This is a genomic window from Rhizobium fabae (genome assembly GCF_003985135.1).
Classification (GTDB): domain Bacteria; phylum Pseudomonadota; class Alphaproteobacteria; order Rhizobiales; family Rhizobiaceae; genus Rhizobium; species Rhizobium pisi.
The window spans coordinates 55,276-109,627 of record NZ_ML133659.1 but is presented as its reverse complement, the minus strand read 5'-3'; the positions used below and the strand labels follow the sequence as shown (position 1 = coordinate 109,627).

Below are 54,352 nucleotides of genomic sequence, written 5' to 3'. Positions count from 1 at the left end.
CCCGAACTACTGCGAATTCGACGACGGCCGGCTGAAGGGCGGCTTTACAGATTTTGGCCCCGTGCGGCCGGGCGGCCCGCTTGTTGTCGTCTATGCCAGGGATCTGGAAGAAGTGCTGACCTCGGTCCAAAAGGCCGGTGGCACGATCTGCCGGCCGATCACCGATTTCCCCGGCGGCCGGCGCTTTCATTTCCTCGACCATGACGGTTACGAACTTGCGGTCTGGGCGAGCGCCTGAGAAAGTCAGCCCTGGCTACTGCTCGATGTCTTCCATGACGAGAAGCGCGCCGATCACCGTGCCGCCTGCATCATGCAGCGGCGACATGCGACAGCGCACCTGCCGCGATCCGGCATCTTCGGTCGGCCGCTCGTAAATGTATTCGATCTGCTCGCCGGCAAAACAGGCGTCGAGCTTGTGCTTGGCGCATTGCGCAAACTGCTCCTCGCCGATGAATTCTGAAACATGGCGGCCGATCAGTTCCATCGGCTTCCTGTTGAGATGGGCGCTGTTGGCCGGATTGGAATAGAGATAGCGATAATCCCTGGTCAGTACCGCCACGCGATCCGGCAGGCTTTCGAGAATCACCGCGTTGAGGAACTGGCCATTGTCGGTGTCCGGCACATAGGCCGCCGGCGGCTCGACGCGCACGTCCTGCGGGAAAGGCCGCCAGTCCGGCGCATGCGTGCCGAAATAGCGCTCGAGCAGATAGGAAAGCACCGTCGTGTGTTCGGTCACGCTGGCGCTGTCGTCGGCGTCCCGAGCAATGAGATGGCTTACAAACTGAAGTTGCATATAAACTTCGAGAAGATTGTCTGCCCGACAGGCAAGGATAGCCTCCACCAGCGGCTCGACATGGCGGTCGAGCGCCGTGACGCGCTGGTCGTCACCCAGGCGTATGGCTTCCTCTATTTGCGTGCAACGCAAGGAAAAGGCTCGAAAAAGCTCCAGCAAGACGCTCCCCACTCCCAATTCCCAAGAGACGAGTCCACGACCGGAAACGCTGAATCTTTCGAAAAAACGCGGCCCTGCAGTAGACATTATTCGCGTCTTGGTGGTGACGGGTAACATGAAGCGTACGCCGTTTCAATCCGAGAGCACCTGCCGCTTTTCACCGCTGATAAATAAGGGTTGGCTTTTGTAAGAGAGCATGTCGCGCAAGACTGCGTCGTCGTTTTTACAGTAACGACATGTGTAAAAACAAAGACCTAAAGCGCGAGGAGCGAATCTGAAAGATTACGGCGCGCTTTAGGCAAGCGTCTTCTTGATGTGCCAGCGGTCGTGATACCACAGCCACTGTTCGGGATACTCCCGCACCCAGCTTTCCACTTTGTCATTGAGCAGCTGGGCGGCGGCCGGCAGGTCGAGATTGCCCTTGGCGTCGCGCGGCATATCAAGCCGCGGCTCAATTTCCAGCCTGTAGCGGTTTCCGGGCAACCGGATGCAGCGGGCCGGATAGACTTCGCAATTGAACTGGCGCACCAGCTTCGGCAGCAGCGGGTTGGTCTTCACGTCGCGCCCGAAGAAAATGCCCTTGAGCCCCTTGCGGAACTTCTGGTCGACGAGCACGCCCACGCCCTGCCCCGCCTCCAGCTGGCGGGCGAGCGCGAAAGAGGAGCCTGCATGCGAGGGCACCAGCTTGCCCATGCGCGCGCTCCTGAAATCGAACACCTTCTTGGCGATATAGGGATTGTTCGGCGGGCGGAAGAGCACGGTCACCGTCAGCCCGAAGGCCGCGCCCGCCACCGGCAGCAGCTCGAAATTGGCGGTATGGCCGGTAAAGACAATGAAGGGGCGCGGATTGTCCCGCAGGTCGAGGAAGATCGGAATGCCCGACACCTCCACCCTGCCCGGCTCCGATTTTTCAGGATCATAGTCGAACAGCTGGTCGAGGAAGACGTATTCGGCCGCCAGCCTGCCCATGTTGCCCCAGCTTCCAAGCGCGATCGCCTCGATCTCGGCCTCGCTCTTTTCAGGAAAGGCATTGCGCAGATTGGTCAGCATCAGCCTGTGGCGGCGGGTCAGCGGGCCGATGCGCCGCATCATCCGGTCGGCGAAGCGGATCGCGCCGTCGGCCGGAAACAGCTTGAGGAAATTCAGGAAGCCGAACATCACCTGCGCCACCAGCCATTGCTGGAAGTGCATGAGCGCCAGAACGATCCGGGTGATGAAAAGCTTCACTTGGGACTCAATCCATCTTCAGGATGATCTTGCCGAAGATCTGGCGCGATTCCATACGCTCCAGCGCTCGGTCGATATCGCTGAAGCTGACTTCGGTGTCGATGACGGGATGGACGAGCCCACGGCCCATCTTCTGCATGGCGTCGGCCATGTTTTCCATGCGGCAGCCGAAGGAGCCGAACAGCTTCAATTGCTGCTGGAAGAGCATCATCAGGTTCATCTCGGTGGAAACGCCGGAGGTCGAACCGCAGGTGACGAGCCGCCCGCCGCGCTTCATGCAGAGCATCGAGCCTGCCCAGGTGTCTTTGCCGACATGTTCGAAGACGACGTCGACGCCCTTCTTCTTGGTGAGCTTGCGCACCACGCCTTCGAAGCGGTCGGTGCGGTAGTTGATGACATGATCGGCGCCCAGCGCCTTTGCCTTCTCGATCTTGTCATCGGAGCCGACAGTCGTGATAACAGTGCAGCCGATCTTCTTGGCAAGCTGGATCGCCGCCGTGCCGATGCCGGAGCCGCCTGCATGGACGAGGATCGTTTCGCCGGGTTCGAGCTTGGCGTTGTCGAACAGCATGTGCTCGACCGTGCCGAAGGTGACGGGCGCAAGCGCCGCCCCGATCGCATCGACGCCGGGAGGAGCCGGAACGAGCAGGCGCGCCGGCAGGTTCACCTTCTCTTGCGCGAAGCCGTCGAGATGGAAGCCGTGCACGCCGGAGACATGTTCGCAGAGATTGTCGCGGCCTTCGCGGCACGGGCGGCAGAGGCCGCAGGTGCGCGCGCCATAGATCGAGACGAGCTGGCCTGGCAGGACGTTGGCAACGCCGGGACCGATCGCTTCGACGACGCCGGAGGCTTCCGCGCCGATGACGAGCGGCATCTTGCGCTTGGCAAACGCCATGCCGCGCCAGCCCCAGACATCGATATGGTTGAGCGCCACGGCCTTGACGCGCAACGTCACCTCGCCGGCGGCAGGGGCATCGGGTTCCGGCAGGTCGGTGATCTCAAGCTTGCGGTCGTCGATCAGTTGCAAAGCGCGCATGGCAAAATCCCTCGCCTTCTAGGCGGTCTTCTTATCCTGAATTTGTCGGGAACCGCTTAAGCCGGTTCGAGCGCCATGACAAGGCTGGCATTCTGCCCGCCAAAGCCGAAAGAGTTGGAAAGCACGGCCGAAACCTGGGCTTCCCGCTTCTTGTTCGGCACAACATCGAGCACGATCGACGGATCGGGATTGTTGTAGTTGATCGTCGGCGGCAGCGTGCCCGTCAGCATGGTCTGCAGCGAGAAGACCGCCTCGACGGCGCCGGCCGCCGTCAGCGTATGGCCGATCATCGACTTGTTGGACGAGACGGGAATGCCGACCAGCTTCTCACCGAAGACGGCGGACATCGAGCCATATTCCATCTTGTCGTTTTCAGGCGTCGAGGTGCCATGGGCATTGATATAGCCGATATCGTCCTCGCTCATGCCGGCATCGGCAAGGGCCGCGCGGATCGTTGCGATCGCCGGGGCGCCATCCGGCGAAGACCGGGTGCGGTGGAAGCTATCGGCCTTGTCGCCCGCACCCTTCATGATGCCGAGCACCTTAGCGCCGCGGGCAATCGCCGCTTCCAGCGATTCCAGCACCAGTGTGGCCGCACCCTCGGCGATGACGAAGCCGTCGCGATCCTTGCTGAACGGCTTGGAGGCCTTGGTCGGCGGATCGTTCTGCGTCGAAAGGGCAGACAGCAGCGAGAAGCGGATCAGCGCTTCCGCACTCAGCGAACCGTCGGTCGCAACCGTCAGCGCCCGGTCGGTGCGGCCCTGGCGGATCGCCTCGATGCCGAGCTGGATCGCCGTAGCGCCGGAGGCGCAGGCCGTCGACAGCGTCACGGGAAGGCCGCGCGTTCCGAACCGGTCGGCAAGGCGCTCGGAAATCGCGCCGAACAGGGCCGCCTCGTGGAAGGCCGGATCCGGCCGCTGGCGCAGTGCCGTCAGGAAGCGCTCATAGGCATCCCCCGGATGATCGGAGGCCGGCGAGCGGTCGGCAAGCTCGAAGCGCGCGCTCCATTCCGGCTCGATCGGCGGGGCGGCGAGGAAGAGCGGACCGTTGAAATCGCCGGAAAGGCCGGCATTGGCAAGTGCTTCGATCGTCGTTTCCCGCGCGAAGGCATAGGAGCGCTCGACGGCGTTCGGCGTAGGAATGCCGATGAAATCGACAGTGCCGGCGATCTTGGTCGACAGGCCCTCGGTCGGGAAGCGGTTGATCTCGTGGATGCCCGACGTTCCGGAGGCAAGGGCTGCCCAGTTGTCGGAAAGGCCCTGGCCGAGCGAGGTGATGATGCCCATGCCGGTTACCGCCACGATCGGACGGCCGAGATGATCCTGGTAAGCGGAAGCTGTCATATCTCTCACTCCTCACGCATCTGCGGAAAGAACGGCGACGCCCTCGCCGCGCTGGTGCCCGACCGTCGTCACGACGGCAGCCTTGGTGCCGGCGCGCATCGGGCCTTCATGGGCCGCATCGAACGGCGGCACCTTGGCATTGCCGTCAATGGCAAGGGCTGCGAGCGCCAGGCCCAGCGTGAACTGCGTCTCGATCGTATGGCCGGTGACGCCGCCGAAGCCGCGGATCGCAACGTCGGGCAATTGATGTTCGAGCACCGCACGCTCGCGGGCGGCAAGATCGTGCATGCCGGTCGAGCCGGAAAAGATCGTCGTGCTCTCAGGCGCAAGCCGGGCGGCCGGCGCCAGAAGCCGCTCGAGGCGGACTTCGAAATTGCCGGCATTGCGGTTGCCGCGATCGCCCTCGACCGCATCGACGACGGCATAGATATGGGCACCGCGCGCTTCGGCGTGCTTGCGCGATTCGAGCACCAGGAAGGCGCCTGCTGAACCGGTGATCATGCCGCCGCCGTCGCTTGATTTACGCGACCAGAGCGGTGCCCAGTCGCCGCGCGCATGGGCGCCGATCGCCTCGGTGAGCAGGATCATGTCGGGACGTTCGGCGGCAAAGGCGCCACCAACAAGCGCATGCGAGGATTCGCCCGACTTGATACGGTAGAAGGCGGTTTCAACGGCAGAGATGCCGGCGGCTTCTTCGCCCATGAAGGTGCGCGAGGAGCCGGTGACCTTGTGGACGATCGAGATATTGCCGGCAAGCAGGTTGGAGAGCTGGGCGAGGAACAGCGTCGGCCTCAACTCCGTCGTCAGCTTCTCGTTCAAGAGCAGCTCGCGGTCGTTGCGCTTCAGCGCCTCGTCGACGATCAGCGTATCGACATTGATGTCGCGCTCGCCGCCGCCGGCCGCCACGATCATGTCCATTGTGCCGCAGGCTTCGATATCGTCCTTGAAGCCGGCATCGTCGAGCGCCAGCCCGGCGGCGAAAACGCCGATGCGCTGCCAGTTTTCCATCTGGCGCTGGTCGCCGCGCTTGGCGATCTGCTGCGACCAATCGATCTCAGGCAGCGGATGCACCGGATAGGGTTTGAATTTCTCGGTCTCGACGATCGCCTTCGGCGCGCTGGATGCCGAAAGCAGCGCGATATGCGCATCCTTGCCGACACCCTGACAGGTGACGATGCCGATGCCCGAAATGACGACGTCGTTTGCAGCCTTGCTCATCCAATCACTCCCTGCGCCGCGATCGCTTCGAGAAGCCCGATCTCGCCGGCACGTTTCTTCACGATATCGCCGAGCGGCACCTCGGAAAACGGCATGGTGCGCAGCTTCAGCTGCGCGTCGCACACCTTCTTGCCGCCGCTGGTGATTTTAGCCTTGGTGACCGCGAAACCCGAACCGTCATGTTCCAGCACCGCCTCGATGTCGAGTACGGCCTCGGGTTCGACGAAGGTGCGCATCTTGGCGCCGTCGACCGTCGTCAGGAAGGGCATGGCGGCAAAATCAGTGACGGCAAGCACCAGCATGCCGGAGGCCTGCGCCATGGTCTCGATCAGGAGCACGCCGGGAACGAGCGGCATGCCGGGAAAATGGCCTTCGAAGACGGGGCTTTTCGCCGGCACGACAGATCGCGCCCTAAGCGTGCCCTTCTTCAGGTCCACCGCTTCGACGCGGTCAATCATCTGGAAATATTCCAGCAGCATTCGGATCCTCCGGCCCAACGCGCAAAAGCCCTGGGAAGGCCTACTTAGGAACAAAATCGCCCGGCCGCCATATCAACGGCGGCAGGGCGTGAAAAAAAGACGATGGTGTCGCTTCAAGCCTTGGCGGCTTTGAGTTCGTCGATCTTGGCGCAGAGGTTCTTCAGCACGAAATATTCTTCGGTGGAAACCTTGCCTTCGTTGACTTCCTGCGTCCACTTTTCGAGCGGGATCTTGATGCCGAATTCCTTGTCGATCGCAAAGACGATGTCGAGGAAATCGAGGCTGTCGATACCGAGGTCGTCGATCGTATGGCTTTCCGGCGTGATCGTGGCGCGATCGATCTCGCTGGTTTCTGCAATAATGTCGGCAACTTTATCGAATGTAGCGGTCACGCGCTCTACCTCATGAAATGACGATTTAAACCCCCTCATAGGCAAATCCATTTCAAAAGCCAATGCTTTCGTCCCGGCGTTGCGGCAATTTGCCGATCGGGTGTTGCCTAAACAGCAATGGAATGCCGGACTTTGCAGGTGCGGACGCTGACATCGAAGCGGAAGGCGATGCCACGGCGGAAAACCCGCTCGACCTGCGTGACGAAGAAGCCGTCCGAATCAAGCTCTGAGATGCCGTCGCGGAAGAAGCGGAAACGCTGGAAACTTTGATCTGAATCAAACCCGACTCCGATGAAATTGATAATCCTCAAGCCGCGCCGCAAGAAATCGGGATAGCTCGCCCCGCGAACGCGGCATCGTCGTTCCGGCATGCTAACCCATGCTGAAGCATGCGCGGGTTTCGAAGGGATCAGGACATGGACGTCGCACGCAGTGAGATTCTCGAAGCCGGAATCCCCCTCGCCTGCCATTCCTGCCAGGCGCGGCACGGCGTTGTCTGCGGCGCGCTGTCGAGCCGCCAGCTGAAGGAACTCAACCGCCACTCGCTGCGCCGCAAGATGGAGGCAGGCTGCGAAATCATCGCTCAAGGGTCGGAAAGCTCGTTCTATTCGAATATCATGTCCGGGGTGGTGAAGCTCTGCAAGATGATGCCGGATGGGCGCCAGCAGATCGTCGGCCTGCAATTCGCCCCCGATTTCGTCGGCAGGCCCTTCGTGCGCGAAAGCACGCTGTCGGCCGAGGCTGCGACGGATGCAGAAATCTGCGTCTTCCCCCGCAACCTGTTCGACCGCATGATATCGGAAACGCCGGAACTGCAGCGCAGCCTGCACGACCAGGCGCTGAAGGAATTGGATGCCGCGCGTGAATGGATGCTGACGCTCGGCCGGCGCACGGCGGAAGAGAAAGTCGCAAGCCTTCTCTATCTCATCGCCACCCACGCCGAGCCGCAAACGGCAACGAGCGCCGCCTTCGACCTGCCGCTGTCACGCGCCGAGATCGCCGATTTCCTGGGGCTGACGATCGAAACCGTCAGCCGTCAGATGACCAGATTGCGCAAGCGGGGCATCATCCTGATCGAGAACTCCAGGCACATCATCGTTCCCGATATGGATGAACTGGAGAGAATTACCGCGTGATAACCACGCGGGTATTAGCGAGACCGACCTCCCGCGCCAGCGAGAAGAACTGCGCCGCGTGGTCGGGATGCAGGCGGACACAGCCATGCGAGGCGGGCGTGCCCAGACGCTTCAGGTCGTAGGTGGCGTGAACGGCATAACCGCCGTTGAAGAATACGGCGTAGGGCATCGGCGCATTGTCGTATTTCCGGGAGCGGTGATCGCGCGACAGCCATTTGGCGCTCCACGAACCGGTCGGCGTGACATAGCCGTTGCGCGCGGTGGAAACCTTCCAACGATACTTCACCCAACCGTTCTCGGTGACGGTCATCGTCTGCTTGCCGATGCTGATATTGGCAACCAGGGTCGCCGCCTCGGCGGCAACGGGAGAAAACTGCAGCAATAAACTTGCGGCCGCGGCCGCCAAAATCGTCTTCATGATAATCCCTCTTCGCACTCGCGCAGTTTTAACTGCGCCCTCACGACAGAGAGACTATGGCAATACTTATTATATAGCTTTAACCCGAATGGTAATCACAACTCTAACAAGCAAAAGCGGAAGTAAGCCGCAAGCAGCGGCGCCGGCTCACTGGAGCTTGCGCGCCGCCGAAGGCTGCTTGAGCTTTTGGTAGGCCTTGTTCATCTTCTCGCGGATCGAGGCCATCGTGCCGAGATTATGCCCGCAGGCAGCACAGGTGATGATGTCGGTCTCCCGGATCTCGGCCCGCTCGAACTTCATCTTGGTGCTCTTGCACTTCGGGCACGGTAATTCAACCTGAACTGTCATGGCTCTCTTTTCGCTCTGAGATATGAGGCGTTTCGCATAAACGTTTGAGTGGGGCGTGTCCACAGGAGTGTACGGTGGGGTACCCCTACAAAAGACACAGGAACAACCCGAACGTCATGCCGGCAAGCACCGTGCAGCTCGCATGAAACACCGATATGCCGTCCTCAACATCGCGCGATGTTGCAAGGTCGCGGCCGGGATTGTTGATCATCGGCTCGGTCACGACGACGCCGCCATAGATGCGGGGGCCGGCGAGCTGGACATTCAGCGCCCCTGCCATTGCCGCCTCCGGCCGGCCGGAATTCGGCGAACGGTGCAGGCCGCCGTCGCGGATCGCCACGCGGATCGCCTCGCGGCAGGCGCTCGTGCCCCGCCGAAGCCAGGCGCCGGCGGCAATCAGCAGGATGGAAAGCCGGGCGGCCGGCCAGTTGGCGAGATCGTCGAGTCGGGCCGAGGCCCAGCCGAAATCGATGTATTTTTCCGACTTGTGGCCGATCATCGAATCCGCGGTGTTCAGCATCTTATAGGCAAGCAGCCCCGGCAGGCCGAACACGGCATACCAGAGCGCCGGCGCCACGACGCCGTCGGAGAAATTCTCAGCAAGGCTTTCAATCGCCGCACGGCAGACGGCCGGTTCGTCCAGCGTCTCGGGATCGCGCCCGACGATGCGGGAGACGGCGGCCCGTCCGCCGGCAAGCCCCTCGTCCCGAAGCGCGGCGGCAACGGCCCCAACGTGATCGGCAAGGCTTTTCTGCGCGAGGAAAATCGCCACCAGCCCGGTTTCGAGCAGGATGCCGATCGGGCCGAAGAGCGCGAAGAAACGGTTGAACACGATGCCTGCGATGACGGCCACGAGAAGCAGCGCCAGGATGGCGGCAACACCGTTCATCCGGCGCTGCGACCCCTTCAGGCTCGCATTGTTGAACTTTCGGTCGGCAAAGGAGATCGCCTCGCCGAAAAGGACGACGGGATGCGGCAGCCGCGACCACAGCCATTGCGGATCGCCCATGAGCCGGTCGAGCAGCAGCGCCAGAAGCAGCACGAGAAGGTTTTCGTCGATCGTCATCGCTCAAATCTCTGAAGGGCTTCGCCAAGCCGCCTGTCGGCCGCCGGATCGGGTGTGAGCCCGAAACGCAGCCACTCCCGCGCATAGTCGAACTTGCGGACGAGAATATGATGGCGGCAGAGATGCGTGTAAATGTCGCCGGCCCTTCCATCGGCGACAACGGTGAAGAGCGCAGTTCCGCCTGCGATCCGCAAAGGGGCGCCGGTTAGCACGCTATGTAGGCCGGCGCTGCGTTCATTGATGCGGCGGCGGATCGCGGACACGTCCTGGCGCAGCAGCGAGTCGGCCAGCGATAGAGCCGGGCCGGAGACCGCCCAGGGACCGAGCCACTCCTCGAAACGCTCGAGAATATCGCCCTGGGCAATCGCGAAACCGAGCCGCAGGCCGGCAAGCCCGAAGAACTTGCCGAAGGAGCGGAAGATCACCAGGTTGGAAAGCTCTTCTGCGCGAGCCGCAAGGCTCAGCGCCGGATCAGCATCGCCGAAGGCCTCGTCGACGACGAGCAGGCCATTTTGCGATTTCATCGTGTCGTGCAAGGCAATCAGCATTTCGGCCGGCCAGGCGCGCCCATCCGGATTGTTGGGATTGACGACGACGGCAAGCCTGTGCTCCGCGCCGATTGCAGCGATATCGCCGACCGCATCGACGGCAAAACCGGCCGCGGCGAAGGTCCGCGCATATTCGCCATAGGTCGGAGACACCACGGCGATCCTGTCGTCCGTAACGGCAACTCTGTTGTCCGTCACGGCAGCTTCGCTGTGCTGCCGAACCAGCGTCGGCAGAAGCTGTATTACCGATTGCGTGCCGGGCACCGGCAACGGCAGGATCTCGCCGCAGCCGTAGTAATCGCGCGCCGCGCGCCGCGCCTCGTCAACGAGATGCCTGTCCGGCAGGCGGTGCCAGGCCCTCGCCGGGATCTCGGGCAGAGCGACGGGGCATGGATTAATGCCGGTGGAAAGGTCGAGCCAGTCTTCCGGCTGGCCGCCGAAGGCAGCCGCGGCGGCGGTGATGCCGCCGCCATGGGCGATCGGGGCGCTCATGCGGCCGCCCCGGTAAGGTCGATCAGATGCATGTAGGAGCCCGCAACCTGATCGCGTCTGAGACCGGCGGCACCCAGATCGGTTCCGAGCGCATCTTGCGTCGCAAACAGCCGCTTCCCCTCACCCTCGGAGACGACGGTGGAATAGTGGAATTCATGCGCCGTCATCGTCCGCGAGAAGAAGGCCCCGTCGAGCGGCGTCACCCGGCGATAGCCGAGATGGCGCTTGCGCTCCGCATAGCTGGTGACAACGGGCAGCAGCCCGAGCATCTCGTGGCGCTTGCCGCCCGCATCGATCAACCCCTCACCCAGCACCATGTAGCCGCCGCATTCGCCGTAGATCCTGATGCCGCGCGCCGCCGCATCGAGAAGGCCGGCACGGAAAGTCTTGGCCTCGGCAAGCCTGCCAGCATGCAGCTCCGGATAACCGCCGGGCAGATAGATCGCATCGGCATCGGCAGCCGGCGCTTCGTCGGCAAGCGGCGAGAAGAAGGAGATCGCTGCCCCGCGCCGCCGCCAGCCGAGCAGCATATGCTCGTAGGAAAAAGCAAAGGCGATGTCGCGCGCCACCGCGACGCGGGCGCCCAGCGGCATCAGCCGGTCGATATTGGCGGCCGACGGGCGGTTGAGCCCCTGCCTTGCGATGCGCAGCAGGAATTCGAAATTGCATTCCTCGGAGACGGCGTCCGCCGCATGGTCGATGAAGCTTTCGATGCCTGTATGTTCGCCGGCCTGCACGAGCCCGAGATGACGTTCCGGCAGGGAAAGCGTCTTGTCAGCCCCGATGACGGCGACGACGGGCATCCGGATCGCCTCCAGCGCCTGGCGCAGCATCGCCTCATGCCGGTCGCTGCCGACCTTGTTGAGGATGACGCCGGCGACGCGGACATCGGCGCGGAAGCCGGCAAAACCCGCAACCAGAGGCGCAACGGAGTGCGACATGCGCGAGGCATCGACGACGAGCACGACGGAAAGGCCAAGCTGGGCGGCAAGATCAGCCGCCGTTCCCTTGCCGTCGGCCGCTCCGTCGAAGAGCCCCATCATCGCCTCGACGACGAGAATGCGGTCGCCGGAGCGATGAAGGGCCGCATTGGCCGAGATCAGTTCAGGGCGCATCGCCCAGGGGTCGAAATTCAGGCAGGGCGTGCCGCCTGCGGCCGCATGGAAAGCGGGATCGATGTAGTCGGGGCCGGCTTTGCCGGGCGCAACAGCGATGCCGCGACGCCGAAGCGCCCGGAGCAGCCCGAGCGTCACCGTCGTCTTGCCGGCGCCGGAGGAAGGAGCTGCGATCAGGAGGCCGCTCATGCCAGCACCTTGCCGGACCGGCGAAACGGATCGGGTTGCAGGCGCCTGCCGGCCAGTGCGCCGAGCCAGTCGAGCGAGGCCCGGAGCCGCACCACTTCGCCGACGACGACCACTGCAGGCGGCTCGAGCCCGGAGGCCGCGATGGCGGCCGAAGCCTCGCCCAGCGTCGTTTCCAGCACCTGCTGCCGGCCGGTGGCGGCATTGCAGACGAAGGCGACCGGTTCGGATGGCGGCCGGCCGGCTGCGATGAGATTGGCGCTGATCTCGGCGATATGCTTCATCGCCATATACATGACGATGACGGGCGAGCCCCGGCCGATTGCGTCCCAGTCGATCCTGTCGGGCACGATGCCGGAGGAATCATGGCCGGTGAGAAAGGTCACGGCGTGGTTGATGTCGCGATGCGTCACGGGAATGCCGGCATAGGCAAGCCCGCCGATGCCGGCGGTGATGCCCGGCACAATGCGGAAAGGGATATTGTGCTCCACCAGCATCAGCGCTTCCTCGCCGCCACGGCCGAAAACGAAGGGATCGCCGCCCTTCAGCCGAAGCACCTTCTTGCCGGCGCGCGCCAACTCCACCAGCCTGAGCGAAATATCCCGCTGCTTGGCCGAGGGCTTGCCGCCGCGTTTGCCGGCATATTCGAGTTCCGCACCCGATCGGGCGAGCTTCAGACAGTCCTCGTTAACAAGCGCGTCATGGACGATCACATCGGCTTCCGCGAGCCCCTTGGCGGCAAGCAGCGTCAACAGCCCGGGATCGCCGGGACCGGCCCCGACGAGCCAGACGCTGCCCGGCTCCAACGCCGGAAGATGAGAGAATGCGCTATTCAACATTTTGTTGATCTAGGCCCCGCAAGCGGCAAGGTCAACGCCGCCAGCACCGCCTCACTTGAAGTTGCTGAGATGACCATGACTCACTTTGCGAACGAGCGGATTCGATTTGGCAGAAGCGCCACTTAACGACATGAATATATTATAATATTATCGACATGCGCGAGCGCTTACTGCCGCCCGTCGATTTGTCGACAAGCCTCGCCTTTTATTCGGCGTCATCCTCGGCCTTGTGCCGAGGATCTGCTACATATCGACCAGCTGCAGATGCTCGGGACAAGCCCGAGCATGACGAAAGAGCCGTTGGCCGACTGTGCCATCAGCCTGTTGCCGCGACGCAGCCGGCCTTCCGGGCACTCAGACGCGCAGAATCGTCCCGCGGATCAGATCGACCACCTTTTCCGACTCGATTCCCGTGGCGACGACCTGGCTCGGCAGGCCATCCCAGTCGCCAGGCGGGAAGCGGCGGCCATCCGCCTTGACGACCGTCTGGCCATCGGCAATGCCGCCGCAGACGACGCGTACCGCGCCGGTGATCGTGGTGAAAAGCTCGGGCGCCACGACATAGACCGAAGCGCAGCTGTCATGCACCATCATGCCATCCTCGACCGCATGGGCGTAGAAATCGATGTAGTGCTGAGACAGCGCGTCGAGCTGCTTGACCGCCTTGTCGCCCTGCACCGCTATTTCACCGAGATAGCTGCGGCTCATCGTGGTGATCGAGGTGACGTCGAGGCCGATGACGACGACCTTCCATGGCGCGGTCATCACGATATCGGCGGCTTCGGGATCGCCATGGATATTGGCTTCGGCGACCGGCGAGACATTGCCCGGCACATAGAAATTGCCGCCCATGATGACAACGTCCTTGACCAGCGTCGCAATCTCAGGGGCTTCCTTCAGCGCCAGCGCCAGATTAGTCATCCGTCCGACGGCCACAAGCCTGATCTCACCGGGGTTGGCGCGCACCGTGTCGATGATGAAACGATGCGCCGGGCGCGGATCGAGCGGCAGATCGACCGTCTCGGGCACGTCGATATTGCCGAGGCCGTTGTGGCCATGCACCATGGCCGGCCATTCCCGTTCCGCGCGCGCCGGATCGATGGTGACGCTGGCGCCCTTGGCGACCGGTGCCGCGATATCCCATTCTCGCTTGAGGAAAAGCGCATTGCGCGTCGTCGTCTCGACCGAAGCATTGCCGAAAACAGTCGTGATGCCGATCAGATCGATCTCGGGATGGCGGTGCAGAAAAAGAAGCGCCATGGCGTCGTCGACGCCGGGATCCGTGTCATAAATGACCTTGTGCATGTGTATCCTCTAGAGCAATTCCAGCAAAAGTGCGCAGCGGTTTTGCGTCCGGAACTGCGTTGAAACAAAGGGATAGAGCACTTCCGTGATTCGAAGAAAACGGAATTGCTCTAGATGTGAATCGCGAAGCTGCCGGATGGCGCTGCAAATTGCCGCCAACATAGCGCCGATCAGTCTTTCTGCAACCCGATGCAGGCAATCGCCACTGTCGCATGCGCAGATTTGATCTTGCCGAGCACCAGTTCCGCATCCGCGCCAAGCGCAGCAAGTGCCGCCGATTCCGCCACGCCATGGCAGCCGACGCGGGCAAAGACGATCTCGGACGGACTTTTGAGCCGTGGCGTTTCCTCTTCCAGCCGCGCGGCATCGAAGAAGACGGCAGGCACGGCGAAATGTCTCGCAACGGCAAGGATCGCCGCCTCCAGCCTGCGGCTGTCGATGGTGGCAACGGCCGCAAGCTCCGCCGCGCCGATCCCGACGGCATCAAGCGCCTCGATGGCCAGCGCCAGCACCTCAGCAACCGTCGTCCCGCGCTCGCAGCCGAGCCCGAGCACATGGCGCCTTGTGCTGTCGAAGGGAATGTCGCTCATGTAAGTCGAATGCGCCCCGCTGTGTCCTTGCAGCCATTGCAGCTTGGCGCGGCAAATGCAACAAGACCGGCTGAAAGCCCTTCCGGAATATCATCTTGCCTGACATCGCCCTCCATCTGCTTCTGCTGCTCTGCGCGGCTGCTTTCTTTGCCGGTTTCGTCGATGCCATTGCCGGCGGCGGCGGCCTGATCACCGTTCCCGCCATGCTGATCGCCGGCATTCCGCCGCTGCAGACGCTCGGCACCAACAAGGTGCAATCGATCTTCGGCGCCGCCTCGGCAACGATCGCCTACGCCCGCAAGGGCCATGTGCAGCTTCACGAACAGCTGCCGATGGCGCTAATGGCCGTCATGGGGGGGGCGATCGGCGCTGCCCTTGCGACGATCGTGCCCGGACAGGTGCTGCAGGCGATCATGCCGGTGCTGCTCCTGGCGATTGCGATCTTCTTTGCCGTCAAGCCTAATCTCAACGACCTCGACACCCACCGTCTCGTTACGCCCTTCGCCTTCGGCCTGACGCTGGTGCCCGCCATCGGCTTCTATGACGGCGTTTTCGGCCCCGGCACCGGTTCCTTCTTCATGCTCTCCTTCGTCACGCTCGCCGGCTTCGGCGTGCTGAAGGCCACCGCCCACACCAAGCTTCTCAATTTCGGCTCGAACCTCGGCGCGCTGATCGTCTTCGCAAGCTTCGGCGCGATCCTCTGGAAGATCGGCCTGTTGATGGGTGTCTGCCAGTTCCTAGGCGCACAGCTGGGTTCCCGGCTCGCCATGCGCATCGGCGCAAAGCTCATCAAGCCGCTGCTGGTGATCGTCTGCGTCGCCCTTGCGATAAAGCTGCTCGCCGACCCGGCAAATCCACTGCGCGTCTGGCTCGGCATCTGACCGAGCCCCTTGACCGCCTTCCATTACCTCTGACGTAATTGATAGGGTGCACCGCCTTCCCGCATGATCGACCTGCCTGAATAAACAGGCGATCAAAGGAGATGACCCGATGAACGACGCAAAGACCAACGCCGAGCGCTACCTCGCCATCTGGAACGAGACGGATGCCGCGCGCCGCCGCGCCCTCATCGCCGAGAGCTGGACGGAAGCCGCGACCTATATCGACCCGCTGATGCGCGGCGAAGGCCACGAGCAGATCAATTCTCTGGTCGAGGCCGTGCAGAGCCGCTTCCCCGGCTTCCGCTTCGAATTGATCGGCACGGCCGATGGCTACGGAAACAACCTGCGCTTCTCCTGGGGCCTCGGTCCTGAGAACGGCGAAGCACTGATCAAGGGCACGGATTTCGCCGAGCTCGAAGACGGCAGGCTGAAATCCGTCCGCGGCTTCATCGATCTCCTGCCGGAAGCCGCCTGATGACGCAGACCGCCCGCTCTCTCGGAGATCATCTGCGCGAATGGCGCCAGCGCCGCCACATGAGCCAGCTGGATCTGGCGCTGGAAGCCGAAATCTCCCAACGGCACCTGAGCTTCATCGAGAGCGGGCGCTCGACCCCCAGCCGCGAAATGCTGCTGCATCTCGCCGAACGCCTCGGAGTCCCCTTACGTGATCGCAATCCGCTGCTGCTCGCGGCGGGTTTCGCCCCCGTCTTTGCCGAACGCAGGTTGGATGATCCCGCACTTGAGCCGGCGCGACGCGCTATCGACATGGTGCTGAAAGGCCACGAGCCCTACCCGGCCATCGCCATCGACCGCCACTGGATGCTGGTTGCCGCCAACGCCGCCATCGCGCCGCTGCTCGAAGCCGTTACCGATCATTCCCTGCTGGAACCGCCAGTCAACGTGCTGCGTCTCAGCCTGCATCCGCAAGGCCTGGCGCCCCACATCGCCAATCTCCCGGAATGGCGCGCTCATCTTCTCGACCGGCTGCGTCAGCAGATATCGGTCTCGGGCGATCCGGTGCTGGAAAAGCTGCTGAAGGAACTGCTGTCCTATCCCGCGCCCGAAAATGCTGGCAAGACCCATACCGATCTGGCCGGTATCGCCGTACCCCTACAGCTTTCAACCAAGGCCGGCCTGCTCTCCCTCATCTCGACGACGACCGTCTTCGGTACTCCCGTCGATATCACCCTCTCGGAACTCGCAATCGAATCCTTCTTCCCGGCAGACGAAGAAACGGCCGCGATCCTGCGCGGCCATCTCGCCAATTAAGGATCAGAACTCCACGCCCGGCTGCCCCTTGATGCCGGAGCGGAACGGATGCTTGACAAGCTCCATCTCGGTGACGAGATCGGCGACCTCGATCAGCTCGTCCTTGGCGTTGCGCCCCGTCAACACGACATGCGTCATGTAAGGCTTTTCGGTCTTCAGGAACTCCACCACCTCGTTAATATCGAGATAGTCGTAGCGCAGCGCGATGTTGATCTCGTCGAGCAGCACCATGGAATTGCGCTCGTCGCGGATCAGTTCCTTGGCCTTTTCCCAGGCCGCACCTGCCGCCGCCACATCCCGCGCCCGGTCCTGCGTCTCCCAGGTAAAGCCCTCGCCCATCGTGTGGAACTGGCAGAGATCGGAGAAATGCTTCTCGATCAGATCCCGCTCGCCCGTCCACATCGCGCCTTTGATGAACTGCACGACAGCAGACGGCTTGCCATGGGCGATATGGCGGAAGATCATGCCGAAAGCGGCTGATGATTTGCCCTTGCCCTTGCCGGTATGGACGATGATCAGGCCCTTCTCATCCGTCTTGCTGGCCATGATCTTGTCACGCGCCGCCTTCTTCTTCGCCATCTTCTCGGCGTGACGGGCATCGTCCTTTTCGGCTGGTACGACTGGCTCTTCGGTCATGGCTGTCTGCCTGCTCTTTTCTTGGTTTCGTTGGATTCAGTGAGGTTGAATTGCGCCGAGTTGCTGCGCGGGGTCCAGAGCCTGCGCTCGATCGCCTCCATGAGCCGCTCCCTCATGTCGGAAAGGGCGGCCGGGTTCTTCTCGGCCATGAAATCGCGGACCTTGGGGTCGGCGACGAAGGCCTGATAGACCGCCTCGAAATGGTGATTGCCGACGGCGCCCGTCGTCGCCGCAAAGGCAAAGAGATAGTCGACCGTCGCGGCAATCTCGAAGGCGCCCTTGTAGCCGTGGCGCATGACGCCCTCGATCCATTTCGGATTGACGACGCGCCCGCGCACCACCCGCCCGATCTCTTCTTCGAGCGAACGGATAACAGGCTTTTCCGGCCGCGAATGGTCGTTGTGATAAATCGCCGGCCGCGCCCCGCCAACCATTTCCGCCGCCGCCGCCATGCCGCCCTCGAACTGGTAATAGTCATCGCTGTCGAGCAGGTCATGCTCGCGATTGTCCTGGTTCTGCACGACCGCCTGAATGGACCGCAGCTGTTCCTCGAAGACCCCGCGCTCGGCCCGACCCTCCTCGCCCGCGCCATAGGCATAACTGCCCCAGACGAGATAGGCCTCAGCCAGATCCGCGCGCTGCTCCCATCCCTTCTCGTCGATCAGCGCCTGCAGACCGGCGCCATAGGCCCCAGGCTTGGACCCGAAGATGCGATAGCCGGCCCGCTTCGCTGCGGCTTTTTCGTCGAGCCCGGCAGCAGCAAGCCGCGCCGCCTCGCCGCGCATGCGCTCGGCAATCGGGTTGTCGGCAGCATCCTCCTCCAGCGCACCGACGGCGCGGATCGCCTTATCGAAGAGCGCGATCTGCTCGGGAAAGGCATCGCGGAAAAAGCCGGAAATACGCAGTGTCACATCCACCCGCGGCCGGCGCAGCACGGCCTGCGGAATAATCTCGTAGCCGGTGACCCGCCGCGAGGCCATGTCCCACACCGGCTTGACCCCGATCAGCGCCAAAGCCTGGGCAATATCGTCGCCGCCGGTGCGCATGTTCGACGTGCCCCAGGCCGTCAGCCCGAAAGAGATGGGCCACTCGCCATGATCCTGCACATAACGGCGGATCAGCAGTTCGGCGGATTTCTTGCCGAGCTCATACGCCGCCGGTGTCGGCACCGCCCGGCTGTCCACCGAATAGAAATTCCGCCCCGTCGGCAAGACATCAGGCCTGCCCCGCGTTGGAGCGCCGGAGGGGCCGGGCGGGACGAAACGGCCATCGAGGCCGCGTAGCAGACCGGCGATCTCGGCCGGGCCGCAGGCGAGGATCGAGGGTTTGAGGCGAGCTTCGATTTCATCGAGCACACTTCTGGTTTGGGACCAGAGAGGTGGGCAGGTGATTTCGCCGGAGACAAGCTTGGTGGCGAGCAGTTCGATGCGCTCGACGGTGTCGCCGTTCGTGCGCCACGGGGCGTCGAGGATGTCCGCCAGGATCTCCGCGCGTGGGCCAGTCCAGATAGCGGCCATGTCGCAGTCGAGAGGGTCGAATGTGGAGCTACCCCCCTCTGTCCTGCCGGACATCTCCCCCACAAGGGGGGAGATTGGATCGCCGACAAGGCTTCCCCAAACAATTGATGTGGAGCTGAGGTCGGGCCCCTTGTCGATCTCCCCCCCTGTGGGGGAGATGTCCGGCAGGACAGAGGGGGGTGTCGCAGGCACGAAGCTTAACCCAGCATCCCCAGCAATCGCCCGCTGCAGGCTCGCATCTCCACCCTCACCCAGCCCGCGCGGCACCCGCGCCAGCGCCACGGTGAGATCCGTCAGCAACCGCCCCTCGGGCGAAACGCCAAACACATGCAGCCCATCACGGATCTGCATTTCCTTGAGATCGCAGAGATAGGCATCAAGCTTCTTCAGTGCCTCGCCTTCGCTCTCGCCCTTGGCAATGCCTGCATCCCGATCCAGCCCAATATCGGCGACAAGATCCAGGATCTGCCGCGACAGCAGCTGGATACGCCTGGAATCGCCGCCGGACGCCTCGTAATATTCGTCGACCAGCGCCTCCAGATCCTTCAGCGGCCCATAGCTTTCGGCCCGTGTCAGCGGCGGCGTCAGATGGTCGATGATAACAGCTGCAGTGCGGCGCTTGGCCTGCGTGCCCTCGCCGGGATCGTTGACGATGAAAGGATAGAGATGCGGCAGCGGCCCGAGGATCGCCTCGGGATAGCAGGCCTCAGATAGCGCCAACGCCTTGCCCGGCAGCCATTCCAGATTGCCGTGCTTGCCCATGTGGATCACGGCCTGCGCGCCGAATTCCTCGCGCAGGAAAGCATAGAAGGCAAGATAGCCGTGCGGCGGCACGAGATCGGGCGAGTGATAACTTTCCTTCGGATCGATGTTGTAGCCGCGCGCCGGCTGGATACCGATCAGCAACTCGCCGAACCGGGCGAAAGGCAGCGCGAAAGCGCCATCGTGGACATAGGGATCGGCCTCCGGCGCGCCCCAGCGCGCGTTGACCTCATCCTGAATCTGATTGGGAAGAGATTCCAGGAAATCCTTGTATCGACTCAGGGAAAGCCGCTCGCGCACGACCTTGCCGTCGAAGCCGGAATTGGTCGGCCCCAACATCAGGTGCCGTATCAGCGCATCGCCATCGGCTGGGATATCGGCAATGGGATAACCGGCCTTCTCCATCGCCCGCATCACCTCGATGGTGCCGGCTGGCGTATCCAGCCCGACGCCATTGCCGAGCCGTCCGTCGCGGTTCGGATAGTTCGCAATGACGAGCGCAACGCGCCTGCTCTCCGCCGGCATCTGCCGTAGCCGCGCCCAGTTGGCGGCAAGCGATGCCACATAGTTCATGCGCCCGGCATCCGGCTCGCTGGAAACGATATTGGCCTCGACCGCAGCGTCGTAACGCGCGGCTGATTTGAAGGAGACGGCGCGCGACAGCACCCGGCCATCCACCTCCGGCAGCGCGACATTCATGCCGAGATCGCGTGCCGACAGTCCCTGCGACGAGGCGGCCCAGGCCTCCCGCGACGAAGCGGAAAAGATGGCCTGCAGCACGATCGCGTCATTGGCCTCCAGCACCGTCGACTGGCGATCAGCGCCGGGTGCGGAGACGGCAAAGCCTGTCGTGTTGATCACGACCTCGGGTTTGAGTTCGGCGAAGATGCTTTCGAGGATGCCTTTGGAGACGGGATCCTTGAGGCTGTAGGCGAAGACTGGCAGCGGGCGCAGGCCTTGTTGCTGAAGTGCTTCGATCAAGGCTTCGATGGGTTTGGTTTCGCCGCTCTGGACGAGGGCGCGGTAGAAGGCGATGGCTACGGTCGGGGGTTCAAATCCCTCCTCCGCTACCATCATTCCCAGTGGCGAATTTCGATGGGATAGAAGACCAATTCGGTCCTGCACCGCCACACCCCCCTCTGCCCTGCCGGGCATCTCCCCCACAAGGGGGGAGATCGGATCGCTGAGAGCTTCTCCCCAAACAACCGATGTAGAACGGTGGTCTTGCCACTTGCTGATCTCCCCCCTTGTGGGGGAGATGTCCGGCAGGACAGAGGGGGGTGCCACGCCCTCAACAGCCGACGGAGAAACACCCGAAACAAGCCCCTTCCACTCCTCAACTCCAACCAGCCCCCGCCCCGGCCACCAGATCCCCGCCTTCATCAAAGGCGCAGCCTGCGCCGGCTTCTCCTCCCCAGACAGCATTGCCGCCGCATAGGCAAGAAAGCCCCGCGCATTGGCGTCACCACCTTCGATCAGATAGCCCCACAACGCATTGAGATCCTCAAGCGCTACATTGGAAAACGGCGTCAGACCCGCATCCGGCTTGGAATCCCCCGGCAGCACCGCAATCAGCGCCCCGCTACGCGCCGCCGCCGCATGCAGCGCCTCCAGCGCATATTGAAAATAGCTCGCCCCGCCGAGCGCCCGCACGATGATCAGCTTCGCATGCCGCGCCGTGCGTTCGACGTAGGTATCGACCGACATCGGATGCTTCAGGCTCATCAGGCTCGCAAGCCTGAGCGTATGCCCGCTCGTCCGGTCGGCATAAGCCGCGGCGATCGCCGCAAGCTCGGTGTCGGCGGCCGAGAGGAACAGGATATCGCCCGGCGACTGGCCGAGGTCGATGGCCTCGTCTCCGTCGCTGATCGTTCCCTGTTGGGCGAGAAGCAGATGCATCGATTATTCCCTAAGCGAGCGCTTCGATCGCCTTGCGCACCGCGTCCTGATCCATTTCGTGCAGACCGATGACGACGAGACGCGTGGCCCGCTTTTCCCCGGGCGCCCAGGCGCGGTCGAAATACTGGTCGATGCGGGCACCCACAGCCTGCAGCTGCAGGCGCATGGGCTTACCGGAGACATCGATGAAACCCTTGAGGCGCAGCACGTCATGCTCGGCGATGATGCCCTTCAGCTTCTCGACGAAACCTGATGTATCCGCAATCGCGCCGAGCTCGACGACGAAGCTGTCGAATTCGTCGTGATCGTGCGGCTCGCCCTCTTCATGCTCCAGCTCGTGATGGGACTTGCGGTTGACGATATCGTCTTCCGTGCCGATACCGAGGCCGAGCAGCACGCTTGCCGGCACCTCGCCGTTCCTGGCCTCGATCATCACGGGCTTGCGGGCAATGCGCGAGGCGACTTCGCTCTTCACGCGGCCAAGGCCGTCAGCGTCGATCAGATCGGTCTTGTTGAGCACGATCAGATCGGCACAGGTCAGCTGATCCTCGAACAGCTCCTCGATCGGGCTTTCATGATCAAGCGATTCATCCTCGGCGCGGCGTGCATCGACGGCATCGTGGTCGTCGGCAAAACGCCCGGCGGCAACAGCGGCGCTATCGACCACGGTGATGACGCCATCGACGGTGACTTCGCTACGGATATCAGGCCAGTTGAAAGCGGCGACCAGCGGCTGCGGCAAGGCAAGGCCGGAGGTTTCGATGACGATATGATCAGGGCGCTGCTCGCGCTCCAGAAGCTTTGTCATGGTCGGAATGAAATCGTCGGCCACCGTGCAGCAGATGCAGCCATTGGTGAGCTCGATAATATCGTCCTCGGTGCAATTCTCCGCGCCGCAGCCCTTCAGCACATCGCCATCGACGCCGAGATCGCCGAACTCGTTGATGATGAGCGCAATCTTCTTGCCGCCGGCATTGGTGAGCAGGTTGCGGATCATCGTCGTCTTGCCCGCGCCGAGAAAGCCGGTGATGACGGTTGCGGGAATTTTCTGCTGCATGGAATTAACCCTTCATTTTCAGCGGCAGGCCTGCCGCGATAAAATAGACTTCGGCGGCCGAAGCCGCGATCATCTGGTGCAGCCGTCCGGCATGGTCGCGAAACTCCCGCGCCATGCGGTTCTCAGGCACGATGCCGAGACCGACTTCATTGGAAACGATAACGAGCCGCGCCTTTGCGACGGGCAGCAAATCGGCAAGGGCTACGGACTGGGCGGCGATATCGCGCCCGTCCATCATCAGATTGGTGAGCCATAGCGTCAGGCAGTCGACGAGAACAGCCCTGCCCTCGCCGTCGATGGCGGCAAGGCGCTCGGTGAGATCGAGCGGCTCTTCATGCGTGGTCCAGGAGGGGCCGCGATCGGCCTTGTGCTGGTCGATGCGCGCCTGCATTTCGTCGTCCCAGGCGCGGCCGGTGGCGAGGTAGTGGCGATCGAGGCCGCTAGTGGTGACGAGGTTTTCGGCGAAGCGCGACTTGCCAGAGCGGGCGCCGCCGAGGATGAAGGTGGTGTTTAGAAGGCTCTTGGTCATGCTACGGTCGCCCTTGAGCTAAGGCGCGGCTCCACCAACTTCCCTCATTCCTGTGCTTGTCACAGGAATCCAGCGTGCCCAAGTCCTTGGGCACGAGAGATTCATTCAACAACGGCATGGATTCATTCACGGCGCAGACGCGCCGCGGCTGGATTCCTGTGACAAGCACAGGAATGAGGGAGGAGAGGAAAGTGCCTCTCAAATGCGCTGAGCCACGGGTCTCAGCCCATATTTCGCTCCCCCTTCGCGAATGAGAGGAAGCGAGGCGCCTCCACATGTCTCTTCTCCCCAGCGGGGAGAAGGTGCCGGCAGGCGGTTGAGGGGGTGAGCGGCGAAGCCGCGAATGCACGGAGCGTGAGTGAAGGGCAAAAATGACGGGTATGCCGTGTGGCCCCCTCATCCGACCCTTCGGGCCACCGTCTCCCCGCTGGGGAGAAGAGGAAGTAAGCCGCGCCGCACCGGGCCACGCTGAATTCAATCGTTCAGCCAAGACAACCTCCGTGCTGGCAACGGGCATAGCGCCCAGGTTTGGGCTTTTCGCCCGGCACGGGATGGCAGGTCTCCTGGCTCGCGGGTATCGGCCGCGATCTGGGGCGGACCGGAAACCGGTCGCCCCAGATCGTGCCAGCGGATCTGCCTCGCCTTCCCGGCTACATCGATGAAAAGGTGGACGATTCGTAGAGATAGAGGCGTCCGACCCCGGTTGATCACCATGCATGTCCAGTGGCTTTTCCGGCATGTCGCCCGTACCGCCCGCCTGCACCATTGCATGCCGGCAGAAAGGGTTCGATGCCGGATGGAAGACCCTGACCGCTCTACAGTCGCGGGGTCGGCTGTGATGAAGGCGCCCGGCTTGGGTCCGCCCCGTCACATTCCCTTTTCATCCGGAAGGGCAGAACGCCGATCCGGAACCATCCGTTATGTCAGGATGGTCAGGCGACCATCCGTTATATCAGGGATGGTTAGGCAAGCTCAGGGGTGAAGTCAACCAGCCTTCACCGCCAGGGAATGGCCGGCCGGCCGGCACGCTCGCGCCAACACGACTTACTCTACCTAAAATATCGTAATTTATCAGAGGCTTACGTCACAAATATTTATCCCGCGGGCCGGCTTTTCGCCGCAATTGCGTCGCATGCGGACTGCACCTCCGCCCTTGACCGGGCCTCTCCCTGCCTAGTTGTCTAGCCATGCTTATGAAATTGGATCGGCGCCGTTTCCGCGCGCTGCGTGTTTTCCTCGACCCCGGTCGGCTGCGCGTACTGACGCGACGCAGCGAGGTCGGCCTTTCCATGGCGGGCGCCGTCGTCGGCATCGCCTCGGGGCTTGCCGTCACCGGTATGAGTTTCGTCTCGAGCGAATTGCACCAGATGATCTTCGGCATTTCAGACAGCGAAAGGCTGAGCGCGTCAGTGATCGACGACAAGCTGCTGCTGCTCATCGCCCCCGTGATGGGCGGCGTCCTGCTCGGGCTTCTGCTCTTCGTGATGGCGAAACGGCGCAAGAAGCCGATGGTCGACCCGATCGAAGCCAACGCGCTGCATGGCGGCCGCCTGTCCCTGACCGACAGCATCATCGTCGCCGTGCAGAACTTGATTTCCAACGGCTTCGGCGCCTCCGTCGGCCTGGAAGCCGGCTATACCCAGCTTGCCGCTGGCATCGCTTCGAAATTCGGCTTGAAGCTGCAGCTGCGCCGCTCAGACCTGCGCATCCTCGTCGGCTGCGGGGCTGCGGGCGCCATCGCCGCCGCCTTCAATGCGCCGCTGACGGGCGCCTTCTACGCCTTCGAGCTGATCATTGGCACCTACACGATCGTGTCGCTGACCCCGGTCGTCGTCTCCGCTCTCGTTTCCACCCTCATCGCAAGGCTGCTCGCCGAGGGCGACTTCACGATCGATATCGGCAGATTCGGCTCAGTCGTGCCGGCGGATTATATACCGACGCTGCTGCTCGGCGCGGTCTCGGCCGGCGTCGGCATCCTCCTCATGCAGGGCGTCGCCTTCATCGAGGAACTGGCGCGCAAGAGTTCGATCGCCCCGCCCTTCCGCCCGGCGCTCGGCGGCATCATCGTCGGGCTGCTGGCGATGATCTCGCCGCAGGTGCTCTCGGCCGGCCATGGCGCCCTGCATCTCAATCTGTCGCGAGACGTGGCGATCCCGGTGCTGATCGGTCTCTTCCTGTTGAAATCGCTTGCCTCGGCAATCTCGATCGGCTCCGGCTTCAGGGGCGGCCTGTTCTTCGCCTCGCTGTTCATGGGCGCCCTGCTCGGCAAGCTCTTCGCTTATGGCGGGCCCTATTTCGCCAATGCGACGCTGACGCCGGTCATCTATGCCGTGGTCGGCATGAGCTCGCTTGCCGTCGCCGTGATCGGCGGGCCACTGACGATGACCTTCCTGGCGCTCGAAATCACCGGCGATTTCCCGATCACAGCACTTGTGCTCGCTGCCGTCATCACTTCCTCGCTCGTCGTGCGCTCGACCTTCGGCTATTCCTTCGCCACATGGCGCTTCCACCTGCGCGGCGAAAGCATCCGCAGTGCCCACGATGTCGGCTGGATCCGCAACCTGACGGTGGACAAGCTGATGCGCGCCGACGTGAAGACGGCCAAAGCGGGTATCTCGCTGGAGGAGTTCAAAAAGGCCTTCCCGATCGGCTCGACCCAGCGCGTCATCCTCGTCGAGGAGAGCGACAAATATGCCGGTCTCGTGCTGGTGCCCGAGATCTACGCCAATCCGACCGACGCCCAGGACGAGGGCAAGGCGCTTGCCGATTTCATCCGCTACCGCAACGATTTCCTGCAGCCGCAGATGAACGCCAGGCAGGCGGCTGCGATTTTCGACAAGTCCGAAAGCGAAGCGCTCGCCGTCGTCAACAACCTGATCGAGCGCAAGGTGATCGGCCAGCTCAGCGAAAGCTATACGCTGCGCCGCTACAGCGAAGAACTCGACCGCCGCCGCCGCGAGGTCTCAGGCGAGATTTGAACCGCTACGGCCTCCGGCGGCGCGCGACTTTTCAGACACGCAAAGGACGTCGTTCGAACTATTCAGCAGCGTCGGCGAGCCTGAAGACCTCGGCCCTCTTCGAAACGCCGCGCAGTTCGAACGATCCGAGATATTGGCATGGCACCGCACAGGTCGTCGCGAAACTCTCCGACATCAGGAGTGGCTGTTCGAGCGTGCCGCAAAGCTTTTCAAGCCGCGAGGCCTCGTTGACGGCCCTGCCGATCACCGTGAAATCGAGCCTGCCGCGAGCGCCGACATTCCCATAGAAAACCTCGCCCAGATGCAGCACGACATCGACGCCGATGTCGGGGCCGCCGTTTTGCGTCCGCTCGCGGTTCAGCACCTCGTTTGCTTTCAGCAGATTCTTCGCGGAAGCCAGCGCCGCCATGCAAGCCTTCTGCGGCTCCTCGGCGTCGGTCGGAAAGATCGCAAGCACGCTGTCGCCCATGAATTTGAGGATCTCGCCGGAATTTTCCTCGACATGCCGGTCGATCAGCTCGAAATGTTCGTTCAGAAACTCGACGATCTCGCCGGGCTGATAGACCTCGGTCAGGGCCGTGAAATTTCGGAGATCGGCAAGCAGGATCGCAGCGTTGATAGAACCGCCCGTTCCCCTCTGGGTCTCCCCGGCTAGGATGCGCGCGCTGGTTCTGGCGCCGGTGTAGACCGCGAGGATTTCGGTGGCGGTTTTCGATACCGCCACGCGGTAAGCCGCCAGTCCCAGCGCAGGGACAAGCGCTTTGACGATTGCCAGCTGATCATCGGAAAATCCACCCGGCGCATCGCTGGTCAGGGAGAAACCGAGCCCACGCAACGCGACCTCCTTCGGAAATTCGCAAAGGCTGACAAGGTGGTCCGTGCCGCCGGCAAGCGCAAATTCCGCAAGCTGCGGATAGTCGAGCCCCTCACCCTTGGCCAATATCCAGCGCCCTATTCTCTCGCCGCGGCTCAACAGGTAAAAGATCGGTGTTTTCTCGAAGTTGCGCTCTTCCACGCTGCCATGCGCCGCATTTTCGAGAACGGTCGCACCACCGCGCACGAAATTGGCCGAGATGCCGCGATACATGGGATGAAGGGATGGCATGGTGATGCTGGCCCGCCAGATCGGAATGCCGTCGGCAATCAGCCTGTCGCAGAGGCCGGCGACGAGGTCACCAATATGCTCGCTGGTGAGCCCCTGCTCTATAAGCCACTGAGTATGATTGTTAATTTTAGAACCTCCACATGACCGACGCAATTTATGGTCGGAAATCGGGCAAATGGACGGCGATAACCAACCGGGGCATTGCCAAATCAACCAATAGTCGAGTCAGGCAGATGTTTCTAGCCATCGATCATGGCAACGACAACCGCAGCGCAGGCACGACGCCTGCGGCATCTTCTCTCACATCCTGACCGTCATTCCACCGTCGACGGTCAGCACGTGGCCGTTGACGAAAGAGGCGGCGGGGCTTGCGAGAAACAGCGCCGCGCCGGCAATCTCGTCAGGCCGTCCCCATCGCTGGACCGGAATGCGCTGGCGCACGAAAGGCATCAACTCCTCGTTTTGAGCCATCGCCGCGTTCGTCTCGGTGGCGAACCAGCCCGGCGCAATCGCGTTGCTGGTAATGCCATGCGGGCCGAATTCGACCGCCATGCCGCGCATCAGACCGGTCAGGCCCTGCTTGGCTGCCGGATAGACGCAGTCGCCGGGCATTGCGACATGGCCGCTGATGGAAGTCACCGCGATCAGGCGGCCGTGATGGCGCCGTTTCATCAGCGCGGCCGCATCCCGCGAAAGCGTCATCGCCGCGGCCAGATCGGTACGCAACAGTTCGATGATGGCATCATCGTCGAATTCGGCCAGCGGCCGCCTGTCGCGAACTCCGACATTGTTGATCAGGATATCGAGACGGCCATGGTTCCTGTCGATGTCGGCCATCACAGCACGCTGGGCCTCGCGGTCGGCAATGTCGAAAGCGGCGGCCTCGGCCGTCCCGCCCGCGGCCCGGATGGTCCTGACCGCTTCGTCCAGCATCGCCGCCGTGCGTCCGGTAACGACGACATGCGCGCCGGCCTCGGCCAGGGCGCGTGCCATCTCGAAACCCAGACCACGGCCGCCGCCGGTGACCAGCGCCACCTGACCTGCCAGTGAAAATCGATCCAGCACGCTCATGGTTTTCATCGTCCTCCACCGGGTCCGTCGCCGCTGCAATTAATGGACTCAGTCAACTAATTTGGCAAGAGCGGAACAAGACGCTATCCTGTGGAACGATGGGGGCCCGGCTTGGCTCCCTTCTTCTCCCCTCGGGGAGAAGGTGCCCGTAGGGCGGATGAGGGGGCGGCACGGCACACCATTCATTGCCCTTCGCTCGCGCTCAGCGCATTCGCGGCTCTGCCGCTCACCCCCTCATCTGCCTGCCGGCATCTTCTCCCCGCTGGGGAGAAGGGATATGTGGCGGCGCTTTGCCCTCTCTCCTTGACCGGAGCAAGAAATATCCGGCGAAGCCGATGTTGCTCCCTCATCAAGCCAGCCGCAAAGACAGCACGACACACCCAACCTAGCCGAGCAGCCCCGCAAGCCAGCGCGGATCAAGATGCCTCTCCAGATCGCTCGCAATCTCATCGAGCGCCCGGTCGACACTCTCGCGGTAATTCCGCTGCTCGCCCGACAGGCCGAAGCTTTGAAGCAGCCGGGCGCGATAGGCGTCGCTGCCGAAGAGGCCGTGCAGATAGGTGCCCATGATCCGGCCGTCGGCCGACACCGCCCCGTCGGGCGCGCCGTCGATAATTGCCGAAGGCCTGTCGCAATCCGGGCCGCGGGTGATGCCGAGATGGATCTGGTAGCCGGCAAGCGGTACGTCATATTCGGTCGAGCGGGCCTGGCTGTTGCGCACGGTCTTCTCCGGCGCCATCTCGGTCTCGACGTCGAGAAGCGAAAGCCCCGGCGTCTCCAGCGTCCCGCCCTCGATGCCGAGCGGATCGCGCACCGTTCGGCCAAGCATCTGATAGCCGCCGCAGATGCCGATCACCCGGCCGCCGCGCCTGATGTGCGTCTGGAGATCCCGGTCCCAGCCTTGGGCCCTGAAGTCGGCGAGATCCGATATCGTCGATTTCGAGCCGGGAAGGACGACGAGGCCCGCGTCGGCAGGCAATCGTTCGCCTGACCGCACGAAGACCAACTCGACATCCGGCTCGGCCCTCAGCGGATCGAGATCGTCGAAATTGGCGATGCGCGGCAGCACCGGCACGGCGACCTTCAGCGCGCCGGCCCCGCCCTTCGCCAGCCGTTCGAGCACGACCGAATCCTCGGCCGGCAGGCGCGCAGCCGCGGATAGCCACGGCACGACGCCGAAGCACGGCCAGCCGGTGAAGCCTTCGATGGCGCGGATGCCGTCGTCAAACAGCGAGACGTCGCCGCGGAATTTGTTGATGAGATAGCCGGAAATCATCGCCCGGTCGCCCTCGTCGAGGATCGCATGCGTGCCGACGAGCGAAGCGATGACGCCGCCTCGGTCGATATCGCCGACCAGCACGACCGGCACGCCAGCCCGCATCGCAAAACCCATATTGGCGATATCGCCAGCTCTCAGATTGATCTCAGCCGGCGATCCGGCGCCCTCGACGATCACGAGATCGGCGCCCGCGGCCACTTTTTCGAAGCTCTCGAGCACGGCGCCAAGCAGTTGCGGCTTCAGCCGCTGATAGTCCCGCCCCTTGGCCTGGCCGAACACCCTGCCCTGGACGACGATCTGGCTGCCGTTTTCCGATTGCGGCTTCAGCAACACCGGGTTCATGTGCACCGAGGACGGCGTGCGGGCGGCCAGCGACTGCAGCCATTGCGCCCGGCCGATCTCGCCGCCGTCATCGGCGACCGCCGCATTGTTCGACATGTTCTGCGGCTTGAACGGACGAACGGTGAGCCCGCGGTTGGCCGCCAGCCGGCAGAGGCCGGCGACCAGCACCGTCTTGCCGACATCCGAGCCGGTTCCCTGCAGCATGATCGCTCTTGCCATTGGCAGCCCGTATTTGTCCTTCGTTCAGGCGAGGCCTACAATGGGCTGTGATCCCGGGTCAAGGCTTGCCTCAGCCGCCAGCTGAAAACGCGAAAACCGCGCATGGCCTTGGCTCTGCGCGGTTTGCCGAAAACTCAGGCGTCTTCACCCTCTACACGGCGAAGCTCGCTTTCTCCGGTACGCACTACCTGAACCGGAGAAGCAACGGTCGTTCCCGCTGCGACCCCACTGATAACGGCACATTCTTACCGGAGAGTTATTGAAGCCTTACGCAAATATTAATTTTGACTTTTTTTGCCGTTCCCGGCAAATTTTCTGCCGAACGCCCACCGGCGATCGCGAGGAACGTGCATTCTCACCCGCCGCCACATTGGCGGGCGTGGCGTCATAAATTATTCGAATTCAATAATTTAGATACTCAACCATGAGCAGAAGGCAATTGATTTCTGCAAACGAACGCGTAGGCTCCTGAGAAAATGCGCCATGCTTGAACATGGCTTGCGACGGACTGCCGGCACCGCAGGGAATACCGGATTTCAAGACCCGGCTGCACGTCCGATCCAAGAAGAAAAATTCGGGGAATGACGATGAAGACGATTCTGATTTCGGCCGTCTTTGCCGCGGCTCTTTGGACTGTCGCTGCGCCGGCCGAAGCCGCCGACTGCGGCGAGGTTTCGATCGCCGAGATGAAATGGGCCTCGGCCGGCATTGCGGCGAACTTCGACAAGATCATCCTGGAAAAGGGCTATGGCTGCTCCGTCACCATCGTCGACGGCGACACGCTTCCGACCTTCGCCTCGATGAACGAGAAAGGCATCCCCGACATCGCCTCGGAATACTGGATCAATTCCGTCAGGGCCCTGCTCGATGAGGCCGTCAAAACCGGCCGGCTGGAAGAGGGTGCCGAGATCCTGGCCGACGGCGCCATCGAGGGCTGGTGGATCCCGAAATTCACCGCCGACGCCAATCCCGACATTCGCTCCGTCGAGGATGCGCTGAGACATCCAGAGCTCTTCCCCGCCGAAGACGACCCGTCGAAGGGCGCCGTCTACAATTGCCCACCCGACTGGAGCTGCCGGATTTCCACCGCCAACCTGTTCAACGCGCTCGGGGGCGAAAGAAACGGCTTCGAACTGGTCGACACCGGCAGCGCGAAAGGGCTCGACGCGTCGATCGCCCGCGCCTTCGACAACAAGGTCGGCTGGCTCGGCTATTACTGGGCGCCGACCGCCATCCTCGGCAAATACGACATGACCCGGCTGAGCTTCGGCGTTAGCCACGACAAGGCCGAATGGGATCGCTGCACCGCGGTTGTCGGCTGCATCAGGCCGGCCGTCAACTCCTACCCGGTCTCGCGCGCCTTCACGCTGATGACAAGGTCTTTCGCCAGCCGCGCCGGCCCCGTCACCGCCTATCTCAGGACCCGCAAATGGGACAACGAGACCATCAACCAGGTGCTCGCCTGGCAGGACGAAAACCGCGAAAGCAATGCGGATGCCGCGGTCTATTTCCTGCGCAACTATGAGAGCCTGTGGACGAAATGGGTGCCGGCCGATGTAGCCGAGAAGGTGAAGGCGAGCTTATAACGACAGGACACGATCAACGACCGGACGATTCGAGATGACTGGCAATATTCCCTTTCCCGACCGCGACACCGTCGCGGAAAAGCTTGCCGCGCTGTCCGACGCCGACAAATCGTTTCTGACGCTGCTCATGGAGAACGCCGCCCAGGACGACAATCTGCTCGACGGCCTGCGCCGCCATCTCGACCTTGCTGCGGAATCGCGTTTCCTGAACTCGCTGAAACTTGAAAATCTCGGACTGTGGCTCGGGACCGACGCGCCGGACCGGCTGCAGATCCGGCTGATGGAAACCGCCCGCTCCGGCCAGCATCCCGCATACCAAGCCTTCCGGACCGGCCTCAGCCGATCCGGCGGCCTCGAAAGGGCATATCCCCCGGTCGTCCGCTAGGACGATCCGGCCCGGCCACTCGTTAGAGTGGTCCGGCCCCAGCCAAGAATGATCCGGCAACGATCCAGCGCGGTCCCGCCGAACCTGCCACCGGATCACTTCCTAGCAGCGTGGCCCACCGAGCGGCCGGCATCCTGGGTAGCGTTGACGGCGTTCGCCGTATCCTTTCCCACGCCGCGGATCGTGTTGCCGCAGGAGGAAAGAGCAAGAAGAACCATGAAGGCTGCGGCAATTTTGGCCGTTGTCGTCATTTCGAATATCCTTGTTTGAAATCAACCCCGAACGGCAGTTCATGCCGTCCGCGTCCATAACGCGCAAGGGAATAAAAGGTTCACGCCTGAAAGGTGTCCTCAGGCGGCGACAGCCTTCGCTCTCTCGGCAAAGGCGCCACGAATGCTGTCGGCCACCGTCTCGATCGGCCCCGACATCTGCGAGGCGGTCAAAAGGCGGATATCGAAGGCGCCGAGCTCCGGCAGCCCTTCCTGCGGGCCGAGGATCGCCATGTCCTCGTTGACATAGGAGAGCGGCAGCGGCGCGATGGCAAGATCGGAGAGCACGGCGGCGCGCTGCGCCATCGTGTGGCCGCTGAGATAGGCGACGCGATAAGGCCGCTTGTTGCGTTCGAGTTGGGAGAGCGCCTCCTGGCGCCAGATGCAGCCATCCTCCCAGATCGAGATCGGCAAGGGGTCGCGGCGATGCGCCGAACCGCACTTAGCACCGGCCCAGACCAGCCGCTCGCGGAACACCACCTCGCCGCCCGTCGGGAACGGCCGCGTCGCACAGTTGATCAGAGCCAGGTCGAGCCGCTGCTCCTCCATGCGCTTCTTCAGCCCCATGCTCATGTCGATCGTCACATCGACCATGATGCCGGGATAGCTCTCGGCAAAACTCTTCAGGATCCTCGGCAGCAGCCGCTCGCCGATATCCTCCGGCGCGCCGAGCCGGACGACACCGGTCATCTCAGGCATGATGAAGCGCGACACCGCCTCGTTGGACAGCGCCAGAATGTTGCGGGCATAGGAGAGCAGCATCTCGCCATGGCGCGTCAGCGTCACGGAGCGGGCATCACGCAAAAACAGCGTCGCGCCGAGTTGCTCCTCGAGCTTCTTGATTTGCATGGAAACCGCCGACGGCGTGCGGAAGACCGCTTCGGCGGCGGTGGAAAAATTGCCTGTCTCGGCGATGGCGACGAAGGTGCGCAGCACATCGTTGTCAAGCAAAGGAATGGGACGGCGAAATGGTAAGCTCATCGTCGCATCTTTCAATTTTTCTGATTTATAACCGCATATCATTTTGTTTGATTGAATGTCAATCGGCCGCCATATTTTCAGTGTCGGACGCTGAAGCAGCAAAGGAGGCCAGACATGTTACAAGCAAACATCTGGAATATCATACAAGCACTTTCCGCATTCAAGTCACGCCGGCGCAGATATGCCAATTACGAAGAAGCTCTGCGCCAGATAAAGCGCTTTCCGCCGCATCTGTTGGCCGATGTCAGCGCGGCATAGCGTTGATGTCCAGAGGCTCTGGCTCTCAGGCGAAAGATCGTCGGCCGCGCATGGGCGCGGCAGATTGGAAATACCTTCATCGACGCGAGAATACTTCTCCTCTCACATCCCGCCCAGCAGCTTGAACGCGATGATCCACATGGTGAAGGCCACCAGCGTCTCCAGCATGCGCCAGGACGAAGGCCTCGAGAAGATCGGCCGCAGCCGCGTTGCGCCATACCCAAGGGCAAAGAAGAACAGGAAGGATCCGGTCATTGCCCCTGCCGCAAAGGAGGCCTGCTGTCCGGGATAGCGCGTCGAAATCGTGCCGAGCAATACGACCGTATCGAGATAGACATGCGGATTGAGCCAGGTGAGCGCGAGGCACGTCGCAAGCGTCTGCCGAAAGCTCGTCGTCTTGGCTTCCAAAGCCGCCAGGGTGGCGGACGACCGCAAGGCGGAATAGAGGCTCTTGGCTCCGTACCAGGCAAGAAACGCCGCTCCTCCATAACGCATAACAGGATCGAGCCAGGGCAGCAGCCTGGCGATCTGCTGGAGGCTGGTCACGCCGAGCAGGATCAGTGCGGCATCGGAGAGCGCACAGGCCAGGCAGACCATGAAGACGTGCTCGTTGCGCAGGCCTTGGCGAAGGATGAAAGCATTCTGCGCGCCGATCGCGACAATCAGGCTGAGGCCCATCATCAGGCCCGTGACATAGATCGAAAAACTCATCTCTTCGGCAAACGCTCCTCAATTCCCTGAGAGGTGCGGTATCGCGACGGCATGAATTAGTCTAATTAATCCAGCTTATCTCAATTAAGCGAACCTAATCCATGCTTGATTATTCCGCCCTTCGCGCCGTCGCAGCCATCGTCCAGACGGGCAGCTTCGAAAGAGCCGCGGCTATCCTGGCCGTAACCCCTTCCGCCGTTTCGCAGCGCGTGAAGCAGCTCGAAGAGCGTCTTGGCGTCGTCCTCATCGTCAGAGGCACGCCTTGCACGGCAACGGAAAAGGGAGAATGGCTCTGCCGTCATATGGAGAATGTCGGCATGCTCGAAGCCGAACTCTTCGGGCAGCTGCCGGCCCTCATCGATCCCGACGAGCCGCGCCAGAGGGTGACGCTCCAGATCGCAACCAACGCCGACAGCCTCGGGACATGGTTCGTGGAGGCCATGTCGAATTTCGCCAAGAGCTCCTCCTATCTCCTGAACGTCGCGGTCGACGACCAGGATCATACCGCCGAATGGCTACAGCGCGGGCGGGTGATCGCGGCCGTCACCAGCCTGGAAAAGCCGATCCGGGGATGCCGGCGCTTCGCGCTCGGGGTCCTGCGCTACCACGCCACGGCAGCCCCCGAATTCGTCGCACGCCACTTTCCGCAGGGCGTGACGCCAGAGGCGATCCGCAACGCTCCGGCCTTGACCTTCAATCAGAAGGACAGGCTGCAGAGCGACTGGATACGCAGGACGTTCGGACGCGATCTCGATTATCCCACCCACTGGCTGCCGTCGCCGCAAACTTTCGTCGAGGCGAGCCTTTCGGGCATGTGCTGGGGAATGAACCCGATCCAACTGACCCGCGAGCATCTCGCATCCGGACGGCTGGTCGAATTGGTGCCCGACACGCCGCTCGACGTGCCCCTCTACTGGCAGATAAACCGCCTCGCCGCCGACCGCCTGGCGGACCTGACGCGCGAAGTCGTCACGGTGGCCAAGCGTCGCCTCTGATGCATCATGCAAAAACGCAGATGACCGGACGGCTTCTACCTCTTTTCGGCAAGCCGTGCCGGCTATTGCGTCCTACGCGATAGCGATGATCTCCAGCTCCTGGCCGCCTGTCTCCACCACGTCGCCGACAGCCTTGCCCATCAGCAATCGCGCCACCGGGGAAACGTAGGAAATCGATCCGGCCTTGGGATCGGCTTCGTCCTCCCCGACGATCCGATAGGTCTGCACGCGGCCGTCGTCGCGGCGGAAGGTCACCGTGTTGCCGAAGGCGACGGCATCGGCCGACGCAGGCTCCGGCATGAGCTGGGCGGTGCGCAGCCTTGCCGCGAGGTAGCGCAGGTCGCGCAAGGGGGTGGCCGTCTGCCGGCGCCGTTCGTTCACGTCTTCGATGATATTCGCTACGTCATAGGCCTCGCCCGCCTCGCGGAACTGCAGCTCCAGGGCCTTCAGCCCTGCCTCCGTGACGAGGTTCGGATGCGGCGAAACCGGCCGGTCGGGCAGCAGGGTTTCCGAAGCGGTTTCGAAACTCTCTTCCTTGGTGAAGGCAACAGCCAATCTTCAACTCCATGTCAGACGCTACACGCTTATTCCAGGCGGGCGATTGCCCAAGTTTGGAATCCTACATACACCGGGTGCGGACGAACCGCCAATCTTGCCACATCGGGAGCAGTTTTGACGGGGGTACGGCCCGCGGCTTCCGGCTCCGGGAACGTCCTCGCCCACATGGCGTTTATATCCTCCAGATGCACCGTAGCGCAGGAGGATGGAATGCCCGGCCAGCAGCGAAAGAGCGGCAGCGCGGTCGGGGGCGAAACATGTCTTCGTTCCTGACGGATGTCATGCCGCTGGAGCCGAGCTGGTGGGCTATCGCCGCGCGGATCGCACTGACCGTCGTCGCCGGCGGCCTGATCGGCCTCGACCGCGAACGCGGCGGCCACTCCGCGGGTTTCAGGACCACCATCCTGGTGGCGCTGGCCGCCTGTCTGGCGATGATCCAGGCAAACCTCCTTCTGTCGGTCTACGGAAAGACGCCCGGCTTCTTCTCGCAGATGGACGTGCTGCGCTTCCCGCTCGGCGTGCTGACCGGCGTCGGCTTCATCGGCGGCGGCGCGATCCTGAGGCGCGGCGACATGATGACAGGCGTCACGACGGCGGCGACCCTGTGGTTCATGACGATCGTCGGCCTCTGCTTCGGCGGCGGACAGATCGTGATCGGGACGGTGGCAACCGTGGTTGCCTTCATCGTCCTGTCGCCGATGAAGCGCCTGGATACATGGCTGCGCTGCGAACGGAAGGCGACGCTCGTCGTCTACGGCTCGCGCTCCGACATTCCCGACCTGTCGAACGTGCTGGCACCTCTTCAATGCAGCGCAGTATTCGTCGCGTGGGGACCGACCGAAGATGACCGCATCGGGGCCACGTACGAATTGCGCTGGCTGGCAAAAGATCCGGACGCATCCGCCCGCGCGATCCTCGCCGCTGTTTCCGATGCGCAAGAGATCGCCCATTTCGCGATGCATTCAACGACCGGCTGAGCGCGGCGGCGTGATCGCACCCGCACTATTTCGAGACGTGCTCGGGCTTGCCCTTTCTCTTGGTCGATGCGAATTCCTCGAGCTGCTTTTCGCTCATGGATTCGACCATCTGCTTCGAAGCGCCCTTGAGCTCACTCTTGGGCGTCTCGCCGCGCTTGGCCGAGAGCGCAGCTCCTGCGGCCTTCTGCTGAGCTTTGGACTTGGCTGGCATATCGTTTCTCCTTCTGACCGGAACGAGGATGCTTTCACCTCTCCCGCTTCCTGATCACCCTGCCCTGGACACCGTACGGCGAGGCGGCTGCGGCCAACGCCGCAGCCGACCGCTCGTCAGTTGATGGTGGCCCACTGGCTGCGGACATCCCTGGCGTTCTTCGACAGGTGAACGTGAGCGTCGACGTGATCGACCCAGTCGAGCGGGATCAGGTGATGCTTGCCGTCCTCCGAGTCGGTCTTCGTCAGCTGGATGCGGGTGGGTCCGTCGAGATGATCGACCGTCCCGACACGTGCGCCGTCGGCAGCCCGCACTTCCATATGTTCGCGGATCTGATCTGCGGAAATCATGGTTTCCTCCTTTGCGTCACTCGCAGTTACCAAGCCGCAACGATGAGGAGCGAAGTTGGTTCCAAGACGTCTCGTCATGCGTAGCTGGAAGCGGCGACGCCATACCCGCCGTCGAGATTTGCGGCTCATGGCAAGCTCGATGCGGCAGGCTGCCTTCCCCCCCGTTCACGGGAGATGGCGGACAGCAGCGGCCGCGACATAGACGATGCGGGTGGCCGCATGGTTCGCCAACCATTTAAGGTATTGCCATGACTGCAGCGGGCAACAGAAGGAATTTCCCTCAGCAGATTCTGCAACTGAAGGTATTGCCGAGAGAGATATACTACGTAGATTGCCGTTGACGAGGAGGCATCCCCATGTCGACTTTCCGGAATGCAGTTGTTTCTTTGCCAGGCAGAGAGCGCATAGCAAAAACGCCTTTTGGTGCAAAGATCGTGATCCACGCCACGGCCGCCGAGACCGGAGGCGCATTCGGCATGTTGGAAACCTTCACCCCGCCGGGTCAGGGACCGGCCCCACACACTCACACGCGCGAAACCGAAGTCTTTCGCGTAATCCATGGGCTCTATCGTTTTCAATGTGGCGACGAGGAGTTCGATGCGCCGCCAGGAACCGTGGTCGTTTTGCCGCCGCAAGTGCGACACAGCTGGCGAAACATAAGTGACCAATCCGGCCAAATGTTCGGCACGGTTAGCCCAGGGGGATGCGAGCAATTGTTATCGACATTGAAGCTTCTTGTGCCGACACGCCCGAGAAAATTGCAGTGATTGAAGCGCGGCTTGGGATCATCAATGATCTGACGCTGGCTCTTGGTTTGCATAAAGTATGAAGAACCCGACCGCCTCTTTGGCAGTGTTACCGACGGTGAGGAGCAAGCCAACGTCAGTAGGACGGTAGAAGCGGGCGAGCGTGACGCTCGAAGATTTCCGCCGACGCATGAACGCGGATTCTCTCGCCTTAATTTTGCGGAGAGACCTTTCTAAAATCAGACGCTGGCGGAGGATTGATGGTGGAAAATCAATGGCTATCTCGTGCGAAACGTTTGCAGGCTATCGCCTCGACCGGGCTCCACTTTTGCAAGGACGAGTTTGATCGCGAGCGATACCAAGAAGTCGCTGACATCGCGCAAGCCATGCTAGCGAACCTCGCCAATGTGCCGATTATCCGCATCAAAGGCCTCGTATCTGATTTTGCGAAGGGCTACGCAACGCCAAAGGTCGATGTCCGTGGTGCCTTGATCGAAGACGGCAAGATTTTGCTGGTGCAGGAGAAGAGCGATGGACTTTGGACGTTGCCGGGAGGTTTTGCGGATATAGGACGATCAGCCTCTGAAAACGTGATCAAGGAAACTCGCGAAGAAGCGGGTCTGACGGTATCCGCCACCCATCTTTACAGTATCCGACACAAGGCAAAGCAACCATACGATCCGGATGCGAGGGACTTTTACAAACTGTTTTTCCTTTGCGAACGCCGAGGTGAGACGGCTCCGCAGGCGGGCCTGGAAACGAGTGAAGTTGGTTTCTTTCCGCCTGATAAGCTCCCGGCCCTGTCGCGCGGACGCGTAGTTGAAAGCGACATCCACGCTGCATTTGACTTCAGCTACGGCCGTCAACAATTCGCTACTTTTGACTAGCGCTTCACGACTGTTCTGCGTCGATCCATAAAGTCGCAAACCTTCGAGATTGCGGCGCGGTATTTTGGATCTAAAATCGCGAATGGTTTTGGTTCTACACTGCAAAGCTGTCACCGGCGGCCGGCCGGCGCATCGCGATCATTCAATCCTATTGATGTTATCCATAAACTCTATTCGTTTGAATGATGAGTTCTCTGAGCCCATATTAGGATCATGGACATGGACGAACTGCTTCAACGGCAACCGTGTCCGGACCCAAGAAAGGAACCGGAAAATGACCACGCTCACCTATCGGGGTAGTGGCAAGACCCTTACCTCCAGCGAAAGCCGCTTCGATCTGGCACATTATGCCCGCAAGCTCGTGCTCGCCTGGAACCGCTGGCGGACCGCCCGCGAAATCGAAGCCATGCCCTTCGATATTCGCAAGGACATCGGCTGGCCGAGCACGGACGACAGCAAACACCGGACCATGTAATGAATGCGACATTCCTCCCAAGATAAGGGCGGCGCCTGCCTCGTGCAACGCCGCCTTTTTCGTCTCCGGAATGTCCAATTCCCCACCGTTTTCGACCATGAATTTCAGTCGCCCGTAAGCCTGTTCTCCACCCTGCCCCCGGCTTGACGATGGTTCGACCAGTCAAATCGCGGTCAATGTCGCATATTTGCTCTTCCCGGCCGCATTTATCCATGCCAGTGTCGCTTTCAGGACATCCGCGCGACGCATTCCGCGCGACGAATATGTCATCGTTCCTCGAGCATGGATTTCGCTATGAACAGGATGCAGATCAAGAAGCGTTCACTGGTCTTCTTTATGGTACCGCAATTCACCATGCTGCCCTTTTCGGCCGCCGTGGATACCTTGCGCATCGCCAACCGTATGCTCGGCTACCAGGCCTATACTTGGCGGCTCGCCTCCGTCGACGGGGACAAGGTCTATTCTTCCTGCGGCATCGGCATCGAGGCGAATTCCTCGCTCGCCGAGGAGCGCCGCCATCTCGGCGGTGAAAACCGGCCGGGCATGGTGCTCGTCTGTTCCGGCATCGATATCGAAGAGTTCAACAACAAGTCGGTCAATGCTTGGCTGCGCGAATGCTACAATCGCGGTGTGGCCGTCGGCAGCCTCTGTACGGGCGCGCATGTGCTGGCGCAAGCCGGTCTCCTCAACGGCAAGCGCTGCGCCATCCACTGGGAGAACCTGCCGGGCTTTTCCGAAGCCTTCCCGCAGGCCGAGGTCTATGCCGACCTCTACGAGATCGACGGCAATCTCTACACCTGCGCCGGCGGAACCGCCTCGCTCGACATGATGCTGAACCTCATCGGCGAGGATTTCGGCGAAAGCCTCGTCAACCGCATCTGTGAGCAGCACCTGACCGACCGCGTGCGCAACCCGCACGACCGCCAGCGGCTGCCGCTGCGCGCCCGCCTCGGCGTGCAGAACGCCAAGGTGCTGTCGATCATCGAGCTGATGGAAGGCAATCTCGCCGAGCCGCTGTCGCTGATCGAAATCGCCGACGGCGCCGGCCTCTCCCGCCGCCAGATCGAGCGGCTGTTCCGCCAGGAAATGGGCCGCTCGCCGGCGCGCTATTATCTCGAAATCCGCCTCGACCGCGCCCGCCACCTGCTGGTGCAGTCCTCCATGCCGGTCGTCGAAGTCGCCGTCGCCTGCGGCTTCGTCTCGGCCTCGCATTTCTCCAAGTGTTATCGCGAACTCTACCACCGCTCGCCACAGCAGGAGCGCGCCGAGCGCAAGATGACCATGGCGACCGCAAGGCAGCCGGTTGCGGCTTGAGGCCAAAGAAGCAGTCGCCGCCATATGAGCGGCGACGGCGGGCGCGAGAATCAGAACGCTTTTGGAAGTCCCGCTTGTTTCAGCGTCTCGTTGGCGGTGTGTCGCGACTTGACGCCATGATCAACGGTGAAATGGCGATTTGAAATCGGACTGAACCAGATTTCATGATCGCCTTTTCCCGGCCGCACGTACGCGCAGCCGGCTTTCAGTAACAACTCTTTGAGTTCCCTGATGTAGCCGCCTATGCGGTCAATAAGTCGGGTTAGGGATGCGAACGAGTTGTTCAGCCATGATGTGGATCGGAATTTCCGGCAGGTTTGATGTAAACCCGTTCAATTCCAAAAGATCGGTGATCGCCGCGACGACCTTGAGCTCAAGGGCTTCAAGGGTGTCGGCCTCAACAGCCAGTCCTTCGATGTCGCTGCTGCTGGCAACCCAGACAGCGGCCTCTTCATCCCGCTCCGCGCGCACAATGATCGATACGTGCTTCATGCGATGAGTTCTCCATAGCGGACACGACGATATCTCATAGTGCACATATATAGCGAGATGGAAGTGATTTTCAGTAGAATGAATTTTTCGGAGACGTTTCGAATTCCGAAGAACCTTTGAGTCAACCCACACGACGCTCTACTGCGCCGCCTCTTCCGTCATCCTGGCGTCGGAATAGACCTGGTTGCGGCCGCGGTGTTTGGCCATGTAGAGGAACTGGTCGGCGGCGTTGAGATAGTTCTCGAAGGTCTCGTAACCGCCGATCTCGGCGATGCCGATCGAGATGGTGACGCCGAGTTCCTCGTCGTCGGCCGTGACCTTCAGCCGCGAAATATCCGAGCGGATCTCGTCGCAGAGCTTGGTGGCGGCAGCCGAATCCATCTGCGGGAAGAGGATCGCGAATTCCTCGCCGCCGAGGCGCGACAGAAGATTGTCGCTGCCGTCGAAGATCGTGAACAGCCTGTTTGCGACAGCCTTCAGCACCTTGTCGCCGATTTCGTGGCCATAGGTGTCGTTCAGCAGCTTGAAATGGTCGATATCGAGAATAGCAACCGAACTCGGCGCTTTCAACCGCAGGCACTCGTTCACCAGCTTCGGGCCGTTGTCGTAGAAATAGCGGCGGTTAAAGAGGCCTGTGAGATAGTCGCAGGCCGCCGCCGCTCTCAGTTGGCGCATCTGCGCCAGCGTCTCGGCATTGTTGGCGATGCGGCACTGCAGCTCCTCGGCGACGAACGGCCGGTAGACGAAATCGCTGGCGCCGGCCTTGAGGAAACTCGCCGAAAGCATGCGGTCGTTGGAGGAGGAAACGCCGATAACGCGCAGCCTGTCCGAACCGAAGCGATGGCGAATGCGCCGCGTCAGCTCGTAGCCGCTCATATCGGGCATATGGTGGTCGGTGACGACGAGTTCTATATCGCTGTAGGCTTCGAGCGCCGCCAGGGCCTCGAGCCCGGAATTCGCCTCGACGACGAGATATTGCTGTGCCTTCAGGAGGTCGACGAGCACCTGGCGGGCCGAAACGACATCGTCGACGACGAGCACCCGCGTCTTGCGGTTGGAGATCGCGCGGCGGACGGTCGCGACCAGATTGTCGAGCGCGAATTCATTGTCCTTCAGCACGTAGTCGATGACATTGCGCTCCATGATCCGGTTGCGCGTATTGAGATCGAATGTCGCGGTGAAGACGATCGCCGGGATATCGTGCTCGATTGTGCAGTCGAGCGCCTCGCCGTAGGGAGAATCCGGCAGGTTGAGATCGACGACGGCCATGGTGTAGCCGTGACCGTCCTCGGCGAGTTCCCGGCGCAGCGCCTTCAGCGAGGAGCAGGGTTTGACGGCAAGACCGAGTTCCGTCTGGAACCGGTGACAGAGCACCGCGGAAAACATGCGGGAATCTTCAACCAGAAGTATCTTGAGCCCGCCGGAGCGCAGCCCGATACCGTCACGCAGAAAATCCGCTTGAAAAGCCACAGCCGCTACTCCCCCATGCGTCCGCAGGGCTCGACTCGGCCCCTTCCCCGGCGGGGCGGACGATAGCCGAGAGGCTCACGCGCGTGAAGGGGACAAATGGTGGCGACACTTGTAATTGCAGAAATTCGACGCCAGGCCCCGACCGTCACGTCAGGGCCTTCCTTGATCCGGATACTGGAGCAGCCGTCAGGCAACCGCCCGCTCCTTGCGCATCGATTGGATCTGCAGGAGCGTATCGAGGTTTTGGTTGACGCGGCAGTAGAATTCCTCGTCGATGAAGGGGCGCAGCATGAAGTCATTGCCGCCCGCTTTCAGGAACCGCGCCGAAAGCAGCCGGTTCGAAGAGGAGGAAACGCCGATGATGCGCAACTCATGCGAGCCGATATTGGAGCGGATGCGCCGCGTCAGCTCGAAGCCGTCGATATCGGGCATGTTGTAGTCGGTGATCATCAGGCCGATGTCGCGGTTGGCCTTGAGGATCTCCAGCGCCTTGGCGCCGTTCTCGGCGGTGCTGACGCGGAAATTATAGCGCTTCAGCCGGCTCGACAGCAGCGCGCGCGCCGTCGCGCTATCGTCGACGATCAGCACGTGGTGGCGGTGATTGGTCAGGAAGCGGCAGATCGATTCCGCCAGAAGATCGACGGCGAAGATATTGTCCTTGAGGATATAGTCGACGATATCCTTGGCCATCAGCTTGTCGCGCATGCCTTCATGGAAGGTGCCGGTGAAGACGATCGTCGGGATAGAGAGATCGACCAGATATTCGAGCGCTTCGCCGTTTTCGGCGCCGGGCAGGTTGATGTTCGAGATCGCCAGCGTGATCGGATCGGAAGACTTGTCGTAGGAAAGCTGCAGATCCTCGAAGCTGCGACAGATTTCAACCTCAATGTCGAACAGCTCCTTGAGGCGTTTGCTGATCATCGAGGTGAATACGTTGGAATCTTCCGCGACAATAATACGCGCGCCGGCAAACATCTCCCCGGAATATTGCATCCCTGAAATACCTAGAAACGCCATAAGCAAACCTTTGATGTAAATCTGTCCCCGGATCAAATCGGTACATCAATTGATTTGAATAATTATTAATCAGCATCTCGGATACGGAAGCGAACAAGCGGCCCGATAGGCCCGCCTCCGATTTCTTGCAGATATGATTAAGAAATCAGATGCGAAGCGTCGCTTTATAAGTCGTGCCGAAGATCTTGATCTTCAGCGTTGTGCCTTCCCTGCGTAATCCCGCCGCAGTATGGCGAGCGCCGGCGAGAGGCGTTCGGCTGGCAGTGCTCACCCGAAGCGACTATAAACGAACCATCGCTCCCGACCAGCCGAGAGGTCCGCCCATGACCCAATCCGATCCGGTGATCGAATGGCTCCTCGATTCCGATCCCGCAATCCGCTGGCAGGTGATGCGCGACCTCCTCGACGCGCCACAGCCGCAATGGACGGCCGAGCGGGCCAGGGTGGAGACCGAGGGCTGGGGTGCAAGGCTCCTCTCCTTTCAGGACGCGGACGGACAATGGGCGGGCGGCGCCTTTCTGCCTGCCGATTTCGATCCCCGCGAATGGCGCGAGCGCGGCCAGCCCTGGACGGCCACGACCTATTCGTTGTCGCAACTCAGGGAATTCGGCCTCGATCCGTCATCGGAACGGGCCAGGCGCACCGTCGCATTGATCGGCGACAACGCCCGTTGGGAAGAAGGCGGCCAGCCCTTCTGGCAAGGGGAAGTCGAGGAATGCATCAACGGCCGGACCGTCGCCGACGGCGCCTATTTCGGCATCGACGTCTCGCCCATCGTCGATCGGCTGGCCGGCGAACGCCTCGACGACGGCGGCTGGAACTGCGAGCGGATCAACGGCTCCGTCCGCTCCTCCTTCGCCAGCACCATCAACGTGCTGGAGGGGCTGCTGGAATTCGAAAGATCGACCGGCGGCACGCTCCAGTCACGCGAGGCGCGCAGGACGGGCGAAGAATTCCTGCTGGACCGAAACCTCTTCCGCCGCCTCGGTACAGGCGAGCCGGCCGACGAACAATTCCTGCGCTTCCTCCACCCGAACCGCTGGCGCTACGACATCCTGCGCGCGCTCGACTATTTCCGTTCGAGCGCCATCTTCACCGGCGTCGATCCCGACCCGCGCCTCGGCGAAGCAATCGACCACCTCCGCTCCCGGCGTTCGGCAGACGGCACCTGGCCGCTCGACTGGAGCACGGAAGGCCGAGTGTGGTTCGACGTCGACGACGGGCCGGGCAGGCCGTCGCGGTGGATCACGCTTCGGGCGATGCGGGTGCTGCGGGGGTGGGACGCCAGGTCAATTTCGCCTCCAGCGGTTTGAATAGATTTGCGCCTGACCATTCGTGCAGCAAGAAGTGTGCATTTTTAGCAAGATTGAAAAATACCTGGATTCGTCCCGAAGCATATCTTGCCGGGAGCTCAAGGATTATTACTTTAGCCCGATCGCGCAAAGCATGAACCTGGTGTCAAAATTCTTTGAAGGGGTATTTCATGTCCAGCAAACCGAGCATTGTTTTCGCCCATGGCCTCTGGGCCGATGGCTCCTGCTTCAGCAAGGTCATCAATCTACTCGTCGCCGATGGCTACGAAGTCATCGCGACGCAGAATCATCTGAACACCGTGGCGGATGACGCTGCCGCGGTGCGCACCTCCTTTGGTCGCGCCAGCGGCCCCATCGTTCTCGTCGGTCACTCCTACGGCGGCACCGTGATTACGACAGCAGGAACCGACGACCGTGTCGCGGCGCTCGTCTACATCTGCGCGCTCGCGCCAGAGGACGGCGACACCACCCAGGCTGATCAGACCAAATTTCCGCAAACCCCGGTATTCGACCATATCGAGGTGGCTGACGGCAGGTTATTCCTGCGGCCGGCGGGCATTGCGGATTTTGCTGGCGATCTCCCAGAGGCCGAACAGAAACTTGTCTGGGCCACCCAGATGGGGCCGCTGGCAGATTTGTTCAGTCAGCCCGTGCCCGGTGCAGCATGGAAATCGAAGCCGACATACTACATTGTCGGCAAAGAGGATCGAACCGTTCAACCGGAACTCCAACGCTTCCTCGCAAAGCGCATGGAAGCCAAAGTGACCGAGCTCGCATCGAGCCATGTGCCCATGCTATCGCAACCTCAACGCGTTTACGAGGTGATCCGGGAAGCCGCCAATGCCGTGCAGCAGGGCGGCAGATAGCCGCCTGCCTTTCCGCCATCGGCTTGGATCATTCTGGTGCGCCACCGACCCGGCGCGCCGGCCCGCTTTCACAAGCCGTGAGGCCCGGCACAGCAGTCACTCTTTGCCGCTGCCGGCCCGCAGCAAGCCGCTGCCCTGCTGCTTTCCTCCGCCAGCCAGCGATCGCGCGGCTTGCAGCTTGCAGGCCTCGGCGATAGCTCGATATACACCGCACCGGCGTGGAGAGCCGGTGCTGCGGCACAATAAAGCTGTATCGGCTGCACCCCGTCGCTGACCTCGAAGGTCAGTTTGGCCGAACCGTCAAGCTGCACATGCTCCGTCACCTTGCGGATGATGGAATAGAACTTGCCGGCCGGCATATGCGTGCGGTCGCCCTCCTCGATGTCCCAAAGCTGGATGAATATCTCCGTCCATGCCTCGGGATTGGCGCCGCAATCGAGGCCTGAGAACTGGCCCGCCTTGACCTCGGTGATATGATAACCCGGCCTCACCGGCTGGTCGTCATAATAGAAAATCAAGGGAGAATCCTTGGCGCCGGCAAGCACGCTGAGCAGCAGGCCGAGATCGATATCGTTCCCCTGAATTTTGCTGTTGTCGATGACGTTCATTTGAGCTAATTCTCGTTTCAACACTTCAAGGATTATTGAAATATGGATCAACGTCAAGCCCTCGTCGCATTCGGCGCGCTCTCGCAGGAAACCCGCCTGCATATCGTCCGCATGCTCGTGGTTTCAGGTCCTGACGGCATGGCGGCAGGCGCGATAGCGGAGAAGGCGGAGGTCTCTCCTTCCAATATCTCCTTCCACCTGAAGGAGCTGGAACGAGCCGGCCTGATTGCCCAGCAGCGTGAATCCCGCTCGATCATTTACACCGCCAATTACGAGGCCCTCGGTGGCCTGATCCGTTTCCTGATGGAAGATTGCTGCGGCGGCAACGCCGAGATCTGCGCGCGCGCTGCCGCCGTCGCGGCATGCTGTACACCTGCAACCAAGGGGGAACTGCAATGACCACAGACCGCGTTTACAATGTGCTTTTTCTCTGCACCGCCAATTCTTCGCGTTCGATCCTGGCGGAATCCATCCTGGAGACCGAAGGCAAGGGCCGGTTCAAGGCCTATTCCGCCGGCAGCCAGCCGAAAGGAGAGGTCAATCCCTATGCACTAAAGGAGCTTGCCGCGCAGGGTTATCCCACGACCGGCTTCCGCTCAAAAAGCTGGGACGAGTTCGCCAAGCCGGGCGCACCGGAGATGGACTTCATCTTCACCGTCTGCGACAGCGCTCACGGCGAAGCCTGCCCGGTCTGGATCGGCCATCCGATGACCGCCCATTGGGGCGTCGAGGATCCCGCTGCCGTTGAGGGCAGCGAAGTCGATAAGGGCCGCGCTTTCGCGCAGGCCGCCCGCTTCCTCAAGAACCGGATCAGCGCCTTCCTCAGCCTGCCGCTGTCATCGATCGACAAGCTGGCGCTGGAACAGCACCTCCACCAGATCGGCGCCATGGAAGGCACGACTGCAAGACCGGCGACGGCCGGCTGATGGGTTTCGATTTGAACCAGCAGACCTTGGAAGGGCACGACGACAGCTTTCGCGCCGCGCTCGCAGGCGCCGGCCTTCCGGTCGATGACCTCACAGACGCCGGTCGAAGTTTCTACCGGTTTTCGCGTGGCGGCCAGACGGTCGGCTTTGGCGGGCTGGAACTCTATGGCGAGGCCGTACTCCTGCGTTCCATTGTCGTACAGTCCGATCAGCGAGGCTTTGGCTTCGGCCATGCGATCACCCTTAGCTTGCTCGATCAGGCCCATAAGAAAGGTGCGGCTGCTGCCTATGTGCTGACTGAAACGGCCGCCCCCTTCTTTCAATCGCTCGGTTTTCTTCCGATTGCCCGCGATGAGGCGTCCGCCGCCATCCTGACGACGCGCCAGGCCGCAAGCCTGTGTCCGGCATCCGCCGCCTTGATGGTCCGGAGCCTGCCGGCATGAGCGCGCCAGTGTTTCCGTTGTCTCGACGCCTCACCGCCGAAGCCCTGGGTACGCTGTTGCTGGTGGCGACCGTCGTCGGATCGGGAATCATGGCGGATAACCTGACGAACGATACGGCGCTTGCGCTGCTCGCCAACACGCTGGCAACAGGGGCGGCACTTGTCGTCCTCATCACCGTCTTGGGCCCGATTTCCGGCGCGCATTTCAATCCGGTGGTGTCGCTGGTTTTTGCGCTCCGGCGAGAGCTGCCTGCCTCTTCCGTTCCCGCCTATATCGCCGCGCAGATCGTCGGCGGCATTGCCGGAACGATGCTCGCCCATGCCATGTTCGCCCTTCCCCTGCTGCAGGCCTCGGAAACCGTGCGCACCGGCAGCGCGCAATGGCTCTCCGAAATGACGGCAACCTTCGGCCTCGTCTTCGTCATCTTCGCCGGTGTGCGCTTTCGCGCCGACGCTGTGGCATGGCTGGTCGGCCTATATATCACCGCCGCCTACTGGTTCACCGCTTCCACGTCGTTTGCCAATCCCGCGGTCGCGATCGCCCGGTCGCTGACGCACACATTTTCCGGCATCCGCCCGATCGATCTACCGGGTTTTATCGTTGCCGAAATCCTCGGCGCATTGCTGGCGCTGATGCTCGCGGGATGGCTGCTGATGGAATCCCGCAATCCTGAAACCCTCACCAAGACGGAATCCGCCTCATGACTATCGATGTTACGATCTATCACAACCCGGAATGCGGCACCTCGCGCAACACGCTGGCGATGATCCAGAATGCCGGCATTGAGCCCAACGTCATTGAATATCTGAAAAACCCGCCGTCGCGCGAAGAGCTCATCAAGATGATTGCGGATGCAGGTATGAGTGTTCGCGAGGCGATCCGCGAAAAGGGCACACCCTATGCGGAGCTCGGCCTCGACAACCCTGATCTTACCGACGAGCAACTGCTCGATGCGATGCTGAAAGATCCGATCCTGATCAATCGCCCCTTCGTCATCACGCCGATCGGCACGCGCCTTGCTCGGCCCTCCGAAGTCGTGCTCGATATCCTGCGGGAAACCCACAAGGGCGCCTTCACCAAGGAAGACGGTGAGAAGGTGCTCGATGCCGAGGGCAAACGCATTGTCTGATCTGCCTGCAGCGTCCCCGATGCATCTGCATCAACCGGATATGGAAGCGCTCAGGCCGACGCTCTCGACCCACAAGCCGCGCATCCTGATCCTTTATGGCTCCCTCAGAGCGGTGTCCTACAGCCGCCTCCTCGCACAGGAGGCCGGACGGCTGCTCGAATATTTCGGCTGCGACGTGCGGATCTTCAATCCGGAAGGCCTGCCGCTGCCCGACGCGGAACCGGCGAGCCACCCCAAGGTTCAGGAGCTCCGTGAACTGTCGGCATGGTCGGAAGGCCAAGTATGGGTCAGCCCTGAACGCCATGGCGCCATGACCGGCATCATGAAGGCGCAGATCGACTGGATTCCTTTGTCAGTCGGCTCAGTGCGGCCGACACAAGGCAAGACGCTGGCGGTGATGCAGGTCTCCGGCGGTTCCCAATCCTTCAACGCGGTGAGCCAGCTCCGCATCCTTGGCCGCTGGATGCGGATGATCACTATCCCCAACCAGTCCTCGGTCGCCAAAGCCTTCCAGGAATTCGACGCGGAAGGCCGTATGAAACCCTCATCCTATTACGACCGCGTCGTCGACGTCTGCGAGGAACTGGTGAAGTTCACCCTGCTGACCCGGGATGCCTCGAACTATCTGACCGACCGCTACAGCGAGCGGAAAGAAGAAGCTGAAAAGGTAGAACAGCGCGTGAGCCTCAGATCCCTATGACCAGCCCCGAACGGCCGCCGGTAGCAGCCATCGTCGCACTCGGTCTGACGCAGATCATCGGCTATGGCAGCCTCTACTACAGCTTCAGCATCCTCGCCCCAGACATGGCCCGCGATCTCCACTGGCCGTCGGAATGGATCTTCGGCGCGCTCTCCGTCGCTCTTCTGATCGGCGGGCTGGCCGCACCTGTCATGGGAACATGGATCGATCGCATCGGCGCAGGCAGGATCATGACATCGGGCTCGGCGATCGCCGCTGCGGCCCTCGTCGCCTGCGCCTTCGCGCCGGGAAAGATCGCTTTCGTCGCGGCCTTGATCGGCATCGAGAGCGCCTCGAACCTGGTGCAATATGGCGCCGCCTTCGCCCTGCTCGTGCAGATCAGGCCGCGCGTCGCCCAGCGCAGCATCACCTACCTGACCCTGATCGCCGGCTTTGCCTCAACCATCTTCTGGCCGATCACCACGGCACTGCACGCGCATCTCTCATGGCAGAACGTCTATCTGATCTTCGCCGCGCTTCATCTCGCCATCTGCCTTCCCACGCATGCCTGGCTCTCCCGCAGCGTCAGCCAGACCCGGAGACAGGCCGGAGAGGAGGCCGCAAAATCCGTCGAGCCGTGTCTTCAGCCATCGGCGCGCCGGCCGGCCTTCGTTCTGATGGTGACGGGCTTTGCTCTGGAAAGTTTTGTGAACTCAGCGCTTCTGGTCCACATGGTGCCTGTGATGTCTGCACTCGGCCTCGGCGCCATGGCCGTGATGGTCGGAACGCTCTTCGGCCCGTCGCAAGTGCTGAGCCGCTTCGTCAACATGGTCTTTGGCGGAGGCTTGTCGCAATTGATGCTGGCGATTATCTGCGCCGTCCTGTTGCCGGCATCCCTTGTCGTCCTCATCGCCACCGCCCCGTCTGTCCCGGGCGCCCTGCTCTTCGCCGTCATCTTCGGTCTCGGTTCGGGCCTCAACAGCATTGTCTACGGAACGCTGCCGCTCGCGCTCTTCGGAAGCGAAGGCTACGGTCGACGGCAAGGACAAATCATGTCGGTCCGTCTCATCGTCTCCTCGATGGCGCCGTTTGCGCTCGCCTTCCTGATGGGCAATCTCGGCGTGTCATGGTCGCTGTCGATCGCTGCGTTGCTCAGCACCGGCGCTGTCGCCGCTTTCTCAGCCATCATGCCAATGACGCGTACGGCTGGCGGGCCGGGAACGGTTCCCAATCCCGCAGAAACCTGAGCGCGACAGCCGGGGCTACTTGACGATGGCCGAGCCCTTGACGATGTCGATGGTTTCGCCGCCGTCCAGCCCGATGCGGTCGCCGTCGGGCGTCGTCATGAAGCAGCCGGAGGGGCAGAGGCTTTCCGAAGCGCCGGCATCGACCACGACCTCGACGCGCTGGCCGCTCTCGGTGATGACGAGCACCACGGCGGCCGGATCGGTGTTGGTGATGGATGCCGCATGGGCCGCCGGCGCGGCAAGCAGCGGGACAAGCAGAACGGCGGCAAATCTTGCCATCATGTGCGGCGGCGCTAACGCGCCCTCCCCTCGAACGACCGGTGCTGCCCTCGGCAGCGATCCCGATTGTCAGGGATGATGCACATAGACCTGTGAATGATGGCTGAATGACCCGTTCAGCTCTTCAGACTGCCCTCCGCGGTCCGGCTGCGCAGCTGCCGCACCGGCCGCTCGTCCTCCTCCACGGGCGTATCCTTTGGATTTTCCTGGCTGGGCGCCTTGTCCCTGCCCGCACCGGCAAGCACGGGAGGAGCCTCCCGATGGATGGTGAGATCGCTCTGCGGCAGCGGGATCTCGATGCCCTCGGCCTTGAAGCGCCGAAGGATCTCGATCCTCAGATTGTTGCGCACCGTCATGCCGTCGCCCATGTCGGCCAGGAAGAAGCGCAGCTCGAAATCCAGCGAATACGGACCGAAGCGCAGGAATTCGACATGCGGCTCGGGATTGCGCATGACGAGCGGAATCTTCGCCGTCAGTTCCAGCAGGATATCCATCACCTTCTGCGGATCGGCATCGTAGCTCACGGAAACCGGGATTTCCGAGCGGCCGATCCTGTTGCGGTGCGTCCAGTTGCCGACAAGGCCGTTGATCAGCTCCGAATTCGGCACGATGATCGACTGCTTGCGGAAGGTCTCGATCTCGGTGGCGCGGACCGAAATGCGCTTGACGATGCCTTCGGCCGTGCCTGAGACGACATGGTCGCCGACCTTGAACGGCCGCTCGACGAGCAGGATCAGGCCGGAGACGAAGTTGGAGACGATGTTCTGCAGGCCGAAACCGATACCGACCGAAAGGGCCGAGGCGACAAGCGCGAAGCTCGACAGATCGATGCCGGCCGCCGAAACGCCGATGATCGCGGCAATGCCGACGCCGAGATAGCCGATACCCGTCTTGACCGAATTGCGCACGCCGAGATCGACATGGCTTCGCGCCATCACATTGCCGTCCAGCCAGCGCTGCAGCCAGCGCGTCAAGAGGTAGACGCCGGCAAAGAGCAGGATGCCGGTGCAGATGCCGAGCAGCGAGATGCTGATGCCGCCGAGCCTGACCTCCGTGAACAGCCGGTAGGCGATGAGCTGCAGGTCCTGCACATGGAAGCCCCAGAGCAGCAGGATCAGCGGGATACCGACGAGCAGCGCCACGGCATAGATGGCAAGGCCGACGAGCAGGCCCGCCTGGTCGATCGCCACCGGCCCTAGATTGAAGCGGCGCGTCAGGAAGCGTGCGAAGAAGGTGTCGCCGAACATCTCCTGCCGCGATATCGCCTTGCCGGAGAGCAGGCCGACATACATGGTGGCGACAACAGCACCGGTGATGATGAGCTGTGTCGCGACGAAGCGGGCGAGCCCGACATAGCCCGTCAGCGCCGAGACGATCAGGCCGGCGCCGACGACGCGCAGGATGATCGCCATGCCGCGCGGCCAATGCCGGCCCGGCGCGTCGGGATCGCCGTTCCTCGCCAGCATCGGTTTGCCGAAGGAGGCCACGATCAGGATCATGCCAATGATCAGCGCCGCGATCAGGCTTCTGACCACGGTCAGCACCAGCGGCGAGCCCATCGCCTCGCCGATCGTGCCGAAGAGATAATCGAGCGCATTGACGACGGCCATCGCCAGCAGGCAATAGCCGATCGATCGCGCACCAAGATTGGAAAGCCGAACGAGGCGCCAATGCGGTTCGTTCGGCGCGAAGATGGCGTTGACGAAGCGGCCGACGAAATAGACGAGCCCGATCGCTGCGAACAAGGCGCCGATGATGGGCGCGATGTCGGGCCGCAGAACGTTGAAACTGTTGAGGAAGAAGAACGACGTGACGAGCAGGACCGATAGAGCCAGCGTGCGGATCAGCGTCGACCAGAAGGCGATCGACAGCCGGCCGATATAGGATGGGTTTTCGATCGCCTCGTCCCGCAGCAGATAAGAGCCGAACAGCCGGTAGCTGCCGGACACCAGGATGAGCGCCGAGGCAAGCGACAGGAAGATCGCGGCAAAGAGCGGAAACCGCTTGAACTTCCAGACGAAAGAGGTCCAGCTCGACAAGGCCTGCGAGAATTCGCTGACCTCGTGCACGAAGGCCCCCACTGCATCGTCAAGTACCGAGACGGAGATCTCGGTGCGCTTGAACAGTGTGTCGGCGAAAAGCTGCCGCCGCATCTCGATGATTTCGTTAAGGAGCTTCGTCACCGCGATCGACAGATTTTCGGCGTCACCGGTCACCGCGTTGATCTGCGCACGCTCAGCGGCAAGCGCGTTGCGCTCGTCCGTGACGATCTGCGCCTCGGCCGGCTGCCCTTCCTTCGGGGGATCGCCGATTTCGGTAAGCCGGTTCTTGATCTGGTCGAAACGCGGCCTGAGATTGACCGATATGGTGATGACGGCGCGGCTGAGCTCGTCGGCCTTGGTCGCAAGCCCGACCAGCGCATCGTCATTGTCGGCATTGCCCTTGACGCTATCCGTCAGCGAGGCAAGCTGGGTCTTCGCCTTCTCGATCTCCTTCGCCGCCTGATTGGAGGGCGTTTCGGCGAGCGGCGCCGGCGCTGCCGCCTGCGGCTGCTGTTCCTGCGCTAGGGCATTCTCGAAATGCGCGCCGGCGAGCGCCAGCGTCACGAGAAGAATGGTGCGAAGCAGGACGGACCTCAGTCGCAAAAGAGCCTCCGGAAAGGTTGTCGTCGGGTTAGAATGCCTGCTTTTCATAGCAAAGAAAGGCGACACAAAGGCGGAAAGTCTCTAAAGCGCGTCGCATCGTACTTGTTCCATATGCCATTTGGTCATTGTCCAGCTTCTCCAACCTCTGTCGGGTTTTGAGAAGCATGCATGGGAAGCGCTCAGAAACCGGCGCCGGGCCTGGAGAGATAGTCGCGCTCGGCCGCCGTCGACTCCCGCCCAAGCATGGCATTGCGGTGAGGAAAGCGGCCGTAGGCGGCGATCACCTCGCGGTGGCGGATCG

60 protein-coding genes, 1 pseudogene and 1 riboswitch (2 of these 62 running past the window's edge) are annotated in these 54,352 nt (G+C 62.1%); of the genes and pseudogenes, 24 read left to right on the top strand and 37 right to left on the bottom strand.

What is annotated here, in order from left to right:
• A protein-coding gene (locus EFB14_RS27095) for a VOC family protein (RefSeq protein WP_125848103.1) crosses the window boundary here: on the top strand, positions 1-238 show its 3' portion. 131 nt of this gene lie to the left of the window's left edge; 238 of the gene's 369 nt are visible here — the last part of the coding sequence; its start codon lies off the left edge, out of view; the stop codon is at positions 236-238.
• Positions 239-253: 15 nt separating this feature from the next.
• Here the strand turns inward: EFB14_RS27095 and EFB14_RS27090 are convergent, their stop codons facing one another.
• From EFB14_RS27090 to EFB14_RS27055, 8 genes are all read right to left on the bottom strand, one after another.
• Positions 254-952, bottom strand: coding sequence for a PAS domain-containing protein (locus EFB14_RS27090; protein ID WP_126829618.1), 699 nt, complete (start codon positions 950-952; stop codon positions 254-256).
• A 294-nt stretch (positions 953-1,246) separates the two neighbouring features.
• The gene (locus tag EFB14_RS27085) at positions 1,247-2,179 is read right to left on the bottom strand and encodes a lipid A biosynthesis lauroyl acyltransferase (RefSeq protein WP_126829580.1); all 933 of its coding nucleotides are present in this window, start codon (positions 2,177-2,179) and stop codon (positions 1,247-1,249) included.
• 7 nt (positions 2,180-2,186) lie between these two features.
• Positions 2,187-3,215, bottom strand: coding sequence for a zinc-binding dehydrogenase (locus tag EFB14_RS27080; RefSeq protein WP_003564229.1), 1,029 nt, complete (start codon positions 3,213-3,215; stop codon positions 2,187-2,189).
• Positions 3,216-3,271: 56 nt separating this feature from the next.
• The gene (locus EFB14_RS27075; RefSeq protein WP_126829579.1) at positions 3,272-4,558 is read right to left on the bottom strand and encodes a beta-ketoacyl-ACP synthase; all 1,287 of its coding nucleotides are present in this window, start codon (positions 4,556-4,558) and stop codon (positions 3,272-3,274) included.
• A 12-nt stretch (positions 4,559-4,570) separates the two neighbouring features.
• Complete coding sequence (locus EFB14_RS27070) at positions 4,571-5,776, bottom strand: beta-ketoacyl-ACP synthase (RefSeq protein ID WP_126829578.1); 1,206 nt, start codon at positions 5,774-5,776, stop codon at positions 4,571-4,573.
• Complete coding sequence (locus EFB14_RS27065; protein ID WP_126829577.1) at positions 5,773-6,255, bottom strand: 3-hydroxyacyl-ACP dehydratase FabZ family protein; 483 nt, start codon at positions 6,253-6,255, stop codon at positions 5,773-5,775. Before EFB14_RS27065 ends, EFB14_RS27070 begins: the two co-directional genes overlap by 4 nt.
• Positions 6,256-6,368: 113 nt before the next feature.
• Positions 6,369-6,647: an acyl carrier protein gene (locus EFB14_RS27060; protein ID WP_003540486.1), complete on the bottom strand. Its 279-nt coding sequence runs from the start codon at positions 6,645-6,647 to the stop codon at positions 6,369-6,371.
• Between the two features lie 107 nt (positions 6,648-6,754).
• The gene (locus tag EFB14_RS27055) at positions 6,755-6,970 is read right to left on the bottom strand and encodes a hypothetical protein (protein WP_126829576.1); all 216 of its coding nucleotides are present in this window, start codon (positions 6,968-6,970) and stop codon (positions 6,755-6,757) included.
• 93 nt (positions 6,971-7,063) lie between these two features.
• Here EFB14_RS27055 and EFB14_RS27050 point away from each other — a divergent pair, with 93 nt between their 5' ends.
• Positions 7,064-7,783, top strand: coding sequence for a Crp/Fnr family transcriptional regulator (locus EFB14_RS27050; RefSeq protein WP_126829575.1), 720 nt, complete (start codon positions 7,064-7,066; stop codon positions 7,781-7,783).
• Here EFB14_RS27050 and EFB14_RS27045 read toward each other — a convergent pair.
• The 8 genes from EFB14_RS27045 to EFB14_RS27010 form a co-directional block, all read right to left on the bottom strand.
• Positions 7,773-8,201, bottom strand: coding sequence for a L,D-transpeptidase (locus tag EFB14_RS27045; protein WP_126829574.1), 429 nt, complete (start codon positions 8,199-8,201; stop codon positions 7,773-7,775). The genes EFB14_RS27050 and EFB14_RS27045 overlap by 11 nt on opposite strands.
• 147 nt (positions 8,202-8,348) lie before the next feature.
• Entirely contained in the window at positions 8,349-8,549 is a 201-nt protein-coding gene (locus EFB14_RS27040; protein ID WP_126829573.1) for an ECs_2282 family putative zinc-binding protein, read from the bottom strand.
• An 85-nt stretch (positions 8,550-8,634) separates the two neighbouring features.
• Complete coding sequence (cbiB, locus tag EFB14_RS27035) at positions 8,635-9,615, bottom strand: adenosylcobinamide-phosphate synthase CbiB (protein ID WP_126829572.1); 981 nt, start codon at positions 9,613-9,615, stop codon at positions 8,635-8,637.
• Positions 9,612-10,655 (bottom strand): threonine-phosphate decarboxylase CobD, encoded by a 1,044-nt coding sequence (gene cobD, locus EFB14_RS27030; protein ID WP_126829571.1) that lies wholly within the window; start codon positions 10,653-10,655, stop codon positions 9,612-9,614. The genes cbiB and cobD overlap by 4 nt, the downstream gene beginning before the upstream one ends.
• Positions 10,652-11,959, bottom strand: coding sequence for a cobyrinic acid a,c-diamide synthase CobB (locus tag EFB14_RS27025; protein ID WP_126829570.1), 1,308 nt, complete (start codon positions 11,957-11,959; stop codon positions 10,652-10,654). The genes cobD and EFB14_RS27025 overlap by 4 nt, the downstream gene beginning before the upstream one ends.
• Positions 11,956-12,795, bottom strand: coding sequence for a uroporphyrinogen-III C-methyltransferase (gene cobA / locus EFB14_RS27020; RefSeq protein WP_126829569.1), 840 nt, complete (start codon positions 12,793-12,795; stop codon positions 11,956-11,958). Before cobA ends, EFB14_RS27025 begins: the two co-directional genes overlap by 4 nt.
• 354 nt (positions 12,796-13,149) lie before the next feature.
• Positions 13,150-14,100, bottom strand: coding sequence for a nucleoside hydrolase (locus EFB14_RS27015; protein WP_126829568.1), 951 nt, complete (start codon positions 14,098-14,100; stop codon positions 13,150-13,152).
• A 170-nt stretch (positions 14,101-14,270) separates the two neighbouring features.
• Positions 14,271-14,690: a cobalamin biosynthesis protein gene (locus EFB14_RS27010; protein ID WP_126829567.1), complete on the bottom strand. Its 420-nt coding sequence runs from the start codon at positions 14,688-14,690 to the stop codon at positions 14,271-14,273.
• Positions 14,691-14,785: 95 nt separating this feature from the next.
• Here EFB14_RS27010 and EFB14_RS27005 point away from each other — a divergent pair, with 95 nt between their 5' ends.
• From EFB14_RS27005 to EFB14_RS26995, 3 genes are all read left to right on the top strand, one after another.
• Entirely contained in the window at positions 14,786-15,571 is a 786-nt protein-coding gene (locus tag EFB14_RS27005; RefSeq protein ID WP_126829566.1) for a TSUP family transporter, read from the top strand.
• 109 nt (positions 15,572-15,680) lie between these two features.
• Positions 15,681-16,046 (top strand): nuclear transport factor 2 family protein, encoded by a 366-nt coding sequence (locus tag EFB14_RS27000; RefSeq protein WP_125848137.1) that lies wholly within the window; start codon positions 15,681-15,683, stop codon positions 16,044-16,046.
• Positions 16,046-16,840, top strand: coding sequence for a helix-turn-helix domain-containing protein (locus tag EFB14_RS26995; protein ID WP_126829565.1), 795 nt, complete (start codon positions 16,046-16,048; stop codon positions 16,838-16,840). The genes EFB14_RS27000 and EFB14_RS26995 overlap by 1 nt, the downstream gene beginning before the upstream one ends.
• A 3-nt stretch (positions 16,841-16,843) precedes the next feature.
• Here EFB14_RS26995 and cobO read toward each other — a convergent pair whose 3' ends face one another.
• Genes cobO through cobU form a run of 4 tightly spaced genes read right to left on the bottom strand, consistent with a single transcriptional unit; the run spans position 16,844 to position 23,240 of the window.
• The gene (gene cobO, locus EFB14_RS26990) at positions 16,844-17,476 is read right to left on the bottom strand and encodes a cob(I)yrinic acid a,c-diamide adenosyltransferase (RefSeq protein WP_126829564.1); all 633 of its coding nucleotides are present in this window, start codon (positions 17,474-17,476) and stop codon (positions 16,844-16,846) included.
• Positions 17,473-21,654 (bottom strand): cobaltochelatase subunit CobN, encoded by a 4,182-nt coding sequence (gene cobN, locus EFB14_RS26985; RefSeq protein ID WP_126829563.1) that lies wholly within the window; start codon positions 21,652-21,654, stop codon positions 17,473-17,475. The genes cobO and cobN overlap by 4 nt, the downstream gene beginning before the upstream one ends.
• 10 nt (positions 21,655-21,664) lie before the next feature.
• Positions 21,665-22,711: a cobalamin biosynthesis protein CobW gene (cobW, locus tag EFB14_RS26980; protein ID WP_126829562.1), complete on the bottom strand. Its 1,047-nt coding sequence runs from the start codon at positions 22,709-22,711 to the stop codon at positions 21,665-21,667.
• Positions 22,712-22,715: 4 nt separating this feature from the next.
• Complete coding sequence (gene cobU, locus EFB14_RS26975) at positions 22,716-23,240, bottom strand: bifunctional adenosylcobinamide kinase/adenosylcobinamide-phosphate guanylyltransferase (protein WP_126829561.1); 525 nt, start codon at positions 23,238-23,240, stop codon at positions 22,716-22,718.
• Between the two features lie 536 nt (positions 23,241-23,776).
• Positions 23,777-24,171, bottom strand: a riboswitch (cobalamin riboswitch).
• A 256-nt stretch (positions 24,172-24,427) separates the two neighbouring features.
• On the opposite strand from cobU, the gene EFB14_RS26965 reads away from it, so the two are divergent.
• Entirely contained in the window at positions 24,428-26,218 is a 1,791-nt protein-coding gene (locus tag EFB14_RS26965; RefSeq protein ID WP_126829559.1) for a chloride channel protein, read from the top strand.
• 58 nt (positions 26,219-26,276) lie between these two features.
• Here EFB14_RS26965 and EFB14_RS26960 read toward each other — a convergent pair whose 3' ends face one another.
• The 3 genes from EFB14_RS26960 to EFB14_RS26950 all read right to left on the bottom strand — a co-directional run bounded on the left by EFB14_RS26960 (position 26,277) and on the right by EFB14_RS26950 (position 30,234).
• Positions 26,277-27,365: an adenylate/guanylate cyclase domain-containing protein gene (locus EFB14_RS26960; RefSeq protein WP_126829617.1), complete on the bottom strand. Its 1,089-nt coding sequence runs from the start codon at positions 27,363-27,365 to the stop codon at positions 26,277-26,279.
• 258 nt (positions 27,366-27,623) lie between these two features.
• Entirely contained in the window at positions 27,624-28,394 is a 771-nt protein-coding gene (locus EFB14_RS26955) for an SDR family oxidoreductase (protein ID WP_126829616.1), read from the bottom strand.
• A gap of 385 nt (positions 28,395-28,779) precedes the next feature.
• Positions 28,780-30,234 carry a cobyric acid synthase gene (locus tag EFB14_RS26950; RefSeq protein ID WP_126829558.1) on the bottom strand — a complete coding sequence of 485 codons (1,455 nt, stop codon included), beginning with the start codon at positions 30,232-30,234 and terminating at the stop codon, positions 28,780-28,782.
• A gap of 581 nt (positions 30,235-30,815) precedes the next feature.
• Here EFB14_RS26950 and EFB14_RS26945 point away from each other — a divergent pair.
• Both EFB14_RS26945 and EFB14_RS26940 read left to right on the top strand, forming a co-directional pair.
• Positions 30,816-31,820, top strand: a complete 1,005-nt coding sequence (locus EFB14_RS26945) for a glycine betaine ABC transporter substrate-binding protein (protein ID WP_183605076.1) — start codon at positions 30,816-30,818, stop codon at positions 31,818-31,820.
• 34 nt (positions 31,821-31,854) lie between these two features.
• Positions 31,855-32,205, top strand: a complete 351-nt coding sequence (locus EFB14_RS26940; protein ID WP_126829556.1) for a hypothetical protein — start codon at positions 31,855-31,857, stop codon at positions 32,203-32,205.
• A 95-nt stretch (positions 32,206-32,300) separates the two neighbouring features.
• Here EFB14_RS26940 and EFB14_RS26935 read toward each other — a convergent pair whose 3' ends face one another.
• Together EFB14_RS26935 and EFB14_RS26930 are read right to left on the bottom strand one after the other, a co-directional pair.
• Positions 32,301-32,456 carry an entericidin domain-containing protein gene (locus EFB14_RS26935; RefSeq protein ID WP_126829555.1) on the bottom strand — a complete coding sequence of 52 codons (156 nt, stop codon included), beginning with the start codon at positions 32,454-32,456 and terminating at the stop codon, positions 32,301-32,303.
• Between the two features lie 99 nt (positions 32,457-32,555).
• On the bottom strand, positions 32,556-33,497 hold the full coding sequence (locus tag EFB14_RS26930; RefSeq protein WP_183605077.1) for a LysR family transcriptional regulator: 942 nt from the start codon (positions 33,495-33,497) through the stop codon (positions 32,556-32,558).
• Positions 33,498-33,569: 72 nt separating this feature from the next.
• Here EFB14_RS26930 and EFB14_RS33065 point away from each other — a divergent pair, with 72 nt between their 5' ends.
• Positions 33,570-33,713 (top strand): hypothetical protein, encoded by a 144-nt coding sequence (locus EFB14_RS33065; RefSeq protein ID WP_164737591.1) that lies wholly within the window; start codon positions 33,570-33,572, stop codon positions 33,711-33,713.
• A gap of 102 nt (positions 33,714-33,815) precedes the next feature.
• On the opposite strand, the gene EFB14_RS26925 is transcribed toward EFB14_RS33065, so the two are convergent.
• The gene (locus tag EFB14_RS26925) at positions 33,816-34,424 is read right to left on the bottom strand and encodes a LysE/ArgO family amino acid transporter (protein ID WP_126829553.1); all 609 of its coding nucleotides are present in this window, start codon (positions 34,422-34,424) and stop codon (positions 33,816-33,818) included.
• 101 nt (positions 34,425-34,525) lie between these two features.
• Between EFB14_RS26925 and EFB14_RS26920 the strand changes: the two genes are divergently transcribed.
• A complete protein-coding gene (locus EFB14_RS26920) occupies positions 34,526-35,419 on the top strand; it encodes a LysR family transcriptional regulator ArgP (protein ID WP_126829552.1) in 894 nt (297 codons plus the stop codon).
• A gap of 72 nt (positions 35,420-35,491) precedes the next feature.
• On the opposite strand, the gene greA is transcribed toward EFB14_RS26920, so the two are convergent.
• Positions 35,492-35,974, bottom strand: a complete 483-nt coding sequence (greA, locus tag EFB14_RS26915) for a transcription elongation factor GreA (protein WP_126829551.1) — start codon at positions 35,972-35,974, stop codon at positions 35,492-35,494.
• Between the two features lie 260 nt (positions 35,975-36,234).
• On the opposite strand from greA, the gene EFB14_RS26910 reads away from it, so the two are divergent.
• The gene (locus EFB14_RS26910) at positions 36,235-36,954 is read left to right on the top strand and encodes an MgtC/SapB family protein (protein ID WP_126829550.1); all 720 of its coding nucleotides are present in this window, start codon (positions 36,235-36,237) and stop codon (positions 36,952-36,954) included.
• 25 nt (positions 36,955-36,979) lie between these two features.
• Here EFB14_RS26910 and EFB14_RS26905 read toward each other — a convergent pair whose 3' ends face one another.
• Positions 36,980-37,165 carry a DUF3008 family protein gene (locus EFB14_RS26905; RefSeq protein ID WP_028756545.1) on the bottom strand — a complete coding sequence of 62 codons (186 nt, stop codon included), beginning with the start codon at positions 37,163-37,165 and terminating at the stop codon, positions 36,980-36,982.
• A gap of 116 nt (positions 37,166-37,281) precedes the next feature.
• Positions 37,282-37,515 carry a DUF2171 domain-containing protein gene (locus EFB14_RS26900; protein WP_125848170.1) on the bottom strand — a complete coding sequence of 78 codons (234 nt, stop codon included), beginning with the start codon at positions 37,513-37,515 and terminating at the stop codon, positions 37,282-37,284.
• Positions 37,516-37,871: 356 nt separating this feature from the next.
• Here EFB14_RS26900 and EFB14_RS26895 point away from each other — a divergent pair.
• From EFB14_RS26895 to EFB14_RS33920, 4 genes and pseudogenes are all read left to right on the top strand, one after another.
• Positions 37,872-38,344, top strand: a pseudogene (locus EFB14_RS26895) (cupin domain-containing protein).
• A 177-nt stretch (positions 38,345-38,521) separates the two neighbouring features.
• Positions 38,522-39,148, top strand: coding sequence for an NUDIX hydrolase (locus EFB14_RS26890; protein ID WP_210302965.1), 627 nt, complete (start codon positions 38,522-38,524; stop codon positions 39,146-39,148).
• A 274-nt stretch (positions 39,149-39,422) separates the two neighbouring features.
• A complete protein-coding gene (locus tag EFB14_RS26885; protein ID WP_126829549.1) occupies positions 39,423-39,623 on the top strand; it encodes a hypothetical protein in 201 nt (66 codons plus the stop codon).
• A 294-nt stretch (positions 39,624-39,917) separates the two neighbouring features.
• A complete protein-coding gene (locus EFB14_RS33920; RefSeq protein ID WP_125848173.1) occupies positions 39,918-40,937 on the top strand; it encodes a GlxA family transcriptional regulator in 1,020 nt (339 codons plus the stop codon).
• 50 nt (positions 40,938-40,987) lie between these two features.
• On the opposite strand, the gene EFB14_RS33570 is transcribed toward EFB14_RS33920, so the two are convergent.
• The 4 genes from EFB14_RS33570 to EFB14_RS26860 all read right to left on the bottom strand — a co-directional run bounded on the left by EFB14_RS33570 (position 40,988) and on the right by EFB14_RS26860 (position 43,916).
• Positions 40,988-41,182 (bottom strand): type II toxin-antitoxin system HicA family toxin, encoded by a 195-nt coding sequence (locus EFB14_RS33570; RefSeq protein ID WP_125848175.1) that lies wholly within the window; start codon positions 41,180-41,182, stop codon positions 40,988-40,990.
• Between the two features lie 4 nt (positions 41,183-41,186).
• Complete coding sequence (locus EFB14_RS26870; protein ID WP_126829548.1) at positions 41,187-41,429, bottom strand: DUF1902 domain-containing protein; 243 nt, start codon at positions 41,427-41,429, stop codon at positions 41,187-41,189.
• A 138-nt stretch (positions 41,430-41,567) separates the two neighbouring features.
• Positions 41,568-42,899, bottom strand: a complete 1,332-nt coding sequence (locus EFB14_RS26865; RefSeq protein WP_126829547.1) for a diguanylate cyclase — start codon at positions 42,897-42,899, stop codon at positions 41,568-41,570.
• 186 nt (positions 42,900-43,085) lie between these two features.
• Complete coding sequence (locus tag EFB14_RS26860; protein WP_125848181.1) at positions 43,086-43,916, bottom strand: response regulator; 831 nt, start codon at positions 43,914-43,916, stop codon at positions 43,086-43,088.
• 323 nt (positions 43,917-44,239) lie between these two features.
• Between EFB14_RS26860 and EFB14_RS26855 the strand changes: the two genes are divergently transcribed.
• On the top strand, positions 44,240-45,229 hold the full coding sequence (locus tag EFB14_RS26855) for a squalene cyclase (protein ID WP_126829546.1): 990 nt from the start codon (positions 44,240-44,242) through the stop codon (positions 45,227-45,229).
• A gap of 170 nt (positions 45,230-45,399) precedes the next feature.
• Positions 45,400-46,095, top strand: a complete 696-nt coding sequence (locus EFB14_RS26850; RefSeq protein ID WP_126829545.1) for an alpha/beta fold hydrolase — start codon at positions 45,400-45,402, stop codon at positions 46,093-46,095.
• Positions 46,096-46,163: 68 nt separating this feature from the next.
• Here the strand turns inward: EFB14_RS26850 and EFB14_RS26845 are convergent, their stop codons facing one another.
• Complete coding sequence (locus EFB14_RS26845) at positions 46,164-46,703, bottom strand: DUF6428 family protein (RefSeq protein ID WP_126829544.1); 540 nt, start codon at positions 46,701-46,703, stop codon at positions 46,164-46,166.
• 42 nt (positions 46,704-46,745) lie between these two features.
• Between EFB14_RS26845 and EFB14_RS26840 the strand changes: the two genes are divergently transcribed.
• Genes EFB14_RS26840 through arsK form a run of 7 tightly spaced genes read left to right on the top strand, consistent with a single transcriptional unit; the run spans position 46,746 to position 51,127 of the window.
• On the top strand, positions 46,746-47,102 hold the full coding sequence (locus EFB14_RS26840; RefSeq protein WP_126829543.1) for an ArsR/SmtB family transcription factor: 357 nt from the start codon (positions 46,746-46,748) through the stop codon (positions 47,100-47,102).
• Positions 47,099-47,629: an arsenate reductase ArsC gene (locus tag EFB14_RS26835; protein WP_126829542.1), complete on the top strand. Its 531-nt coding sequence runs from the start codon at positions 47,099-47,101 to the stop codon at positions 47,627-47,629. Before EFB14_RS26840 ends, EFB14_RS26835 begins: the two co-directional genes overlap by 4 nt.
• Positions 47,629-48,072 (top strand): arsenic resistance N-acetyltransferase ArsN2, encoded by a 444-nt coding sequence (arsN2, locus tag EFB14_RS26830; protein ID WP_126829541.1) that lies wholly within the window; start codon positions 47,629-47,631, stop codon positions 48,070-48,072. The genes EFB14_RS26835 and arsN2 overlap by 1 nt, the downstream gene beginning before the upstream one ends.
• Positions 48,069-48,776: an aquaporin gene (locus tag EFB14_RS26825; RefSeq protein ID WP_125848197.1), complete on the top strand. Its 708-nt coding sequence runs from the start codon at positions 48,069-48,071 to the stop codon at positions 48,774-48,776. The genes arsN2 and EFB14_RS26825 overlap by 4 nt, the downstream gene beginning before the upstream one ends.
• Positions 48,773-49,201 carry an arsenate reductase (glutaredoxin) gene (gene arsC / locus EFB14_RS26820; RefSeq protein ID WP_126829540.1) on the top strand — a complete coding sequence of 143 codons (429 nt, stop codon included), beginning with the start codon at positions 48,773-48,775 and terminating at the stop codon, positions 49,199-49,201. The genes EFB14_RS26825 and arsC overlap by 4 nt, the downstream gene beginning before the upstream one ends.
• On the top strand, positions 49,176-49,901 hold the full coding sequence (gene arsH / locus EFB14_RS26815) for an arsenical resistance protein ArsH (protein ID WP_164737590.1): 726 nt from the start codon (positions 49,176-49,178) through the stop codon (positions 49,899-49,901). The genes arsC and arsH overlap by 26 nt, the downstream gene beginning before the upstream one ends.
• Positions 49,898-51,127 (top strand): arsenite efflux MFS transporter ArsK, encoded by a 1,230-nt coding sequence (gene arsK / locus EFB14_RS26810; RefSeq protein WP_126829538.1) that lies wholly within the window; start codon positions 49,898-49,900, stop codon positions 51,125-51,127. Before arsH ends, arsK begins: the two co-directional genes overlap by 4 nt.
• Before the next feature lie 15 nt (positions 51,128-51,142).
• Here arsK and EFB14_RS26805 read toward each other — a convergent pair whose 3' ends face one another.
• The 3 genes from EFB14_RS26805 to EFB14_RS26795 all read right to left on the bottom strand — a co-directional run.
• Positions 51,143-51,409 (bottom strand): hypothetical protein, encoded by a 267-nt coding sequence (locus EFB14_RS26805; protein ID WP_126829537.1) that lies wholly within the window; start codon positions 51,407-51,409, stop codon positions 51,143-51,145.
• A 113-nt stretch (positions 51,410-51,522) separates the two neighbouring features.
• The gene (locus tag EFB14_RS26800; RefSeq protein ID WP_126829536.1) at positions 51,523-54,051 is read right to left on the bottom strand and encodes a mechanosensitive ion channel family protein; all 2,529 of its coding nucleotides are present in this window, start codon (positions 54,049-54,051) and stop codon (positions 51,523-51,525) included.
• Between the two features lie 179 nt (positions 54,052-54,230).
• Positions 54,231-54,352: the final stretch of a DUF924 family protein gene (locus tag EFB14_RS26795; protein ID WP_126829535.1), read on the bottom strand. It continues 430 nt past the right edge of the window; the window shows 122 of its 552 coding nt (coding positions 431-552); its start codon lies off the right edge, out of view; the stop codon is at positions 54,231-54,233.

What these genes read in the sequence shown, in the direction of transcription:
- EFB14_RS27080 (WP_003564229.1), bottom strand. Translation starts at nt 3,215, where the DNA reads ATGCGCGCTTTGCAACTGATCGACGACCGCAAGCTTGAGATCACCGAC.
- EFB14_RS27075 (WP_126829579.1), bottom strand. Translation starts at nt 4,558, where the DNA reads ATGACAGCTTCCGCTTACCAGGATCATCTCGGCCGTCCGATCGTGGCG.
- EFB14_RS27070 (WP_126829578.1), bottom strand. Translation starts at nt 5,776, where the DNA reads ATGAGCAAGGCTGCAAACGACGTCGTCATTTCGGGCATCGGCATCGTC.
- EFB14_RS27065 (WP_126829577.1), bottom strand. Translation starts at nt 6,255, where the DNA reads ATGCTGCTGGAATATTTCCAGATGATTGACCGCGTCGAAGCGGTGGAC.
- EFB14_RS27050 (WP_126829575.1), top strand. Translation starts at nt 7,064, where the DNA reads ATGGACGTCGCACGCAGTGAGATTCTCGAAGCCGGAATCCCCCTCGCC.
- EFB14_RS27045 (WP_126829574.1), bottom strand. Translation starts at nt 8,201, where the DNA reads ATGAAGACGATTTTGGCGGCCGCGGCCGCAAGTTTATTGCTGCAGTTT.
- EFB14_RS27040 (WP_126829573.1), bottom strand. Translation starts at nt 8,549, where the DNA reads ATGACAGTTCAGGTTGAATTACCGTGCCCGAAGTGCAAGAGCACCAAG.
- cbiB (WP_126829572.1), bottom strand. Translation starts at nt 9,615, where the DNA reads ATGACGATCGACGAAAACCTTCTCGTGCTGCTTCTGGCGCTGCTGCTC.
- cobD (WP_126829571.1), bottom strand. Translation starts at nt 10,655, where the DNA reads ATGAGCGCCCCGATCGCCCATGGCGGCGGCATCACCGCCGCCGCGGCT.
- EFB14_RS27025 (WP_126829570.1), bottom strand. Translation starts at nt 11,959, where the DNA reads ATGAGCGGCCTCCTGATCGCAGCTCCTTCCTCCGGCGCCGGCAAGACG.
- cobA (WP_126829569.1), bottom strand. Translation starts at nt 12,795, where the DNA reads ATGTTGAATAGCGCATTCTCTCATCTTCCGGCGTTGGAGCCGGGCAGC.
- EFB14_RS27015 (WP_126829568.1), bottom strand. Translation starts at nt 14,100, where the DNA reads ATGCACAAGGTCATTTATGACACGGATCCCGGCGTCGACGACGCCATG.
- EFB14_RS27010 (WP_126829567.1), bottom strand. Translation starts at nt 14,690, where the DNA reads ATGAGCGACATTCCCTTCGACAGCACAAGGCGCCATGTGCTCGGGCTC.
- EFB14_RS27000 (WP_125848137.1), top strand. Translation starts at nt 15,681, where the DNA reads ATGAACGACGCAAAGACCAACGCCGAGCGCTACCTCGCCATCTGGAAC.
- EFB14_RS26995 (WP_126829565.1), top strand. Translation starts at nt 16,046, where the DNA reads ATGACGCAGACCGCCCGCTCTCTCGGAGATCATCTGCGCGAATGGCGC.
- cobO (WP_126829564.1), bottom strand. Translation starts at nt 17,476, where the DNA reads ATGACCGAAGAGCCAGTCGTACCAGCCGAAAAGGACGATGCCCGTCAC.
- cobN (WP_126829563.1), bottom strand. Translation starts at nt 21,654, where the DNA reads ATGCATCTGCTTCTCGCCCAACAGGGAACGATCAGCGACGGAGACGAG.
- cobW (WP_126829562.1), bottom strand. Translation starts at nt 22,711, where the DNA reads ATGCAGCAGAAAATTCCCGCAACCGTCATCACCGGCTTTCTCGGCGCG.
- cobU (WP_126829561.1), bottom strand. Translation starts at nt 23,240, where the DNA reads ATGACCAAGAGCCTTCTAAACACCACCTTCATCCTCGGCGGCGCCCGC.
- EFB14_RS26965 (WP_126829559.1), top strand. Translation starts at nt 24,428, where the DNA reads ATGCTTATGAAATTGGATCGGCGCCGTTTCCGCGCGCTGCGTGTTTTC.
- EFB14_RS26955 (WP_126829616.1), bottom strand. Translation starts at nt 28,394, where the DNA reads ATGAGCGTGCTGGATCGATTTTCACTGGCAGGTCAGGTGGCGCTGGTC.
- EFB14_RS26950 (WP_126829558.1), bottom strand. Translation starts at nt 30,234, where the DNA reads ATGGCAAGAGCGATCATGCTGCAGGGAACCGGCTCGGATGTCGGCAAG.
- EFB14_RS26945 (WP_183605076.1), top strand. Translation starts at nt 30,816, where the DNA reads ATGACGATGAAGACGATTCTGATTTCGGCCGTCTTTGCCGCGGCTCTT.
- EFB14_RS26940 (WP_126829556.1), top strand. Translation starts at nt 31,855, where the DNA reads ATGACTGGCAATATTCCCTTTCCCGACCGCGACACCGTCGCGGAAAAG.
- EFB14_RS26935 (WP_126829555.1), bottom strand. Translation starts at nt 32,456, where the DNA reads ATGACGACAACGGCCAAAATTGCCGCAGCCTTCATGGTTCTTCTTGCT.
- EFB14_RS26930 (WP_183605077.1), bottom strand. Translation starts at nt 33,497, where the DNA reads ATGATATGCGGTTATAAATCAGAAAAATTGAAAGATGCGACGATGAGC.
- EFB14_RS33065 (WP_164737591.1), top strand. Translation starts at nt 33,570, where the DNA reads ATGTTACAAGCAAACATCTGGAATATCATACAAGCACTTTCCGCATTC.
- EFB14_RS26925 (WP_126829553.1), bottom strand. Translation starts at nt 34,424, where the DNA reads ATGAGTTTTTCGATCTATGTCACGGGCCTGATGATGGGCCTCAGCCTG.
- EFB14_RS26920 (WP_126829552.1), top strand. Translation starts at nt 34,526, where the DNA reads ATGCTTGATTATTCCGCCCTTCGCGCCGTCGCAGCCATCGTCCAGACG.
- EFB14_RS26910 (WP_126829550.1), top strand. Translation starts at nt 36,235, where the DNA reads ATGTCTTCGTTCCTGACGGATGTCATGCCGCTGGAGCCGAGCTGGTGG.
- EFB14_RS26905 (WP_028756545.1), bottom strand. Translation starts at nt 37,165, where the DNA reads ATGCCAGCCAAGTCCAAAGCTCAGCAGAAGGCCGCAGGAGCTGCGCTC.
- EFB14_RS26900 (WP_125848170.1), bottom strand. Translation starts at nt 37,515, where the DNA reads ATGATTTCCGCAGATCAGATCCGCGAACATATGGAAGTGCGGGCTGCC.
- EFB14_RS26890 (WP_210302965.1), top strand. Translation starts at nt 38,522, where the DNA reads ATGGTGGAAAATCAATGGCTATCTCGTGCGAAACGTTTGCAGGCTATC.
- EFB14_RS26885 (WP_126829549.1), top strand. Translation starts at nt 39,423, where the DNA reads ATGACCACGCTCACCTATCGGGGTAGTGGCAAGACCCTTACCTCCAGC.
- EFB14_RS33920 (WP_125848173.1), top strand. Translation starts at nt 39,918, where the DNA reads ATGAACAGGATGCAGATCAAGAAGCGTTCACTGGTCTTCTTTATGGTA.
- EFB14_RS26870 (WP_126829548.1), bottom strand. Translation starts at nt 41,429, where the DNA reads ATGAAGCACGTATCGATCATTGTGCGCGCGGAGCGGGATGAAGAGGCC.
- EFB14_RS26860 (WP_125848181.1), bottom strand. Translation starts at nt 43,916, where the DNA reads ATGGCGTTTCTAGGTATTTCAGGGATGCAATATTCCGGGGAGATGTTT.
- EFB14_RS26855 (WP_126829546.1), top strand. Translation starts at nt 44,240, where the DNA reads ATGACCCAATCCGATCCGGTGATCGAATGGCTCCTCGATTCCGATCCC.
- EFB14_RS26850 (WP_126829545.1), top strand. Translation starts at nt 45,400, where the DNA reads ATGTCCAGCAAACCGAGCATTGTTTTCGCCCATGGCCTCTGGGCCGAT.
- EFB14_RS26845 (WP_126829544.1), bottom strand. Translation starts at nt 46,703, where the DNA reads ATGAACGTCATCGACAACAGCAAAATTCAGGGGAACGATATCGATCTC.
- EFB14_RS26840 (WP_126829543.1), top strand. Translation starts at nt 46,746, where the DNA reads ATGGATCAACGTCAAGCCCTCGTCGCATTCGGCGCGCTCTCGCAGGAA.
- EFB14_RS26835 (WP_126829542.1), top strand. Translation starts at nt 47,099, where the DNA reads ATGACCACAGACCGCGTTTACAATGTGCTTTTTCTCTGCACCGCCAAT.
- arsN2 (WP_126829541.1), top strand. Translation starts at nt 47,629, where the DNA reads ATGGGTTTCGATTTGAACCAGCAGACCTTGGAAGGGCACGACGACAGC.
- EFB14_RS26825 (WP_125848197.1), top strand. Translation starts at nt 48,069, where the DNA reads ATGAGCGCGCCAGTGTTTCCGTTGTCTCGACGCCTCACCGCCGAAGCC.
- arsC (WP_126829540.1), top strand. Translation starts at nt 48,773, where the DNA reads ATGACTATCGATGTTACGATCTATCACAACCCGGAATGCGGCACCTCG.
- arsH (WP_164737590.1), top strand. Translation starts at nt 49,176, where the DNA reads ATGCCGAGGGCAAACGCATTGTCTGATCTGCCTGCAGCGTCCCCGATG.
- arsK (WP_126829538.1), top strand. Translation starts at nt 49,898, where the DNA reads ATGACCAGCCCCGAACGGCCGCCGGTAGCAGCCATCGTCGCACTCGGT.
- EFB14_RS26805 (WP_126829537.1), bottom strand. Translation starts at nt 51,409, where the DNA reads ATGATGGCAAGATTTGCCGCCGTTCTGCTTGTCCCGCTGCTTGCCGCG.